The 57671-nt window shown below is 73.0% G+C and carries 44 protein-coding genes and 1 pseudogene (2 of these 45 only partly in view); 26 read left to right on the top strand and 19 right to left on the bottom strand.

Going from position 1 to position 57671, the window contains the following annotated elements; translation table 11 throughout:
• The 4 genes from ABKA17_RS11925 to ABKA17_RS11910 all read left to right on the top strand — a co-directional run.
• Positions 1-2357 carry the 3' portion of a sensor histidine kinase gene (locus ABKA17_RS11925; protein ID WP_353691939.1) on the top strand. The gene continues 130 nt to the left of window position 1, outside the view, so the window shows 2357 of its 2487 coding nt (coding positions 131-2487); its start codon lies beyond the left edge, outside the window; it ends in the stop codon at positions 2355-2357.
• Between the two features lie 62 nt (positions 2358-2419).
• On the top strand, positions 2420-2851 hold the full coding sequence (locus ABKA17_RS11920; protein ID WP_353691938.1) for a roadblock/LC7 domain-containing protein: 432 nt from the start codon (positions 2420-2422) through the stop codon (positions 2849-2851).
• 1 nt (position 2852) lies between these two features.
• On the top strand, positions 2853-3209 hold the full coding sequence (locus tag ABKA17_RS11915) for a DUF742 domain-containing protein (protein ID WP_353691937.1): 357 nt from the start codon (positions 2853-2855) through the stop codon (positions 3207-3209).
• Entirely contained in the window at positions 3196-3771 is a 576-nt protein-coding gene (locus tag ABKA17_RS11910) for a GTP-binding protein (RefSeq protein WP_353691936.1), read from the top strand. The genes ABKA17_RS11915 and ABKA17_RS11910 overlap by 14 nt, the downstream gene beginning before the upstream one ends.
• Positions 3772-3802: 31 nt before the next feature.
• Here ABKA17_RS11910 and ABKA17_RS11905 read toward each other — a convergent pair whose 3' ends face one another.
• Entirely contained in the window at positions 3803-5293 is a 1491-nt protein-coding gene (locus ABKA17_RS11905; RefSeq protein WP_353691935.1) for an aromatic amino acid ammonia-lyase, read from the bottom strand.
• Between the two features lie 9 nt (positions 5294-5302).
• Positions 5303-6262, bottom strand: coding sequence for an ABC transporter substrate-binding protein (locus tag ABKA17_RS11900; protein WP_353691934.1), 960 nt, complete (start codon positions 6260-6262; stop codon positions 5303-5305).
• A 346-nt stretch (positions 6263-6608) separates the two neighbouring features.
• Between ABKA17_RS11900 and ABKA17_RS11895 the strand changes: the two genes are divergently transcribed.
• From ABKA17_RS11895 to ABKA17_RS11875, 5 genes are read left to right on the top strand one after another with little or no spacing between them, the layout of a single operon-like run.
• Positions 6609-9026 carry a sensor histidine kinase gene (locus ABKA17_RS11895; RefSeq protein WP_353691933.1) on the top strand — a complete coding sequence of 806 codons (2418 nt, stop codon included), beginning with the start codon at positions 6609-6611 and terminating at the stop codon, positions 9024-9026.
• Positions 9023-9496, top strand: coding sequence for a roadblock/LC7 domain-containing protein (locus ABKA17_RS11890; RefSeq protein ID WP_046263351.1), 474 nt, complete (start codon positions 9023-9025; stop codon positions 9494-9496). Before ABKA17_RS11895 ends, ABKA17_RS11890 begins: the two co-directional genes overlap by 4 nt.
• Before the next feature lie 22 nt (positions 9497-9518).
• On the top strand, positions 9519-9935 hold the full coding sequence (locus ABKA17_RS11885) for a DUF742 domain-containing protein (protein WP_353691932.1): 417 nt from the start codon (positions 9519-9521) through the stop codon (positions 9933-9935).
• Complete coding sequence (locus tag ABKA17_RS11880; RefSeq protein ID WP_353691931.1) at positions 9922-10524, top strand: GTP-binding protein; 603 nt, start codon at positions 9922-9924, stop codon at positions 10522-10524. The genes ABKA17_RS11885 and ABKA17_RS11880 overlap by 14 nt, the downstream gene beginning before the upstream one ends.
• Positions 10525-10568: 44 nt before the next feature.
• Entirely contained in the window at positions 10569-10979 is a 411-nt protein-coding gene (locus ABKA17_RS11875; protein WP_353691930.1) for a RidA family protein, read from the top strand.
• 219 nt (positions 10980-11198) lie between these two features.
• Here ABKA17_RS11875 and ABKA17_RS11870 read toward each other — a convergent pair whose 3' ends face one another.
• The 3 genes from ABKA17_RS11870 to ABKA17_RS11860 are packed head-to-tail and all read right to left on the bottom strand — an operon-like array spanning position 11199 to position 13701.
• Positions 11199-11867 (bottom strand): ABC transporter permease, encoded by a 669-nt coding sequence (locus ABKA17_RS11870; RefSeq protein ID WP_353691929.1) that lies wholly within the window; start codon positions 11865-11867, stop codon positions 11199-11201.
• Positions 11864-12562: an ABC transporter permease gene (locus tag ABKA17_RS11865; RefSeq protein ID WP_353691928.1), complete on the bottom strand. Its 699-nt coding sequence runs from the start codon at positions 12560-12562 to the stop codon at positions 11864-11866. The genes ABKA17_RS11870 and ABKA17_RS11865 overlap by 4 nt, the downstream gene beginning before the upstream one ends.
• On the bottom strand, positions 12559-13701 hold the full coding sequence (locus tag ABKA17_RS11860; protein WP_353691927.1) for an ABC transporter ATP-binding protein: 1143 nt from the start codon (positions 13699-13701) through the stop codon (positions 12559-12561). The genes ABKA17_RS11865 and ABKA17_RS11860 overlap by 4 nt, the downstream gene beginning before the upstream one ends.
• 543 nt (positions 13702-14244) lie before the next feature.
• Between ABKA17_RS11860 and ABKA17_RS11855 the strand changes: the two genes are divergently transcribed.
• The 12 genes from ABKA17_RS11855 to ABKA17_RS11800 all read left to right on the top strand — a co-directional run bounded on the left by ABKA17_RS11855 (position 14245) and on the right by ABKA17_RS11800 (position 30688).
• Positions 14245-15246, top strand: a complete 1002-nt coding sequence (locus tag ABKA17_RS11855; protein WP_353691926.1) for a hypothetical protein — start codon at positions 14245-14247, stop codon at positions 15244-15246.
• Positions 15247-15261: 15 nt separating this feature from the next.
• Positions 15262-15459, top strand: coding sequence for a YxD-tail cyclophane-containing RiPP peptide (locus ABKA17_RS11850; protein WP_353691925.1), 198 nt, complete (start codon positions 15262-15264; stop codon positions 15457-15459).
• Between the two features lie 35 nt (positions 15460-15494).
• Positions 15495-16751 carry an FxsB family cyclophane-forming radical SAM/SPASM peptide maturase gene (locus tag ABKA17_RS11845; protein WP_353691924.1) on the top strand — a complete coding sequence of 419 codons (1257 nt, stop codon included), beginning with the start codon at positions 15495-15497 and terminating at the stop codon, positions 16749-16751.
• 92 nt (positions 16752-16843) lie between these two features.
• The gene (fxsT, locus tag ABKA17_RS11840) at positions 16844-19831 is read left to right on the top strand and encodes an FxSxx-COOH system tetratricopeptide repeat protein (protein WP_353691923.1); all 2988 of its coding nucleotides are present in this window, start codon (positions 16844-16846) and stop codon (positions 19829-19831) included.
• A 170-nt stretch (positions 19832-20001) separates the two neighbouring features.
• A complete protein-coding gene (locus tag ABKA17_RS11835) occupies positions 20002-20181 on the top strand; it encodes a YxD-tail cyclophane-containing RiPP peptide (RefSeq protein ID WP_353691922.1) in 180 nt (59 codons plus the stop codon).
• Positions 20182-20243: 62 nt separating this feature from the next.
• Positions 20244-21380, top strand: a complete 1137-nt coding sequence (locus tag ABKA17_RS11830; RefSeq protein WP_353691921.1) for an FxsB family cyclophane-forming radical SAM/SPASM peptide maturase — start codon at positions 20244-20246, stop codon at positions 21378-21380.
• 81 nt (positions 21381-21461) lie between these two features.
• Entirely contained in the window at positions 21462-21827 is a 366-nt protein-coding gene (locus ABKA17_RS11825; RefSeq protein ID WP_353691920.1) for a CU044_2847 family protein, read from the top strand.
• Positions 21824-22765, top strand: coding sequence for an AAA family ATPase (locus tag ABKA17_RS11820; RefSeq protein ID WP_353691919.1), 942 nt, complete (start codon positions 21824-21826; stop codon positions 22763-22765). The genes ABKA17_RS11825 and ABKA17_RS11820 overlap by 4 nt, the downstream gene beginning before the upstream one ends.
• Before the next feature lie 26 nt (positions 22766-22791).
• Positions 22792-24678, top strand: coding sequence for a magnesium chelatase (locus tag ABKA17_RS11815; protein WP_353691918.1), 1887 nt, complete (start codon positions 22792-22794; stop codon positions 24676-24678).
• Positions 24668-25975, top strand: coding sequence for a CHAT domain-containing protein (locus tag ABKA17_RS11810; protein ID WP_353691917.1), 1308 nt, complete (start codon positions 24668-24670; stop codon positions 25973-25975). The genes ABKA17_RS11815 and ABKA17_RS11810 overlap by 11 nt, the downstream gene beginning before the upstream one ends.
• Positions 25972-29295 carry an FxSxx-COOH system tetratricopeptide repeat protein gene (gene fxsT / locus ABKA17_RS11805; RefSeq protein WP_353691916.1) on the top strand — a complete coding sequence of 1108 codons (3324 nt, stop codon included), beginning with the start codon at positions 25972-25974 and terminating at the stop codon, positions 29293-29295. Before ABKA17_RS11810 ends, fxsT (ABKA17_RS11805) begins: the two co-directional genes overlap by 4 nt.
• A 175-nt stretch (positions 29296-29470) precedes the next feature.
• The gene (locus tag ABKA17_RS11800; protein WP_353691915.1) at positions 29471-30688 is read left to right on the top strand and encodes a cytochrome P450; all 1218 of its coding nucleotides are present in this window, start codon (positions 29471-29473) and stop codon (positions 30686-30688) included.
• On the opposite strand, the gene ABKA17_RS11795 is transcribed toward ABKA17_RS11800, so the two are convergent.
• The 4 genes from ABKA17_RS11795 to ABKA17_RS11780 all read right to left on the bottom strand — a co-directional run bounded on the left by ABKA17_RS11795 (position 30678) and on the right by ABKA17_RS11780 (position 36366).
• A complete protein-coding gene (locus ABKA17_RS11795) occupies positions 30678-33779 on the bottom strand; it encodes an ATP-binding protein (RefSeq protein WP_353691914.1) in 3102 nt (1033 codons plus the stop codon). The genes ABKA17_RS11800 and ABKA17_RS11795 overlap by 11 nt on opposite strands.
• 85 nt (positions 33780-33864) lie before the next feature.
• The gene (locus ABKA17_RS11790; RefSeq protein ID WP_353691913.1) at positions 33865-34605 is read right to left on the bottom strand and encodes an FAD:protein FMN transferase; all 741 of its coding nucleotides are present in this window, start codon (positions 34603-34605) and stop codon (positions 33865-33867) included.
• Between the two features lie 2 nt (positions 34606-34607).
• Complete coding sequence (locus tag ABKA17_RS11785) at positions 34608-35015, bottom strand: FMN-binding protein (RefSeq protein ID WP_353691912.1); 408 nt, start codon at positions 35013-35015, stop codon at positions 34608-34610.
• A gap of 10 nt (positions 35016-35025) precedes the next feature.
• Entirely contained in the window at positions 35026-36366 is a 1341-nt protein-coding gene (locus tag ABKA17_RS11780; protein ID WP_353691911.1) for a ferredoxin reductase family protein, read from the bottom strand.
• Positions 36367-36517: 151 nt separating this feature from the next.
• Between ABKA17_RS11780 and ABKA17_RS11775 the strand changes: the two genes are divergently transcribed.
• The 4 genes and pseudogenes from ABKA17_RS11775 (at position 36518) to ABKA17_RS11760 (ending at position 41495) form a co-directional block, all read left to right on the top strand.
• On the top strand, positions 36518-37207 hold the full coding sequence (locus tag ABKA17_RS11775; RefSeq protein ID WP_353691910.1) for a response regulator transcription factor: 690 nt from the start codon (positions 36518-36520) through the stop codon (positions 37205-37207).
• A complete protein-coding gene (locus tag ABKA17_RS11770; RefSeq protein ID WP_353691909.1) occupies positions 37204-38661 on the top strand; it encodes a sensor histidine kinase in 1458 nt (485 codons plus the stop codon). The genes ABKA17_RS11775 and ABKA17_RS11770 overlap by 4 nt, the downstream gene beginning before the upstream one ends.
• 209 nt (positions 38662-38870) lie before the next feature.
• Positions 38871-39323 (top strand): annotated as a pseudogene (locus tag ABKA17_RS11765) (hypothetical protein); the annotation flags it as partial.
• 45 nt (positions 39324-39368) lie between these two features.
• On the top strand, positions 39369-41495 hold the full coding sequence (locus ABKA17_RS11760) for an ATP-binding SpoIIE family protein phosphatase (protein ID WP_502994224.1): 2127 nt from the start codon (positions 39369-39371) through the stop codon (positions 41493-41495).
• A gap of 9 nt (positions 41496-41504) precedes the next feature.
• Here ABKA17_RS11760 and ABKA17_RS11755 read toward each other — a convergent pair whose 3' ends face one another.
• The 10 genes from ABKA17_RS11755 to ABKA17_RS11710 all read right to left on the bottom strand — a co-directional run bounded on the left by ABKA17_RS11755 (position 41505) and on the right by ABKA17_RS11710 (position 57366).
• A complete protein-coding gene (locus tag ABKA17_RS11755) occupies positions 41505-44372 on the bottom strand; it encodes a SpoIIE family protein phosphatase (protein WP_353691908.1) in 2868 nt (955 codons plus the stop codon).
• A 173-nt stretch (positions 44373-44545) separates the two neighbouring features.
• A complete protein-coding gene (locus tag ABKA17_RS11750; protein ID WP_353691907.1) occupies positions 44546-46105 on the bottom strand; it encodes an ABC transporter ATP-binding protein in 1560 nt (519 codons plus the stop codon).
• The gene (locus ABKA17_RS11745) at positions 46102-46893 is read right to left on the bottom strand and encodes an ABC transporter permease subunit (RefSeq protein ID WP_353691906.1); all 792 of its coding nucleotides are present in this window, start codon (positions 46891-46893) and stop codon (positions 46102-46104) included. The genes ABKA17_RS11750 and ABKA17_RS11745 overlap by 4 nt, the downstream gene beginning before the upstream one ends.
• Positions 46890-47843 (bottom strand): ABC transporter permease, encoded by a 954-nt coding sequence (locus ABKA17_RS11740; protein ID WP_353691905.1) that lies wholly within the window; start codon positions 47841-47843, stop codon positions 46890-46892. Before ABKA17_RS11740 ends, ABKA17_RS11745 begins: the two co-directional genes overlap by 4 nt.
• Positions 47840-49408 carry an ABC transporter substrate-binding protein gene (locus tag ABKA17_RS11735; protein ID WP_353691904.1) on the bottom strand — a complete coding sequence of 523 codons (1569 nt, stop codon included), beginning with the start codon at positions 49406-49408 and terminating at the stop codon, positions 47840-47842. Before ABKA17_RS11735 ends, ABKA17_RS11740 begins: the two co-directional genes overlap by 4 nt.
• Before the next feature lie 58 nt (positions 49409-49466).
• On the bottom strand, positions 49467-50690 hold the full coding sequence (locus tag ABKA17_RS11730; protein WP_353691903.1) for an MFS transporter: 1224 nt from the start codon (positions 50688-50690) through the stop codon (positions 49467-49469).
• 118 nt (positions 50691-50808) lie between these two features.
• Positions 50809-51801, bottom strand: a complete 993-nt coding sequence (locus tag ABKA17_RS11725) for a LacI family DNA-binding transcriptional regulator (protein ID WP_502994202.1) — start codon at positions 51799-51801, stop codon at positions 50809-50811.
• Positions 51802-52008: 207 nt separating this feature from the next.
• A complete protein-coding gene (locus tag ABKA17_RS11720) occupies positions 52009-54321 on the bottom strand; it encodes a beta-galactosidase (protein ID WP_353691901.1) in 2313 nt (770 codons plus the stop codon).
• Positions 54321-56084: a glycoside hydrolase family 35 protein gene (locus tag ABKA17_RS11715; protein ID WP_353691900.1), complete on the bottom strand. Its 1764-nt coding sequence runs from the start codon at positions 56082-56084 to the stop codon at positions 54321-54323. The genes ABKA17_RS11720 and ABKA17_RS11715 overlap by 1 nt, the downstream gene beginning before the upstream one ends.
• 100 nt (positions 56085-56184) lie before the next feature.
• A complete protein-coding gene (locus ABKA17_RS11710; protein WP_353691899.1) occupies positions 56185-57366 on the bottom strand; it encodes an MFS transporter in 1182 nt (393 codons plus the stop codon).
• A gap of 166 nt (positions 57367-57532) precedes the next feature.
• Here ABKA17_RS11710 and ABKA17_RS11705 point away from each other — a divergent pair, with 166 nt between their 5' ends.
• Positions 57533-57671, top strand: the 5' end (the start) of a protein-coding gene (locus ABKA17_RS11705) for a beta-N-acetylglucosaminidase domain-containing protein (protein ID WP_353692325.1). It continues 2879 nt past the right edge of the window; the window shows 139 of its 3018 coding nt (coding positions 1-139); the start codon lies at positions 57533-57535; its stop codon lies off the right edge, out of view.

Raw genomic sequence — 57671 nt, 5'->3', positions numbered from 1 at the left:
GCCTACGGCTGCGCGGACAGACCGACCTGAGCCGGTCGACCGGTGCCATGGGCACCGACGCCACGCTCGCCCTCCAGCGCGAGCGCAGCCTGTCGGCGGCCCTGCTGGCCTCGCCACGCGGCTCCCGGGCCGCGCTGGACGCGCAGCGCGAGGAGACGGACAAGGCGGTCGCCAAGCTGGTCGGGCGGTCCGACGCGATCGCGAAGGCGCCCTCGCGCATATCGGACCGGCTGTACTCGGTGCTCGGTTCGGTGGCCAGCCTGGAGTACTACCGGGACCAGGTGGACGACCCGACCGACATCACGCCCGGTCAGGTCCTCGACCAGTACAGCGCGATCATCGACGAGCAGGTCCACGCCTTCCAGGAGCTCTCCCAGGTCGACGACGGCGACCTCACCTCGCAGGCCGGCCCGCTGGTGGCGCTGGAGCACGCCGCGGAACTGGTCTCCCAGGAGGACGCGCGGCTCACCCTGGCCTGGCCGTCCGGGCACCTCACCGAGAAGGAGTGGATCGCGTTCGCGCAGCTGGTCGACGCCCAGCGGTGGCTCGTCGAGGACCAGATCGTCCCGCAGTTGAGCGGCACCGCGAAGACCCAGACCGAGCGGATCCTGCAGAGCCCCGAGTGGCGGACCCTGACGGAGATCGAGGACCAGGTGCTCGCCGCCCGGGCCGCCGCCACCGGGGGCGAGGTGGCGCTGCCCGACGCGCAGAAGAAGTGGACGGCCGCGCTGGACAAGGTCGCCGCCGCGTACACCCGGCTGATCCAGGACCAGACGACCGGGCTGCTCGACCGCAGCGCGGACAAGGCGGACAGCCTGCTGCTGACCGCCGCCTCGCTGAGCGCGGGCGGGCTGCTGGGCCTGCTGGTGTGCATCGGCATGTCCTGGCGGATCACCCGGTCCCTGTCCCGGCGGCTGAACGGGCTGCGGGAGGCCACCCTCAGTCTCGCCGAGGAGCGGCTGCCCGACGTGGTGTCGCGGCTGGAGCGGGGCGAGACGGTCGACGCGGATCTCGCGGCCCCGCCGCTGGACTACGGCGGTGACGAACTCGGCGCGGTGGCGCGGGCGTTCAACAAGGCGCAGCGCACCGCGGTGCACACCGCGATCGAGCTCGCCGACACCCGGCGCGGCTTCCAGAAGGTGATCCTCGGGATCGCCCGGCAGAGCCAGAACCTGGTCAACCTCCAGCTCACCAAGCTCGACGCGCTGGAACGGCGGCACACCGACCCCGAGGTGCTCAAGGGCCTGTTCGAACTGGACTCCACGGCCAGCCAGTTGCGCCGGTACGAGGAGAACCTCGTCGTCATCAGCGGCGAGCGGCCGGGCCGCAGTTGGCAGGAGCCGGTCGCGCTGATCGACATCCTGCGCAGCGCGGTGGGCGAGGTCGCCGAGTACCAGCGGGTGGAGGTGCACACCGAGGAGGAGCTGTGTCTGGCGCCGCCCGCGGTGGCCGACGTGATCCATCTGCTGGCCGAGCTCATCGACAACGCGACCGTGTACTCGCCCGCGCCCGCGCCGGTCACCGTGCAGGCCGCCTCGGTCGCCAAGGGTGTGGCCGTCGAGGTCGAGGACCGCGGCCTCGGCATGTCGGAGGAGGACTACGCCTCCCTCAACGCCCAGTTGGCGGTGCCCCCGAAGTTCGACGTGGTGGCGCTCGCGGACGACCTGCGCCTCGGCATGTTCGTGATCGGCCGCCTCGCCACCCGCCACGGCATCACGGTCACGCTGCGCCCGTCGCCGTACGGCGGTACGACGGCGATCGTGCTGCTCCCGCACGACATCGTCGTACGCGACTTCGTGGACCCCGCTCCGGGAGAACTCGACGCCCCGGCCGCCACGCCCCTCGTGGAGCAGCCTCGGGACGTCACGGTGCCGGCCGCACTACGGCGCGGCGCTCAGGAGGGCCCGGAGCACTCCCAGGCGGGCGGGAGCGAGCGGCCGGGAGAGCCGGGGCGCCCGGGTGACACCCCGCGTGCGGCAGGCGGCGGACGGGTGCGTGCGGACGGGCATCCCGAGCGGCGTCCGGACCTTGCCGCGCTGCCCCGCCGCGTACCCCAGACCAGCCTCGCCGTCGAGCTCCGCGAGGAGCCCGGGCCCGCCGAACAGGACGGCCACGACGAGGACTTCACCGCGGAACGCGCCGCCTCCTCACTCGCCGGCTTCCAGCGCGGCACGTTCCGCGCGCGGGACGAGGACGCCGAGGAGTCGGCCGGGACCCACTCCGCCGCCCCCGCCGACGCGCCGTACGGTCGAAGGGAAGCGACCGACCCCGAAGTGCCCGCCGCCAGGCGCCCCGACCAGGACACCCCCGACACCGACCGCCCCCCGCTCCCCGCACCCCCGCCCAGCGGCCGCTGACCACCGACCGCTGACGGCCGACCGCCGCTCCCGCCGCACCGCCCGCCGACGAAGGACACCCCATGACACGCCCCACCCCCGCCACCCACACCCAGCTCGACCAGCTGCTGACCGGACTCGTGGAGCGGGTCGCCGACGTCAACCACGCCGTCGTGCTGTCCGAGGACGGGCTGGTCGTCAGCAAGTCGACCGGGTTCCTGCGGGACGACGCCGAGCGGCTGGCCGCGACCGCGTCCGGCCTCATGAGCCTGAGCAAGGGCGTCAGCATGGACTTCCGCGGTGGCCCGGTGCGCCAGGCGCTGATCGAGATGGCGCACAGCTATCTGATCCTCACCTCCGCCGGCCCGGGCGCCCATCTCGTCGTCCTCACCAACCAGGGCGCGGACGTCGGTGTGGTGGCGTACCAGATGAACATGCTGGTGAAGAAGATCGGCGAGCACCTGAGCGCGGCCCCGCGGGCGGGCGTCGGCCCCACCGCCGATTCCGGCAATTGAGGTGAGCGCAGGCGACACGGCGGGCCGTCTCGTCCGGCCGTTCGCCCTGACCGGTGGACGCACCCGGCCCAGCCGCGCCGACTTCACGCTGATCTCGACGGTGACCGCGGTGGACCCGCCACCGGCCCGGGGCCCCCGCCCGCAGCCGGAGCAGCAGCGCATCCTGCGCCGTTGCGCCGAGCCGATCGCCGTCGCGGAGCTCGCCGCTCTGCTCGACCTTCCGATGAGCGTGATCGTCATCATGCTCTGCGACCTGCTGGAGGCGGGCCGGATCACGGTCCGTCCGCCGCATCCGGTCGCCGCCACCGTCGACCTGGACCTGCTCCAGAAAGTGAGGGACGGCCTTGGCCGACTCTGACACCATCGCCCGGACGGCACCCGACACGGTCAAGATCCTGATCGCCGGGGGTTTCGGCGTCGGCAAGACCACCATGGTCGGCGCGGTCAGCGAGATCGCCCCGTTGCGCACCGAGGAACGGCTGACCGCGGCGGGGCTGGGCGTCGACGACCTCGACGGCATCGAGGAGAAGAAGGCCACCACGGTGGCCCTGGACTTCGGCCGGATCACCATCAGCCGGGACCTGGTCCTCTATCTGTTCGGCACGCCCGGCCAGCAGCGGTTCTGGTTCATGTGGAACGACCTCGCCCTGGGCGCCCTGGGCGCGGTGGTCCTGGTCGACGTGCGCCGCCCGGAGTCCAGCTTCGCCGCGATCGACTTCTTCGAGCGCCGGCGCATCCCGTTCGTCGTCGGCGTCAACGGCTTCCACGGCGAGCATCCCTACCCGCCCGAGGAGATCCGTGAGTCGCTCGCCCTGCCGGACCATGTGCAGGTCCTGTTGTGCGACGCCCGCGAACGGGACTCGGCGCGGGATGTACTGATCGCTCTCCTGGACCAGTTGATCGCCTCCGCGGTGGAGTAGGACCCGGGCCCGGTGAGGTCGTGCGCGGGGTCTACAGCCGTGCCAGCACCGGCAGCAGCTCCACCGCCGTGGCCACGTCCGGCGTCAGCTCGCGGTCCACGGTGCTCGGTTGGAGCGCCTCGGCGGCGACGGTGAAGGCGGGTACCGGTGGTGGGGTGTCGTGCATGCGCAACGCCCGTACGGCGGTGACGAGTTCGCAGGCCAGGACGGTGGCGTAGGCGGCCGTCGCGCGCAGGGTCTGGCGGGCCGCCTGGCCCGCGAAGCTCGCGGCCTCCTCCAGGCCCAGCGACACGACCGTGTGGCCGGCCGAGGCGGGCGCGGCGCACGAACGGAGCTCCGCGAGCGCCGAGTTGGCCGGGTACTCCAGGATCATCACACCCGAGCTGCCCGCGGGCCCGGTGGCCAGGAACGCGGGCAGGCCGGTGAGGTCCGCGCGCAGCAGCGCGGACAGCCGGGCGGCGGAGAGCTGCGCGGTCTTCAGGACGGCGAGGTTCAGGGCGTCCAGGGCCAGGCCCAGCGGTGCCGCGAAGAAGCCGCCGTGGTGGTAGGCCGCGGTGCCGTCGGGGGCGATGAGCGGGTTCTCCGAGGGGCAGTTGATCTCGACCTCGACGACCCGGCGCAGTGCGTCGGCGGCGTCCAGGGCGCACCCGTGGACCTGTGGGAAGGCGCGGAAGCCGTACGGGTCCTGGATGCGGCGCGTGGTGGGGTAGGGGGTGCCGGGCTCGCCGAGCAGCCGGCGCACCTCGGCGGCCGCGTGGGCCGCTCCGGGGTAGGGGCGCAGGGCGTGCACGGGGGCGGCGTAGGCCTCCAGGGAGCCGGAGGCGGCGGCCAGGGACAGGGCGCCGACGGCGTGCGTCGCGCGCAGCAGGACGTCCATGTCGTGGCCGGCCGTCGCGGCCTGGCCGAGGGCGAGGGCGTTGCTGCTCAGGAGGGCGAGGGCGTCGCCGGGGCGCGGGGTGACGGGGGCGGGGAGGCCACGGGTGGTGTCGCCGAGCCAGGGGCGTTCGCCGATGAGGGTGAGGCCCGTCTGGGCGAGGGCCGTCAGGTCGCCGGTGCCGACACCGCCGTACTCGTGGACGGCCGGGTGGACGCCGAGGCGCAGTGCCTCGGTGAGGGCCTCGACGAAGGCGGGGTGGATGCCGGAGCCGCCGGCGAGCAGCTGGTTGGCGCGGACGGCGAGCATGGCCCGGACCTGTCGGGCGGGGAGCGGCTCGCCGGCGCCGCCCGCGTGGCTGCGCAGCAGCCGCAGGCCGTGGTCGGCCTCGTCGTGCGCGGCCACGCTCACCGAGCGCTGGGCGCCGACGCCGGTGCCCCGGCCGTAGAGCCGTCCGCTCACCGCGAGGCGTTGTGCCGCGCGCCAGGAGCGGTGGGCCCGCTCGAGCGCCTCGGGGGCCACGACGGGGCGGGCGGTGCCGTCGGCGAGGCGGGCCAGGGTGCGGACGTCGAGTGTCGCGCCGTCCAGGACGACGCGGGTGCCCTCCGTGCCGGAGGGCACCCGCGTCGGGTCGTCCGTGGTGTCCAAGGGTGGGCGTCAGAGAAGTCCGGCCGACTTCAGCCAGGTCTTGGCGACGTCCAGCGGGTCCTTGTTGTCGAGCTGCACCTGGGAGTCGAGGTCCAGGAGCGTCTTCGTGTCCAGCTTGGCGGAGACGGCGTTCAGCGCGTCGACGCCCTCCTGGGAGAGGCCCGACTTGTATACGAGCGGGGTCACGTTGGCGAAGCCGAAGAGGTTCTCCGGGTCCTTCAGGACGACGAACTTCTCCTTGGTGATGGTCGGGTCCGTGGTGAAGATGTCCGCGGCCTGCACGGTGTTCTTCGTGAGCGCCGCCTGGGTCAGCGGGCCGCCCGCGTCGAGCGCCTTGAAGGACTTGAACTCCAGGCCGTACACGGACTTCAGGCCGAGCAGGCCCTGCTGCCGGGTCTGGAACTCCGGCGAGCCGCCGATGACGAGCTCGGGTGCGGCGTCCTTGAGGTCGGCGAGGGTGGACTCGGCGGTGAGGTTGTACTTCTTCGCGGTCGCCGCGTTGACGCTGACGGAGTCCTTGTCCTCGGCGGGCGACGACTCCAGCAGGGTCAGCTTGCTGTCGAGCTTCGTCTTCACCGCGGCGTTCACCGCCTCGGCCGTCTTCTGCTCGGCCTTGGGGTCGAGGTAGGACAGCAGCGAGCCGTTGTACTCGGGCAGGACGGTGATGGAGCCGTTCTTCAGCAGGCCGTAAGTGGTCTCGCGGCTGCCGATGTTGGGCTTGTAGCTGACCTTGACGCCCTTGGCCTTGAGGGCCTCGCCGTAGATGTCGGCGAGGAGGATGCTCTCGGCGAAGTTGTTGGAGCCGACGACGACGGTGTCGCCGCTGCTCCCCTTGTCCTCCTTGAGCGGGTCTGAGCCGTCGTCGGAGGATCCGCATCCCGCCAGCAGGGCCGCGGTGGCGGCGAGCGCGACCGCGGCTATGCCGGGATGCTTCCGGATGGACCTGCTGCGTGGGGCTTTGGAAGTCACGGTTCCCGTTCCGGGCTGTGTGGGCTGATGAGAAACAAGCTCTGGACTGATCCAATCCAGCCAGTTCTCGCATCGTCAAGTGCAGCCTGGTCACCAATTGGCGTCAATGCGCGACCGGTTGTGAAAAGGCGGCGAAGACCGACATCCAGGCGCCTTCCCGTTGTAACGGATTCTTGACTCAGGGTGGCATGATCGATCTTCCGAAGAGACGGTAGTCTCCGGGTCGTTGGCGTTCGGACACACTGGCGTGCCGGCGCCCCATTGGTGTCGTTCCGCACCGTCCCCATCGATCAGAATCGGTCACGCGCAGTCTTCGCGCGCCGTCGTCCCCCCTGAAGGAGGCCTGGTGTCCACGAGCGAGACGGCTCCGCCGTCGGCCCCGGGTGGCATACGGGGCTTCGCCGACCGACGGCCCTTCCGGCACAAGCTCAACGTGCTGGTCGGCGTCCCGCTGACCGTGGTCGCGGTGCTGCTCGCCTACCTCATCAACGACCAGGTCGGACGCTCCCAGGAGGCGGCCGACGCCGCTCGCCTGGTGCGCACCAGCACCGAGGTCGCCACACTGGTGGACCGGCTGGAGGCCGAACACCAGCAGGCCATCCTGCTCTCGGTGCGGCACGAGGCCACCAACGACGGCGGCACCCCCTCCCAGACCCCCTACCGCAAGGCCCAGGTCGCGGTGGACACCCAGGTCGAGAAGGTGCGCGCCGCCTTCGGGGACCGGCTTCCCGAGGAGGAGGCCCGGGCCCTGCGGGAGGTCGAGGGCCTGGAGAGCCTGCGCAACACCATCGAGCAGGCGTATCTGCCCGCCGACAACATCGACCCCGCCTACACCAGCGCCGCCAAGGGCCTGATCGACGGTCTCGGCCTGGACCGCAACACGGCTCTCGCGGCCACCTTCACCGGCAACCTGCTGGACTCGCTGCTGCGCGCGGACGCCGCCCACGGCTCCTTCGAGACCGGCGTGTTCTCCGCGACGACCGGCGACTCGAACGCGCTCATCGAGTTCATCGGCGCGATCGGCTCCTACGACGAGTACACCCACCAGGCCGACCGGTTCGCCCGGTTCGCCACCGACGACCAGGCCGAGCTGCTCGCCGGGATCGAGCACAACAGCCCGCAGGCCGTCATCAACCGGCAGTACGCCGAGCTCCAGATCGACCCCAGCGCCCTGCAGGCCGACTCGCCCGCCGAGATCCGCCGGATGTTCGGGACGGCTCTCGACTCCTACCCCGCCTACCGCAAGCAGGCCGCGATCCGGCTGGGCATCACCACCTCGCTGATCGACCAGATCGCCGACCGCGCCGAGCAGGCCTCCGACACCGCCCTGCGCAACGCCGTCCTGCTGCTCGGCCTCGCCGTGCTGGGCTTCGTGCTCTGGCTCGCCTTCTCGGTGGTCGTACGCCGCTCCGTGGTCCGCCCGGTGCAGGCGCTGACCGACGCCGCGCAGCAGGTCGCCGAGGTCGCCGAGCGCGAGCTCGCCCGGGTCGCCGCCGACGACGCGGAGGACGAGGGTCCGGCCCGGCTGCGGGAGATGCCGGTCACGGCCCGCGACGAGATCGGCGACCTCGCCGAGGCCTTCAACCATGTGCAGACCACCGCGGTGGCCCTGCTGGAGCGTCAGGTCCTCAGCCGCCGCAACGTCGCCGAGATGTTCGGCAACGTCGGCCGCCGGGTCAGCAACCTGACCACCCGGCAGCTGGCGCTGATCGACGCGGTGGAGCGCGGCGAGACCGACCCCGAGCTGCTCGAACGCCTCTACTCCATCGACCACATCGCGGTCCGGCTGCGCCGCAACGCCGACAGCCTGATGCTGCTCTCCGGCATCCGCGAGACGGTCCTGGACTCCGGGCCGCTCGCCCTGACCAACGTCGTACGGGCCGCGCTCGGCCAGATCGAGGGCTTCCGGCGGGTCCAGCTGCTCGCCCGCACCGAGGTCATGGTGGCGCCGGACATCATCGGCGACCTGACGCTGATGGTGGCCGAACTCGTGGAGAACGCCGTGGCGTTCTCGCCGGCGGACAGCCCCGTCGAGGTGTTCGTGCAGAACTCGGCCGAGGGCGCGACGATCGTGGTCGCCGACCACGGCCTGGGCATGGACCCCGAGCGGCTCGACGAGGAGAACGCCCGGATCGTGCGCCGCGAGCGCCTGGACCTGGTGCCCTCGAAGGTGCTCGGCCTGTTCGTGGTCGGCGCGCTGGCCCGCCGCTGGGACATCGACGTGGCCCTGTCCCGCACCCCGGGCGGCGGTGTCACGGCCGAGGTGACCCTGCCGCAGCCGCTGCTGCTGACCGCGGCCGCGGTGGAGCGGACGGCACCGACCACACCGGCGGCGGACACCGACGACGCCGGCCCCCGCCCGGCGCTGACCGACGCCCCGGCCGCCGACGACGACCAGGGCCCGCTCCCCCGTCGGGTCCGCCGGGACGAGGAGAGCCCCCCGGCCGCCTCGGAGGAGGGCCTCCCCTTCATCCCCAAGGCCCGCGCCGAGGAACCGGCGCCCGGCGCCGACGATTCCCCCGGCGCCGCCCGGCCGCTGCGCCGCCGTGTCCGCGGTGCCACGCTCCGCACCACGGCCGAGGCCGCCCGTCCGAGCACCCGGCAGGCGCCCCGTCCCGCCGACGCGGAGGCCGTCCGCTCCGCCCTCGACGAGTTCGAGGCGGCGGTGGAACGCGCCCACCGCGACAGCGGCGCGGCCCCCGAGACCCCCCAGACCCCCCGCAAGCACGACCAGAACCACCTCCCGGAAGGAGCGGAGCAGTGAGTACGTCGACAGGTGACACTCCGACGGGAAACACACCGGCCGAACTGAAGGCCGCCGCAGCCGACTTCACCTGGCTGTTGAATCGTTTCGCCACCGAGACCGCGGGCGTCGTGGACGCCATCGCCGTGTCCTCGGACGGCCTGCTCATCGCGGTCTCCGAACTGCGTGAGCACGCCGACTCCGAGCGCCTCGCGGCGATCGTCTCCGGCATCACCAGCCTGGCCGCCGGAGCCTCCGGCAACTACGGTCTGGGCGGCCTCAACAAGGTCATCATCGACCTGGAGGGCGGCCACGTCCTGGTCTCCGCGATCGGCAGCGGCGCCGTCCTCGGCGTGGTCACCGACAAGGAGGCCAAGCTGGGCAACATCGCCTACGAGATGACGCTGTTCGCCAACCGGGCCGGCAGCGCGCTCAGTCCCCAACTGGTGCTGGCGCTGAAGAACAGCGTCGGCTCCCCGTCGGCGCTCTGACCGGGACCGGGACGGACACGCCATGGCGGACGGCTCCCCGACCCCGGGACCCGACCCGGTGGGGCCCGCCTCCGCCGTGCGGCCGTTCCTGGTCACCGCCGGCCGGGTGGCGCCCAGCGCGACCGGCCGCACGATGCCCGTCGAGACCCAGGTGGTGGCCACCGTCGAGGGTCTCGACGCGCTCGGCGCTCTCTCCTTCGAGCAGCACGACATCGTCGCCGAATGCCGTCGGCCGCAGTCCATCGCGGAACTCGCGGCCCGGCTGCGGCTGCACCTCAACGTGGTCCGGATCCTCGCCGAGGATCTGCGCGCGGAGGGGCTGCTGACGGTGCATGTGCCGGACTCCGACGACACGCACGACGCTTCCGTCCTGCGACGAGTGATCGATGGCCTGCGCGCCATCCCCGACTCCCGGGGGGTACTCCGTGACACCGACTGAACCGGCCACCCGCGACGGGTCCGCGCCGGCGGCCGCCGTGCGGCCACCCCTGCCGGTCAAGATGGTGATCGCGGGCGGCTTCGGCGTGGGCAAGACCACCGCCGTCGGCGCCATCTCCGAGATCGCGCCGCTGACCACCGAGGCGGCCATCACCGAGGTCGCGGCGGGCGTGGACGACCTCACGCACACCCCGCGCAAGACCACGACCACGGTCGCGATGGACTTCGGCTGCATCACCATCGACCCGACCCTGAAGCTGTATCTGTTCGGTACGCCCGGACAGGAGCGGTTCGGCTTCATGTGGGACGACATCGTCGAGGGCGCGCTCGGCGGTCTGGTCATCGTGGACACCCGCCGCCTCGACGACTGCTACGCGGCCGTGGACTACTTCGAGCACCGGCAGATCCCGTTCGCGGTGGCCGCCAACGCCTTCGACGGCAAGGTCGAGCACACCCTGGACGAGATCCGCTGGGCCCTCGACGTCGCCGACCACGTCCCGGTCGTGGTCTTCGACGCCCGCGAACGCGGCTCGGTCCGCGACGCCCTGCTCGTCGTACTGGAACTGGCGCTGGCGCGTTCCACGGGCTGACGCGCGGGCGGAATGGGCGGGCGCACGGCGAAGTTGTCGCGGGTATGAGCCACGACGACCGCACCATCACCAACCCGCCCGCCCTGCACGACCCGACGTCCTTCGGCTACAGCCACGCCGTCTCGGCGCCCGGCGAACTCGTCTTCGTCGCCGGGCAGTACGCCTCCGACGCCACCGGCGCCCCGGTGCCCGGTGACTTCGCCGCGCAGGTGGAACTCGCCTTCGACCGGCTGGGAGCGGCGCTGGCGGGGGCCGGCCTCGGCTTCGAACACGTGGTCCGGCTGGGCACGTTCGTCGTCGACCACGACCTCGCCAAGCTGGAGACCCTCGGCAAGGCCCTGCACACCCGCTTCGGCGACCGCCTCCCGGCCCAGACCCTCAGCGGCGTCGCCGCCCTCGCCCTGCCGGGCATGCTCTTCGAGGTGGACGCGGTCGCCGTACGACCGGCCGCCTAGGGCGTTCGCGACGGCTCTTGGCCGGCCGCCCGGCGACCGGCCCCGGCCAAGAGCCGTCAACAGCGCCCTCAGCGGGCTGGGCGAAGTCGACTACGGTTCGGCAACGCCCTCAAGGGGCGCGGGGCTGTGTCGATGTGCGGCTGCCGCCGCGTGGGCGCGACCGGCAACGACGGCGCCGCAGCCGAACGGCGGCATCACGCGGCATTTCCAGCGGAACGCTCAGGCGCTCCGGCGCACCCCCCGCGACACCGCGAGCCGTCCGATCGCCCAGAACAGGGCCAGGGTCACCAGGGCGAGGCCGGCGACCAGGGTGGCGCCGCCGACGACCTTCTCGTAGTCGCGTTGGTAGAGGCCGTCGATGATGTAGCGGCCGACGCCGCCGAGGCTGACGTACGCGGCGATGGTGGCGGTCGAGACGATCTGGATGGCGCCCGAGCGCAGGCCGCTGAGGATCAGCGGGAGCGCGGCCGGGATCTCGACCTGGAAGAGGACCCCGGCCTCGCTCATGCCCATGCCGCGCGCGGCGTCCACCGGCGAGGGGTCGACCGAGCGCATCGCCTCGTAGCTGGTGACGAGGATCGGCGGGACGGCGAGGACGACGAGCGGGGTCATCACGTTCACCATGCCGAACCCGACCAGCAGGGTCAGCACCACCAGCAGGCCGAACGTGGGCAGGGCCCGCCCCGCCGTGGCGATCAGGGACAGGACGGTCCCGCCGCGCCCGTAGTGCCCCGAGACCAGGCCGATCGGCAGCCCGATGGCGGCGGCGATGGCGAGCGCCTCCAGGGTGTACCGGACGTGCTCCGCCAGGCGGGTGGGGATGCCGTCGTAGCCGTGCCAGTGGGCGCTGTCGCCGAAGAAGGCGTTGATGAAGTGGAGCAGGTTCACCGGGCCGCCTCTTTCAGGGCCGGGGCGGACTTCCGCCCTCTGGTACGCGCCGGGCTCGGCATCCACGGCGTCAGCAGCCGGCGCAGGAGGACCAGCGCGGCGTCCGCGAGCATCGCGAGGCCGGCCATGGAGAGCACGGCGTTCACGGCGAGTTCGGGCCGGTTGTAGATGGTGGCGTCGTTCAGCAGGTTGCCGAGGGCGCCCTGGTTGCCGATGAGGGTGCCGACGCTGACGAGGCTGACGCTGGACACCGTCGCCACCCGCAGCCCGGCGATGATCGCGGGCACGGCGATGGGCAACTGCACCTGGACGTACCGGCGTACCGGCCCGAAGCCCATGGCCGTCGCGGCGGCGAGGGTCTCCTGCGGGACCGAGCGCACGGCGTCGACGACGGCCGGGACCAGCACGACGAGGCTGTAGACGGTGAGCGGGATCATCACCGTCAGCTCGGTCATGCCGGTGTAGTCGATGAGCAGCACGAAGAAGGCCAGCGAGGGGATGGCGTAGAGCACGGTCGTCACCCACAGCACCGGCGGGTACAGCCAGCGGAAGCGCACACAGAGCTGGGCGAGCGGGAGCGAGATCAGCAGGCCGGCGAGGACCGGCAGCAGGGCCTCGCGCAGATGCAGCCCGACCAGGCCGAGCCAGCTGTGCTGGAGGTCGCTGGGGATGTCGAACATACGGTCCCAGTTCATCCGGCGACCTTCGCGTCCGTACGGCCGTCCGTGCGTCCCTCGGCGTGGGCGCCGCGGATGGCCTCCGCTATGGCCTGCTGGGAGACCACTCCGGCGACCCGTCCGTCTTCGTCCACCGCGACGGCCCAGCCGGTGGGCGAGAGCACGGCACAGTCCAGCGCGGCTCGCAGCGAGTCGGTGCCGGCGACGAACGGCCGCCCGTGGGACACCAGTCGATCGACGTCGATCTCGCCCGCCGTCAGATCCTGCGGCTCGCTCCAGCCAAGGGGCCTGCCGTCGGCGTCCGTCACGAGGAGGTAGGGGGCGTCCGCGGTGTCGTGCGCGGCGATCCGCTCCGCGGTGGCGTCGATCGGGACGACCGGCGCGGTCGACAACTCCAGGCCCGCGGACGGGAAGAACGACAGCCGGCGGATGCCCCGGTCGGCGCCGAGGAAGTCCTCGACGAACGCGTCGACCGGGTGCGTCAGCAGCTCGGCGGGCGGCGCGTACTGGGCGAGCCGGCCGCCGGTGCGCATCACGGCGACCATGGTGCCGATCTTGACGGCCTCGTCGATGTCGTGGGTGACGAAGACGATGGTCTTGCCCAGTTCCTCCTGGATGCGCAGGAGTTCGTCCTGGAGCCCCTTGCGGACCACGGGGTCGACGGCGGAGAACGGCTCGTCCATGAGCAGGACCGGCGGGTCGGCGGCGAGCGCCCGGGCCACGCCGACGCGCTGCTGCTGGCCGCCGGAGAGCTGGTAGGGGTAGCGCTTGGCGAGCGAGGAGTCGAGGCCGACGCGCTCCATCAGTTCGCGGGCGCGTGCGCGGGCCTTGTCCTTGCTCCAGCCGAGCAGCCGGGGCACCGTGGCGATGTTGTCGACGATCGTGCGGTGCTGGAAGAGCCCGGCGTTCTGGATGACGTAACCCATGGACCGGCGCAGGGTGTTGACGGGCTGCCGCTGGATGTCCGCGCCGTCGAGGAGGATGGTGCCCTCGGTGGGCTCGATCATCCGGTTGATCATCCGCAAGGTGGTGGTCTTGCCACAGCCCGAGGGGCCGACGAGGACGGTGATCGAGCGGTCGGGTATCTCCAACGACAGCCGGTCGACCGCCACCGTGCCGTCCGGGTACCGCTTGGTGACTGAATCTATCCGTATCAAAACGCCGAATACCCTTCGGGTCTGGCCGAGGTTGACCGCTTTCGGCCGGTGGGGCGGGCCGTTCCGGGTGAGTCTAGACCGCTTGTGTTGCCGCACTTCGGCGGCGGTATTTCCGCTGGGCGGCCGGAAAGCACTGTTGACCGGGCAGAGTGCGCGTACTGTCATGGAGTTCGCACGCATCCGGACGTCCATGACGAGGAGCGCGACGTGAGTGAGTGGTGCGGCCGCCCGGCGCGGTGCCCCGTCGCGCGTGTACCTGGGGCCCCTCCCACCGGAGCGCGGCCGGGCATGACGGGGACCGACGACGACACGGCCGGGAGCGCGTCCTCCCGAAACAGGCGAACCGGACCCCCGCGCGCCGGGACGAACCGCCGGACGAACCCCGGGCCTTCGTACGCCGGTGTCCGAAACGTTACGCCCGGCGCGACCCCGACCGCCGCGCACCGGGGCCGGTGACCGGCCGTGGTCTCCGGCGGATCGGCCGCGGGCGGCGGTCCCCGAATACCCTCCTCGCTCCCCGGCCGTCCCGGTTTCGATCCGGCGGTGCTGGCCCGGGGCCGGCTGCTGCTGGCGCTCGCCGACGACGCCCGGGGCCGTGACGCGGCCGACGAGGCGCGGACCCTGGCGCTGCGCGCGGCGGCCGACTTCGAGAACGGCGTACGGCTCTCCGGCCGGCACAGCGCCCCGTCCGCCGTACGCTGCCGGGCCCTGCTGGACCTGGCGGAGGCCCGTGCCGTGGCCGCCGGGGACACCGGGCATCCCGGGGTCCTGGAGGCGCTGGAGCGCGCGGTGGAGGCGGCCCACGACCAGGAGCCGGACCTGCTGGTACCGGCCCTGCACCGACTCGCCGAGGCACACACCGCCCGCTACCGGCACACCGCCGAGCCGGCCGAACTCCTCGCCGCCGACCGGTGCTTCGCACGCGCCGAGGCTTTGTTGGACCGTGACGACCCGGAGCGGGCGGAGCTGCTCGCGGGCCGCGGCGAGGTGCTGGTGGCCCGGGCCGAGCACGACGACGGGCTGCCGGTGGCCACCGACGCCGTACGGGTGCTGCGCGCGGCGCTGGCGCTGACGGCCGACAGTGATCCCCATCTGGCCGACCGGAGGCTTCTGTTCGGGCGGGCGCTGCGTCATCATCACGGCGCGGGCGGAACGCCGACCGATCTGCACGAGGCCGAGTGGGTGCTGGCCCGGGCGGCACGGGGCGCGCGCGACGACCGCACCGCGGCACTGGCGTGGCTGGAGCGCGGCGATGTGCTGCTGGCGCTGGCCGGTGGCTCCGGGGCGCCGGAGTGGCTGGACCTGGCGGCCGACGCGTACCACCACGGTGTACGGAGTGCGGACCGGGCCGGTGAGCCGCTGCTGGCCGCCCGGGCGCACCACCAGCGCGGGGTGGTGCTGGAGCGGACGGCGGGTCCGGAGCACGCGCTGGAGTCGTACCGGGCGGCCTGGGCGCTGTGGCAGCGGGCCGGCGCGGCGCGGGGGCCGCAGGCGCAGTCGACGTTCGAGCGCATGGCCGCGCTCGCCGGAGCAGGGGGACGGTGAAAGGGAGTGTGCAGTGTGACGGAGCCGACCGGACGAGACGGACAGGCGTGGACCCCGCTCCCCGACTACCGGGGCACCGATCTGGCCGCACTGCGCGCCCGGGTCGACCACCCCGTGCTGGGCGCCGTGCTGGCCACGCTGCTGGCCCGCTCCTGCGACGCCGACGGCGGGCTCGTGGCGTATCACGAGGACTCCCCGGGGGTAGAACGGTAGCGGCGGCACGGGGCCGCCCACGGGGAGGCGATGCTGTGCAGACCGCTTCGGACGACAGCTTACGGATCGCCCGGGACCGGGAGTCGGCACCGTGGCCGCACGCCCAACTGGACGTGGCGGCCCTCCGGCGTGCGGGCCAACAACCTTTCCCCTTCCGGCAGTTCGTCCTCAAGGTGCACAGCCGCTGCAATCTCGACTGCACCTACTGCGTCATCTACCAGGGTGAGGACGCCAGTTGGCGGGGCCGGCCGGCCCGGGTGGCGCCGGGGGTGATGCGGCAGACGGCCGTGCGGATCGCCGAACACGCCGTCGCCCACGGACTGTCCGAGGTGCGGATCGATCTGCACGGGGGTGAGCCGCTGCTGTCCGGCGCCGACACGGCCCTCCAGTACACGGCCGAGGTGCGCCGGGCGCTGCCGGCCGAGGTCGCGCTGCGTGCCACCGTGCAGAGCAACGGCACCCTGATCACCGAGCGCACCCTGGACCGGCTCGCCGACGCGGGCGTCCGGGTCGGGCTGAGCCTGGACGGTGGCAGCGCGCGGCTGAACCGGCGCCGGGTGGACCACGCGGGGCGCTCCTCGTGGCCGGCGGCCCGGCGGGCGGCGCGGCTGCTGTCGGACCGGCCGGAGCTGTACGCCGGGATCCTGTGCGCCATCGACATCACAAGCGATCCCGGGGAGGTGTACTCCTCGCTCGCCGAGCTCCGCCCGCCCCGTCTGGACCTGCTGCTGCCGCACGCGAACTGGTCGAGCCCGCCGCCTGGTCTGCCGGCCCGCGCCCCCGGCGGGCGGCCCGCCGTGCCCACCCCCTACGGCGACTGGCTGGCCACCGCCTTCGACCTGTGGTGGGACGGCACGCCCGACGGCTCGCAGCCCCGGGTCCGGCTGTTCACGGAGGTGGTGGCGCTGCTGCTCGGGGTGCCCAGCACGACCGAGTCGATCGGGCTGTCGCCGACCTGCGCGGTGGTGGTGCACACCGACGGTTCGGTGGAGCAGATCGACTCCCTCAACCTCGCCTACGACCACGCGACGGCGACCGGTCTGGACGTCTTCGGGCACGCCTTCGACGAGGCCCTCGACCATCCCGGGATCGTCGCCCGCCAGCTCGGTGTCGCGGGGCTCGCCGACGAGTGCCGGGCCTGCCCGGTGGGCCGGGTGTGCGGGGGCGGCAACTACGGCCACCGCTACTCGCGCGGTACGGGCTTTCGGCATCCGTCGGTGTTCTGCGCCGACCTGGAGCGGCTCGTGCGGCACGCGGCCGCGCGGCTGAGCGCGGTGATGCCCCCGGATTGAGCGACGTATCGCTTAAAGTGCACGCGACTAAACGTGCACAAAACTTGCAAAAAACGACATTCCATTGATTTCGGTCTAGGGGAGACGGTCGGATGACCGACAGGTCCAAGGGCGCCGAGTCCCACGAGCACTTCACCATCAGCTACGCGGGATTCAACCGGCCGTGGGCGACATGGATCGCCCATCAGCTGGAGCAGCTCGGCCACGAGACGACGCTGCTGCGCTGGGACCCTCCGCTGCGCATGCCGCTCGCCGACGCGCTGCGCAATCTGCTCCAGGCGCCCGGCCGGGTGCTGCTGGTCCTGGACGACTGGTACTTCTCGCTCGGCCCGCGCTCGGACGCCGAGTGGACCGAGGCGCTGCACGAGGTGGTGCCGGCTCATGTGGACCGCTTCTCCGCGGTCAGCGTGGCGACGAGGGCGCTGCCCGCCACGGCCGCTCCGTTGCGCCCGGTCGACCTGCGCGACCTGGACTCGCGCGAGGCCCGCCGCCGGATCCTGCGCCGCCTGGACCTCGACCGGTCCGCCGAGCCCGTCGCCCCCTCCGGCGCCGCCGCGCCGCGCTTCCCCAACGACCCGCCGTCGGTGTGGAACGTGCCGCGCCGCAATGTCCGCTTCACCGGCCGCGACGCCATCCTGGAGGAGCTGCACGCGCGTTTCGAGCGCGGCGGCCGCAGCGGGGCGCGGGTGGCGCTGCGGGGCATCTCGGGTGTGGGCAAGAGCCAGATCGCCAACGAGTACTCGCACCGCTTCGGCAACGACTACGACATCGTGTGGTGGGTCGGGGCCCGCTTCCGTGCCCCGGCGCGCGAGCAGTTCGCGCAGCTCGCGCCGCGTCTGGAGCTGCCCGTCGGGCAGGAGCTGGGCGAGCGGATCCGGGCGGTCCACGAGGCGCTGCGGACCGGGACGCCGTACAAGAGGTGGTTGCTGATCCTGGACTCCGCCGACGACATGGAGCAGATCGAGGACCTGCTCCCGGAGGGCAACGGCCACGTCCTGATCACCACCCTCACCCAGGACTGGGCGGCCTCCGGCAACGTCACCGAGATCGAGGTGCAGCCCTTCCGCCGGCCCGAGTCCGTCGCCTACGTCCTGCGGCGCGCCCAGCGGCTCAACGACGCCGAGGCCGACCAGCTCGCCGACGCCGTGCAGGACCTGCCGCTGCTGCTGGCGCAGACCGCGGCCTGGCTGGACGCCAACGCGATGCCGGCCAAGGACTACATCTCGATGATCCGGCGCGGCGAGGCCAGCCAGATCGGCATCCGGATCTCCTCCGACTACCCGATGGGCTTCCAGACCAGCTGGTCGATAACTCTCAACACGCTCCAGGAGAACAACCCCGAGGCGGTCGAGCTCCTCCATCTGTTCGCCCTGTTCTCCCCGGACGCCATCCCGGTCCGCCTGATGCAGGCCGCCCACCCCTCCGACCTGCCGGACCATCTGGCGGCGCTGGCCGGCGACCCGATCCGCTGGCACACCGCGCTGCGCCGGCTGTCGGAGTCCACCGCGGTCCGGCTGGACTACGTCGAGTCCTCCGACGCCGAACCGGCCGTGGACCGTGTCTCCATGCACCGCCTCTACCACAGCTTCCTGGTCAGCACCCTGACCGAGGACCGCCGCGAGGCCCTGTCGACGATCGCCTGCACCCTGCTGGCCGGCGCCGACCCGCGGCGCCCCATCGACACCCGCGAGTGGACGCGGTACGCCGAACTCATCCCGCACCTGGAGACGGCGGGCGCCCTGGACAGCCCCGACCCGGTGGTGCGCGGGCTCGTCCTGAACTGCATCGAGTACATGCGGGTGAGGGGCGAGAACCGGGCCGCCCTCAGACTGTGCGAGCAGGCCGTCACCCGCTGGCGCAACCGGCTGGGTCCGGACGACCGGGACATGCTGATCCTGATCCACGACCACGCCAACATGCTGCGCCGCAGCGGCCGTTACCTGGAGGCGGAGGCCGTCGGACGGGCCGTCCTGGACCAGCTCTCGGAGCATCGGACCGACGAGGACCCCGACCTGCTGCGCGCCAAGAACGGCCTCGGCGGCACCCTGGTCTCGCTGGGCCGCTACGACGAGGCGCACGGCATGTTCGAGGAGTGCGTCCGGGCGTACACCGGCACCCTGGGCGCCGACGCCCCGCGCGCCCTGCAGGACCGCGGCAACCTCGCCGTGGTCACCAGTCTGCTGGGCCGCTACGAGGAGTCGCTGCGGCTGCACCGCGACATCCTGCTGATCCGTGAGCGGATCCTGAGCCCGCGGCACCATCTCACCCTGCGCTCGGGCATGTTCTACGCCTGGATGCTGCGTCTGCTGGGCCGTTACGCGGAGGCGACCTCCCGGCAGGAGCTCAACGTCCGTGCCCACCGCAACACGATGGACCGCTACACCCCCCAGACGCTGTTCGCCGAGCACAATCTCGCGCTCTGCATGAGACGCAACGGCGATCTGCTGGGCGCCGAGTCGCTGATGCGCAGCGTGGTGGAGCGGTTCGTGCAGCGGCAGGGCCCGAGCCACCCCGACTCCCTGCTGGTGCAGGCCGACTTCGCCACGTTCAACCGCGAACACGGCAACCTGGAGCAGGCCCGCGAGTCGGCGGCGGGCGTCGCCGAGCAGTACGCCCGGCTCGTCGGCCCGCAGCACCCCTACGCGGTGGGCACGGCGGGCAACGTGGCCCTCGCCCTGTGGGAGTACGGGGAGCGCGACGAGGCGCTGCGGATCGCGGAAGGGGCGCTCGTCGACATGCGCGCCGCGGTGGGGCCGTCGCACCCCTGGACGCTGGGCGCCGGACTCAACGCGGGCGGGGCGCGCAGCCTGGCCGGGGACGAGGAGGGCGCGGCCGAACTCACCCGCGGGGTGCTGGAGTCGGCGCGGGCGGCGCTGGGCGACACTCATCCGCTGACCCTGTCCTGCAAGGCGGCGCTCGCCTCCGACCTGCGGGTTCTGCGGCGCGGCCAGGAGGCGTCCAAGCTGGAGCACGAGGCGCTCCAGCAGCTCTCCGACACCCTCGGAGCCCAACATCCGCACACCCAGTCGATTCGCCGTCGGGAGCGTCCCTACTGGGACTTCGAGCCCCTTCCGACCTGACACATAGCCAGACCCCAGCGACCGCTGCCAACTTGATACCTGACAGGAGCCCGGCGCGAACATTTCAGCAGCGCCACTGCCAGTAGGGTGGGCCGGGCCGTGTGTCAAGAGGCTGGTTCAGCCGTCCTGGAGAGGTGAACGTGCGGGGTACAGAAGGGGACAGGCCACCCTTGCGTGGAGTACGGGGGCCGGGCGGCGCACTGCCCGACCTCACCGATCTCGACCTGGTGGCGCTGTCCCGCGAGGCATCGCATCCGGGGCTCGCGGCGGTCGCCACGGGCCTGCTCCCCCGGAAGCTGCGCGGCGGTCCCGCGATGGCCTTCTACGAGGACGGCCCGTATCAACTGTGACCGCCCGGTGGCCTCTTGAGACCCTGGACGTCGCCGGCTTACGGCGGTCCGGGGTACGGGCGGTGCCCTTCCGGCAGTTCGTCCTGAAAGTGCACGGCCGCTGCAACCTGGCCTGTACTTACTGCTACGTCTACGAGGGCGCCGACAGCAGTTGGCGGGACCGTCCGCGCCGGGTGCCGCCCGGCGTGATGCGGCGTACCGCGGAACGGATCGCCGAGCACGTCGAGACCCACTCCCTGTCCTCGTTACAGGTCAACCTGCATGGCGGCGAACCCCTGTTGGCCGGTGTGGACACGCTCGTCGGCTACGTCACCGCCGTACGGGAGGCCGTCGGCGCGGGCTGCCGGGTGGACGCCAGTGTGCAGAGCAACGGCACCCTGCTCACCGAGGACCGGGTGCGGCGGCTGGCGGACGCGGGGATCGGCATCGGGGTGAGCCTCGACGGCGGCACCCCGTGGCTCAACCGGCGCCGCGTCGACCACGCCGGGCGCTCCACCTGGGCGGCGGCCGCCGCCGGCCTCGAGGTGCTGCGGCGCCGCCCGGAGGCGTACGCCGGGATCCTGAGCGTGATCGACCCGGACTCCGACCCGGTCGAGGTGTACACCTCGCTCACCGCGCTGGAACCGCCGTCCATGGATCTGCTGCTGCCGCACGCCGACTGGGCGCATCCGCCGGCCGCCGCGGGCCCCCACCCGTACGCCGACTGGCTGATCGAGGTGTTCGACCTGTGGTTCGACTCCGGTGAACAGGCCGTCCCGATCCGGCTGTTCTGCGAGATCATCGGACTGCTGCTCGGGCTGGACGGCCAGGCCGAGGCCGTGGGGAACTCGCCGGTGGTCGCGGTGGTCGTCGACACCGACGGCGCCATCGAGCAGGTGGACTCGCTGAAGACCGCCTACGCGGGCGCCCCCGCCACGGGCTACGACGTCTTCCACCACTCCTTCGACGACGCCCTGGACCATCCCGGCGTCGTCGCCCGGCAGTTGGGCCGCGAGGCGCTGGCTCCCGAGTGCCTGGTGTGCCCGCTGGCGGACGTCTGCGGCGGCGGCAACTACGCCCACCGCTACCGCGCCGACGAGGGCTTTCTGAACCCCTCGGTGTACTGCGCCGACCTCGACCGGCTGATCCTGCACATCGCCGACCGGGTGCGCCGCGCCGCCGACCTCGACGCCGTGAGCGAACCGATCAACACGCGTTGACCACAAGGCTGTTGACCACGGGTCAGAATGGGGAAGGTAGGGGCACAGGGGATCCGGTTCGCTGGACGGGGGAAGTGCTGCATGGCGATCGTGAGTGGGGTGGCGTCGGACGGCCTGGACGGGCCGATCTACGTCGAGGTGGACGGCGTACCGGCCGCGGGCGGCGTCGACGACGTGTACCGGGGCATCGACACCCGGGGCAATCCGGCCGAACGCGTGATGACCGCGGCCCGCGAGGTCTACACCGACGGTCTCGATCTGGCCCGGCGGTGCGCGCGGCAGGCGGCCGACCGGTTCCAGGACCTCGGGGAGGGGCTGGTGCCGGACGAGGTGGAACTCCAGCTGTCGATCAAGCTGGACGCCGAACTCGGTGCGCTCCTGGTCAAGTCGACGGCGGAGGCCCAGCTGGTGGTCACCTTCCGCTGGACGCCGGGCGGCACGTCGTGACCGGTGGGGCCGGTGACGCGGAGATCCACATCCTGCCGTACAGCTATGTGGTGGGGCAGACCGAGCTGAAGCTCGCGCTCGAACTGAACTACATCGCGCCGCGGATCGGGGGCGTCCTGGTCAGCGGACAGCGCGGGACGGCCAAGTCCACGGTGGTGCGGGCGTTCTCGCTGCTGACCCGCGGGGAGCTGCCGGTGACGCTGCCGATCAACGCCACGGACGACCGGGTGCTGGGCGGCTGGGAACTCGACGCGCTGATGCGGGGGGTGGCCCAGTCGCAGCCGGGACTGCTCCAGGAGGCCGGCGAGAAGGGGATGCTGTACATCGACGAGGTCAACCTCCTGGACGACCACATCGTCAACATCATCCTCGATGTCGTCTCCACCGGGGTGCTGTCGGTGCAGCGGGAGGCCATCGACGCCGTGCGCAGTGTCAGCTTCGGGCTGGTCGGCACGATGAATCCCGAGGAGGGCGGTCTGCGGCCGCAGTTGCTGGACCGCTTCGGGCTGATGGTCGCCGTGTCCGAGCTCGACCAGGAGGCCCGGCGGGCGATGGTGCTGGCCGTGCTGCGCTTCGACGACGAGGCCGGCACGGAGTCCTCCTGGCTGGCCGACGGGCTCGCCGCGGACAGGGCGCTGCGCGAGCGGCTGGACACGGCTCGGGTCGCGGTGCAGGACGTGCGGTTGAGCGAGGACATCGCCAAGCTCTGCGCCGACGTCGCCACCCAGCTGCGGGCCGTGGGCCACCGCGGCGAGGTCGTCACCGCCTGGGCCGCCCGGGCCCTGGCGGCCTTCGAGGGCGCGGACGAGGTCACCCCCCACCACGTACGCCGGGTCGTCCCCCTCTCCCTGCGCCACCGCCGTCCGGAAGCGGCCCACGGCGGACCCGTCGAATGGACCCCGGAGGAGTCGGACCTGCTCGACGGGCTGCTGGGATGACGACGGCCCCGGAAGGGCGGACGGGGGTGGCACGGCAGCGTCTGGCGCAGGTGCTGGCGTGCTCCGCGCTGGGGCCCGGGCTCGACGGGGTGCTGCTGTTCGATCTGGAGCCGGAGATGGTGGCGCCGGTGACGGACGCGTTCGCCGGGCTGCTCGGGATGCGCGGCGGGCGGCCGGTGCGGCGCGCGATGCTCGGCTCGGTCACTGGGGACGACGAGCTGTGGCTGCGGCCCACACTGCGCCACGAGGGCGCCGGCATGAACTTCTCGCTCGCCCCGGGCCCGTTGGTCGACACCGACCCGCAGGCCACGACCCTGGTCGTGGTCCCGGACCTGGTCCGGCTGAGCCTTCCCGGCATGCGGGCCGCGGTGCAGCTTCTGGGCGCCGATGTCGCCGCGGTCGAACGCTCCGGCTTCCGCGCCCGCTGGCGTCCCCGGGCCCGCTGGCTGGCCGCGTGCCGCGAGTCGGACGTGGGCCGGCTCTCCTCCCATCTGCTGGACCGCTTCCCGATCCGCCTCAACGCGGCGGGCCTGGAACCGGACCGCCTCCTGGACGCGTTGGACCGGTCACGTGGGAACGGCACGGCCACGCCCGGCTCCGAACCGTTCCTCGGTGAGCTTCCCGAAGGCTGGGAGGACGTCCTGGGCTCCCGGCTTCGGGTGGGGTGCGCGATGTCCGAGGAGGGGGCCGCCCGGGCCGTGGCCCTGTTCGACGGGGACCGGGGGAGTCGGCGGGCCCTCGGACTCGCGCGGCTGGCCCGGGCGCTGGCCGTGTTCGCCGGGGACGGCAGTTGTGGGCCCGAGCGGGTCGACGAGGCCGCTCGGCTCATCGGCGTGGCCGCCCGGCCCCCCGTACCGCCCGGCTCCGGTCTGCCCGCCGACCGCGGCCCCGTCACCCACGACGGCGACGGCGAGCAGCGGCCCGTGCCCGAGCCCGCGAAGCCCGACCCGGTGCCCGACGACGGACCCGCGGCCCAGATCACCGGCACCGCCGTCGCCGTACCCGCCGGCCCCGCCGAGGCCCTGGACACCTTCGCCGCCGACGCGGGGGAAGGTGTCGGCTCCCCCTTCCCGGAGGACGACGCCCGGTTCCTGAGGGAGTTCGCCCCGCTGCGCATCCCGTGGCAGCGGCGTCCGGAACCCAGTTCGGCCCGGGGCCCGGTGATCGGCGTACGGTCCGCGACGACCCTGCGCGACCTCGCCTTCGTCGCCACCGCCATCGAGGCCGCCAAGCACCAGAACCTGCCCGGCCGGCGCGCTCTGCGTGTGGACGGCGACGGCCGGCTCGTGGTGCTGCCCGGCGACTTCCGCAGCTACGCCCGGCTGCCGGTCGCGGAGCGCATGCTGGTGCTGCTGCTCGACCACACCTGCCGGCGCGGCTGGGACTGGCAGCCGGCCCTCGCCCCGTACCTCCAGTGGGCCTACACCGGCCGCGCCTCGATCTGTGTGGTCGAGGTCGGCAGCCGGGACGCGGCGCACGAGCTCAGGGCCGACCACTTCGTCGCCCGCAGCGTCCTCGACCCCCGGGTCGGCCGCGCACTGCACCGGCCGGCCGGGCGCAGCAGCCCGCTCGCCCACGGTCTGGCGATGACCGACCAGTTGCTGCGCCGGGCCTTCCAGCAGCGCTCCAACCTGGTGGAGGCCTGGCTGGTGGTGGTCTCCGACGGTCGTGGCAACGTTCCGCTCGACACCGGCATGGGCGACCGACTGCCCGGCCCGGTGCGCCGTACCGGCATCGAGGACGCGCTGTCGGCGGCCGGCCGGATCGGCGCCATGGGGCGGATGCGGCTGCACTCCGTGGTCGTGGACGCCGCCCGTCAGCCGTATCCGGACCTGACGTTCCAGCTCGCCGACGCGCTCGGTGGCGTGACCGTCGCCGGGCGCACCGCACGGGGGGTGACCGGTGTCCGCTGAACCGTCCGGCCCCCGCGCTCTCGGCGGGGCGATCCCGCTGGGCCCGGGCCTGCCCGCCCGGCCGCCGGCCCCCGAGCCGCTCGCCGCACCGCGCCCCGCCGCCGTCCCCGAGCACGTGGCCGAACCGCAGGAGGCGGTACGGCTGCCCGCCGCGCCCGTCGACCCGGACGCCCGGCTGCCCGCCGGGTTCGCGAAGCTCTCCGTGCAGCGGGCGTACGGCGAGCCGGGGCAGGACGCGTTCTGGCTGACCGGGCACAGCGGTGAGCTGGAGACGGGGCTCGACTCCGAGTACACCCGGCTGCGTCCGGACGACCTGGTCCTGCACAACCTCAGGCCCGGCAGCCCGATGCCACCGAGCGAGATCCTCCTCGGGCTCGCCGAATGGTCACAGGGCCAGGACCCGCTGGTCCGCTGGATCAACGTGCTGCGGGCCCGGCACGGCGCCGAGCTCCAGCTGGTGGTCTGGGACGACACCGACTACGACATCCCCTGGGAGCTGCTGCATCTGACGGGCCACCAGGAACACGGACTGGTCGCCGGGATCCTGGGCGCCCTGGTGACGGTGGTGCGCTGGACCACCGTCCGCGAGGCCGGGACCACCCCCTTCGGCACCCCGGCGGCCTGCTCGGGACACGTGCTGGGCTACTACGCCGAGCAGATGAGCCGGGACGTCGAGGTGTTCGAGGACTATGTGCACCGCGCGCACATCGGCACCCCCCGCACCTTCCTGACCGAACTCACCCGCCCCGACCTCGGCGCCGGACTGGTGTACATGGGGTGTCACGCCGAGTACGGCGCCCATGCCCACGAGGTCAAGATCGCCTCGGTGAGCTGGAGCGACCTCAACCGGCAGGCCATGCACGGCCTTCGGGGCGGCAGCACCCTCGTCTGTCTCAACGCCTGCGAGTCCGGGCGCATGTTCGACAACCGCGGGCGGGGCGAGAACGCCCTGCGGGGCTTCGCCGAACTGTTCCTGCGCAAGGGCGCCGGCGGCTGCATCGCCACGTCCGGAAAGGTGGGCGACGACCTCGCCCATCTGCTGATCAGGGAGCTGGTGGGCCGGGTGTGCGCCGACCCGGACCTGCCCGTCGCGCGCGCCCTGCGCGAGTTCCGGGCCAGTGCCGTGGCCCGATTACCCGACCCCGACGCGCTGCCCTGGCTCGACGTCGACAGCCGCACCTACACCGAGCGGCAGCGGGAGATCCTGCTGGTTCTCTACAGTTTCATGTTCCTCTACTTCGGACACCCGCTCACCACGCTCCGGCTCAGGGTGCGCGCCCAGGAGGTGAGGGCATGACCGGCGACGCCTCCGCCCTGCTGGTCGAGCCGCTGGTCGGCTGGCCCCGCAAGGCGCAGGCCGGGCAGAGCTATCTCGTGACCGTCGACCTCAACGGGCCGGCGGGCGACGAGCACTGGCCCTATGAGGAGGAGGAGTTCGACTTCGGCGTCGCCCTGGACGGTGCCCCGCACTTCGTGTGCGAGGCGCTGAGCGAGCCCAGCGTCGTCCTGCACCGCTTCGGCGGCACCTACGGCCCGGCCCGTTTCGTGGTCACCGCCGACCGCACCCCCGGGCCCGGCACGCTCTGGCTGACCATCACCAACCGCTGGGGGGTGCCGGTCCGCACGGTCGAGCTGCCCAGCGAGATCGTCGCGGAGCCGCTGCCCGCCGGTGCCGGGCAGGTCGTGGTGCCCTCGGCGAACGGCCGCCCCGCCACCCTTCCCGGCACCGCCCGCCCCGGCACGGTCCCCGCCCCGCGCACCTCGGGCACCTGGTCCCCCGACCACGTCACGATCAGCTACGCGGGCAGCCACCGCGCCTGGGCCACCTGGGCCGCGCACCAGCTCCAGCGGCACGGCTGCCGCACCGACCTGCTGCGCTGGGACCCACCGCCGGGCGTACCGCTGAACCGGCTGCTCACCGACCTGCTCGGCGCCCCGGGCCGGATCCTGCTGCTCCTGGACGAGGGGTATCTGCGGCTCGGCCACCGCACCGAGGCCGAGTGGGCCGAGGCGCTGGCCGACGTCGTCGCGCCGCGGCTCGACCGGTTCGCCGCCCTCGACCTGTCCACCCGGGCGCTGCCCGCCGCGGCCGCCGTCCTCGGCCCGCCCGCGCTGCGGGAGCTGGAGCCTGCCGAGGCGCTGCGCCGCATGCTGGCCGCGCTCGGTCTGGAACGCACCGAGCCGGACGCCGAGGAGGACGCGCCCGTCGCGCCGCGCTTCCCGGACGCGCCGCCCGCCGTCTGGAACGTGCCGCGCCGCAATCTCCGCTTCACGGGCCGCGATCCGGTCCTCGAGGAGCTGCACGCCCTGTTCGAGAGCGGCGGCCAGGCCGGGGCACGGGTGGCGCTGCGGGGGATCTCGGGGGTGGGCAAGAGCCAGATCGTCATCGAGTACGCGCACCGCTTCGCCAACGAGTACGACGTGGTCTGGTGGATCAGCGCGAGCTTCCGGGCCACCGCACGGCAGCAGTTCGCCGACCTCGCCGACCGGCTCCAGCTCACCGACGCCCGGGCGCTGGGCGAGCGGGTGCGCGCGGTACGGGAGGCGCTGCGCACCGGCCGGCGGCGCTGGCTTCTCATCGTGGACAGCGCCGACGACATGGAACAGGTCGACGACCTGCTGCCGGAGAGCGGCGGCCATGTCGCCATCACCACCCTCACCCGCGGCTGGGCGGCCTCCGGCGGCGTCGCGGAGATCCAGGTGGACCGGTTCACCCGCGCCGAGAGCGTCAGCTACGCCCGCCGCCATGTGGAGCGGCTCACCGACGACGAGGCCGACCAACTCGCCGACGCCGTCGAGGACTTCCCGCTGCTGCTCGCGCAGACCACGGCCTGGCTGGACGCCAACCGGATGCCGGCCGCCGACTACATCGCCCGGCTGCGCCGCGCCGACGCCGACGACATCGGCATCCAGACCCTGCCCGACTACCCGATCGGGTTCCAGGCCAGCTGGGCGATCACCCTCAGCTCCCTGGAGCAGGACAACCCCAAGACGACCGAACTGCTGCGCCTGTTCGCCATGTTCTCGCCCGGCTCGATCCCCGTACGGCAGCTCCAGCAGGCCCGCGGCGACCTGCCGGCGCATCTGACGGAGCTCGCGGCCGACCCGGCGCGCTGGCAGAACGCGCTCGCCCGGCTCTCGGAGTCGACGGCCGTGCGCATGGACTACGTGCAGGGCTCGGACAGCGACACCTATGTCGACAGCGTGGAGATGCACCGCCTCTACCACCGCTTCCTGCGCCGCACCCTCTCCCCCGCCGACCGGGACGAACTGTCCGCGGTCGCCTGCCGGGTGCTGGTCTCGGCCGACCCGCAGCGCCCCTCCGACGTACGGGCCTGGCCGACGTACGCCGGACTGCTGCCGCATCTGTATCCGTCCGGCGCGCTGGAGAGCGCCGAGGACTCGGTGCGCGAACTCGTCCTGAACTGCATCGAGTACCTGCGGCTGCGGGACGAGGAGAGCACCGGGCTCACGCTGTGCGAGCAGGTGCTGGCGCGCTGGCGGGTGCGGCTGCCGGCGACCCATCCGTCGATGCTGGTGCTGGTCCATCAGCACGCCAACATGCTGCGGCGCTGCGGGCGTTACCGGGAGGCGGAGGCCGTCGGGCGGGCCGTCGTGGAGCAGCTGGAGTACGAGCGGGCGGCCGACGACGCGGAACTGCTGCGGGCCCAGGTCGGGCTCGGCGGGACCCTGATGGCGCTGGGCCTGTTCGAGGAGGCGCACCAGCTCTGCGACCGGGTCTGGCGGGCGTACGACGCCCTGGAGGGGCCGGAGGCGCCGCACACACAGGGCTCGCTGCACAATCTCGGCGTGGCCCTCGGGCTGCTCGGCCGCTATCTGGAGGCGGCCGCCGTGCACCGCGAACTGCTGGCCCTGCGGCAGCGGTTGCTCCCCCCGAACCATCGGCTGACCCTGCTCACCGGTCTCACCTACGCCCGTTCGCTGCGGCTCCTGGGGCGCCATCAGGAGGCCGCCGCGCTCCAGGACGCCAACACCAGGCTGCACCGCGAGACCATGGGCGAGTACCACACCCAGACTCTGCTGGCCCTGCACAACCAGGCCCTGTGTCTGCGGCGTTCGGGCGAGTACGAGGCCGCGGGCGAGCTGCTGCGCGGTCTCGTGGAGCGGTGCGGTCAGCTGCAGGGCGCGCGGCATCCGATGACGTTGATGATGCAGGCCGACCACGCCTCCTTCCTGCGCTCGCACGGCGATCCCATCGAAGCCGCCGACCTGACGCTCCAGGTGGCCGAGGACTACCGGCATCTGCTCGGCGAGGACCATCCGAACACCGTGGGCGTGCAGGGCAACCTGGGGCTGGTGTACTGGCGCCTGGGGGACCACGCGGGGGCTCGGCGGCTGGTGGAGCAGGCGTTGCGCGGGATGACGGCCGCGCTGGGCGCCGACCATCCGTGGACGCTGGGCTGCGCCCTCAACGCGGCGGCGGTACGGCGGCTTTCGGGGCGCGAGGAGGAGGCCCTCGCCGGGCGCGAGGACACCCTGCGCCGGGCTCGGGGTGCCGTCGACGACGGGCATCCGCTGCTGCTGGCCTGCGTGGCGGCGCTGTCGACGGCCGCGGACGAGCCGCCGTACTGGGACTTCGAGCCACAGCCGATCTGAGCCCGCCGAACCGCCCTCCCCGGCCCGACTTCTGGCGTCCGGCATGGCTCCGCTGTGGGCGACCCCCAGAAGCGGCCCCGCCTGGACGCCTCCGACGTCGGCTGACCACCGCCGAGCGGGACGGCTGAAACCGCTCTGAAACCGCCCTGAAGGCGACCCCCCGCACACTCCACCCATGACCCTCCACCTCACCCCCGACCTGGTCGAGAACCCCGTCGGGGCCTACGCGGGACTCCGCGCCGGCCCCGGCCTCGGTCAGGTCGTCCTGCCCGGCCTGAGCACCCCGGTACGGCTCGTGACGCGCCATCAGGACGTGAAGGCCGCGCTCACCGAACCCCGGCTGGTCCGGGACCGCTCGACCATCAAGGACTCCGAACTACCGGACCCTCAGGCCGAGTTGCTGGCGTCGGGACTGGAGGGCATCCCCGAGGAGTACCGGCCGTACCTCTCCGGGCACCTGGCCCTGTTCGACGGCGACGAGCACACCCGCCGCCGCGCCCCGCTCACCCGCGCCTTCACCGCCCGCCGGGTGGCCGCGCTCCGCCCGTTCGTGGAGAGGACCGCGCGGGAGCTGGCCGACACTCTCGCCGGGCGCGAACAGGCCGATCTGCTGGGCGAGTTCGCCTATCCGCTGAGCACCGCCCTGATCTGCGAGCTGGTCGGCGTGGACGCGGCCGACCAGGGCAGGGTGTGCGGCTGGATCCGGGACTTCGCGTACGGCGACGGCGGTGGCGCCCTCGAGGGGCTCGGCGGGATCGTGGCGTACACGAAGGAGCTGGTTGCCCGGCGTCGCGCCGCGCCCGCCGACGACCTGGTCTCGGCGCTGCTCGCGGACGGCGGTCTGACCGACGACGAGATCGTCACCGTCTTCTTCCTGCTGATCAACACCGGCATCACCCCGCCCGCGCTGTTCCTCGCCCATGCCGTCCTCGCCCTCCTCGACCACCCCGAGCAGTTGCGACGGCTGCGCACCGAGCCCGAGTCGCTCGACCGGGCGGTGCCCGAGCTCCTGCGGTACGTCACGCTCGTCCGTATGGGCGCCACGCTCTACGCCACCGAGGACTTCGTGTTCGCCGGCACCCGGCTGCGCGTGGGCGAGGCGGTGACGGTCGCCCTGTTCGCCGCCGACCACGACCCGGCGGTCTACGAAGTCCCCGAACGCCTCGACGTGACCCGGGAGTTCGGCCGCGGCGAGGGTCATCTCGCCTTCGGTCACGGCCCGCACTACTGCATCGGCGCGGCCCTCGGCCGGCTGCTGACCGGCGTGGTCCTCGAGGAGCTTCTCGTACGGCGGTCCGTGGTACCGGAGTTGGCGGTGGACCGCGCCGACGTGCCGTTCGGGCACTGGCCCGGCGACGGTTTCCATCTGCTGGGCCTGCCGGTCAGGCTCTGACCGGTACCAGAGCGAGGGCGGCTTCCCGGAGCCCGCGGGCGTCCAGGGCGGCGTACGCGGCCACCGCGTCCTCGTAGGCCGCCTTGTCGGCCCGCTCGGCGGCCTCGCGGGCGTGTGCCGAGGACATCGTGGGCTGGAAGTTGCGCAGCACGCGGAAGCGTTCGGCGAGGGCGGTCAGACGGGCACCGCGAGTGCCGTCGCCGTCGGCCAGGGCCAGCGCGCCCAGGGCGAGCAGCAGCGAGCCGCACACCGGGAAGTCGACGGTCACATAGCGCGGGGCGGCCGCCGGACGGGTGAGCAGGGCGGTGAGGCGGTCCGGCAGCGCGGCGGCGAGCGGTGCGACGAGGTGGGCGCGCCCGTGCCGGGCGTGTGCGATGACGGCGACGGACTGGAGCTCCAGGACCCAGCCCTCGATGACGAGTTCCTCGCCGGAGACCGGGCTCGCGGAGTGTTCGAGGCGTTCCACGGCCCGACGCCACAGGCCGAGCCCGGTCTCGATGTCGCCGCGCGCGAGGGCCATCTCGGCGCGGGCGCCGAGGTCGGGGGTGAAGGCGTCGGAGGCGGTGGACTCCGGCTCGTGGCGCAGGGCCTCCTCCAGCCAGTGCTCGGCCGCGTCGAGGTCGCCGGTCTGAAGATTGGCGATCATCAGGCCCCATCGCATGCCGATGGTGTCGTTCCATTCGCCGAGGTGCTCCAGGGCGCCCAGCGCGGCCCGCATGTGCACCAGGGCCTCGCCTCCGCGCTCGGTCTGGAGACACAGTTCGGCCAGCCGGGAGGCCGGCCAGATCCGCAGGACCGGGATGTCGCCGTCGCCCAGCGCCTCGACCGTCCGGCGGGCGGCGGCGAGGGCCAGGTCCGGACGGTGCTCGCTCTCCCAGACGTAGCCGGCCACGTAGTTGGCGACGCCCGCGAGCAACGGCCGGTCGCTGTCGCACAGTTCGCGCAGCGCCTCGTGGTCCGAGAGCACGCGGGGGAAGCCGCACAGCACCGTCGCGAGGGCCCGCACCATCGTGTCCGGCTCGGCGGGCGGCAGCCGGCGCAAGGTGACCAGGGTGCGGACGGCGCCCGGGCCCACGCCCAGGAACAGGTTGGCGGTCAGCAGGGCGGCCGCGGTGCGGGTCGGTTCGACGTACGCGGGCGCGGGCCGGTAGTGGGACAGGGGCGCGGCGGTGTCGTCGGTGAGGGTGATCATGCGGGGGTAGTTGGTCTCCGTGACCCACAGGGCGCCGAGTACGGCGGTGACCGTGGCGACGGTGTCGAGGTCGTCGCGGGCGAGCGCGAGCCGCAGTGCCTGGACGAGGTTGTCCTGCTCGGCACGGATCAGCTGCCAGGAGGCGAACGGGTCGGTGCCGAAGGGGGCGTCGTGGTGGGCGGCGCCGAACTCCCGCGCCCAGCCAAGGAACCGGTCGGTGACCGAGTCGTCCCGCTCGGCGGCGGCGAACTCGCGGACCGTCTCCAGCATGCGGAAGCGGGCACCGTACGGTGTGTCGGCGACCCTCAGCAGGGACTGGTCGACCAGGTCCTCCAGGAACTCCCAGGCGTCGTCGACGAGCTGTCCGGCGGCCTCGGCCGTGAACCCGGCCGGGAAGACGGACAGCGCGCGGAGCGCCTCCTGCGCCGGCTCCTCGAGGAGGTTCCAGCTCCAGTCGACGACGGCGTGCAGGGTGCGATGGCGTTGCGGGGCGTCCCTGGGGCCGCCGCGCAGCAGCGCGAACCGGTCCTCCAGGCGGCGGGCGATCTCCGCGACCGACATCACCCGGACCCGGGCGGCGGCGAGTTCGACGGCGAGCGGCAGTCCGTCGAGGCGGCGGCACAGGGCGGTCACCGCGTCGGCGGGCAGGTCGACGCCGGGGCGGGCGGCGCGGGCACGCTGCTCGAACAGCTCGACGGTGGTGGAGGTGTCGAGTTCGGGCAGCGCGTGCACGGTCTCCGAGGACAGTCCGAGGGGTGCCCGGCTGGTGGTGAGGATCCGCAGGTCGCGGGTGCGCGAGACGAGGGCCTGTACGAGGTCGGCGACGCCCCGCACGACCTGCTCGCAGTTGTCCAGGACGAGCAGCGCGGGCCCGGTGCCGAGGGCGCCGACGATCGCGGTGACGGGGTCGGGGCCCGCGGCGTCCAGGGCGGCGGCCACCTCGGCGGCGACGTCCACGTCCGCCCGGACCCCGGCGAGCGGCACCAGGTGCACGATCCGCTGCTCGGCGTCCCGGGCGACGGCGCTCGCGAGGCGGGTCTTGCCGAGGCCGCCGGGTCCGACGACGGAGGTGACGCGGGAGCCGTGCAGCAGCCGGGTCACCTCGGCGACGTCGGCGTCCCGCCCGAGCAGCGGGTTCGGTTCGTGCGGCACCCCGCGCCGGACCACGGGCGCCTCGCCGCGCAGCAGTTCCTGATGGAGTTCCTGGAGGGCGGGGCCGGGGTCGGTGCCGAGTTCGTCGCGCAGCCGGCGGCGGTGGCGGTCGTAGGTGGCGAGCGCGTCCGGGGCGCCCGCGGTGGCCGTCTGGCAGCGCATCAGCTCCAGGAGGAGCTCCTCGTCGCGCGGGTGGGCGGCGGCCATCGCGGTGAGCGGTGCGACGGCCTCCGCACGGCGGCCGGTGCGGGCCAGGGCGAGGGTGCGGCAGCGGACCAGGGCGTGGTGGGCGGTGGCTCGTTCGGCGCGCAGGGCGCCCAGCGGGTCGCCGGGGAGAGCCTCCGTGGCGGACACCTCGCCGCCGTCCCACAGGGCGAGCCCGGCCTCGGCCTCGGCGAGAGCGCCCGCGTGGTCCTGGGCGCGGGACTTCTCCGTGGCGGCCGCGGTGTGCAGGAGGACGGCCGAGGCGTCGACCTGGTCCTCGCGCAGGGTGAGCCGGTACCCGGTGGGCGTGCTGGCGACGACGTCGGCGCCGAGTTGCCGCCGGGCCCGCGAGACCAGGATCTGGAGCGCCTTCGCCGGGTTCTCCGGCTGCTCCTCCGGCCACAGTCCCGTGACCAGCCGCCCGGCACTGCACCCCGTCCGCAACTCCCCCGCCAGCAGCGCGAGCAGCCCGCGCAGCCGGGGCGCGGTGATCTCCCGGCCCTGATGGGACACGGACGTCAGCAACGTCAACTCGATGGTCACCGCGCCAGGTTAGTCAGCCGATCACACCGATGCCGCCGGTCGGGAGCGCGAACTCGCCCGCCACCGCGTCCGGTTCGCCACGCCGTCAGGCCGCCGCCGGACTCTCCTTGGCCGTGGGGAATCCCGGCGTCCGCAGCACCCGGCGCTCCGCGTCCACCGCGAAGACCTCGCAACCCGGCAGGCCGGCCGCCCAGTCGACGCCCTCGGCGCCCATCGCGAAGGCGGCCGTGGCGACCGCGTCGGCCTCGGTCAGGGTCTCGGCCACCACGGTCAGGCTGAGCAGCCCCGTCGCGGGGCGGCCGGTGCGGCCGTCGATGATGTGGTCGCCGCGTTCGTAGCGGGCGGAGGTCGCGACGGCGCCGTCCGTCAGGTCCAGGACGGTGCACAGCTTGTCGGCGTGTTCGGGGTGGCGTACGCCCACCCGCCAGGGGCCGCCGGCGGTGACCACGTCACCGCCGGCGTTGAGGACGAACCGCGTGGCGCCGGCCGCCGTCAGCAGCTCGGCGGCACGCTGTACGGACCAGCCCTTGACGACCGCGCAGGGGTCGAGGCCCCGCCCGGGCAGCCGTACGTCGAACGCGCCGCCGGTGGCGGTCCGGTAGTGCTCGCACAGGTCGAGCACGGTCCGCAGGTCGGCGCTCACCTCATCCTCGGCGAGCTCGCCCCGGCCCAGCCGCGACACCTCGCTGTCGGGCTTGAAGGGGCTGAACCGCGTGTCGACCTCGCGCAGCCACGCGAACACGGCGTCCGCCTCGCCCTCGCCGATGTGCTCGTCGTCGACCCGAAGCGACACCGGGAACCCCATGACGTGTTCGACCCTGTGCATGGTCAGCCCTTCGCGTCGATCGCGGCCTGGAGGGACTCCTTGTAGGCCTCGCTGGTGATCGTCGCACCGGACACCGTGTCGATGTCCGCGCTCTGCGCCTCCAACGTCTCCGCGACCAGCTTCGGCACCGCCGCCGTCGTCTGCGGATGGTTCGGCTGCTGGAGCATCTTCACCGCGGTGATCTTCTCGCCCTGGAAGGTCACCTGGACCTGGACAGGGCCCTTCTCGGTGTTCAGCGTCGAACCCTTGACGACGGTGCCCGAGGCGGACGAGGACCCGGACGAGTCGGACGCCGACGGTGTGGACGCGGCCTCCGGCGTGGTGGTGCTGCCGGGCAGGGACGGCTCGTAGCGCCAGATGGGGACCAGGCCCGCGATGCTGAGGACGACTACAGGTATGGCTCGCTTCACGATCTCTTCCTCATCCAGCCAGGCTGAAGCGCTCGAAGTGGGTCTGCGCCTTGGGCACGTCCAGCTCCCGCAGGGTGGCCAGCACGGCGTTCATCATCGGGGGCGGCCCGCACAGGAAGACGTCCCGGTCGGCGATGTCGGGCACCAGGCGCCGCAGCTCGGCCGGGGCCAGCTTGTCGGGCACCGGCGGGCCCGTGACCAGGTGCAGCTCGGCGCCCTTGGCGTGGGCGAGCTCGCGCAGCTCCTCGTAGAGGACGGCGTCCCGGTCGGCGGCGACGCGGTAGATGACGACCGCGTGGCCGTGCAGCTCCTCCAGGAGTGCCCGGATCGGGGTGACTCCGACGCCGCCGGCGATGAGGACGGCCTCGGGGCGGGTGCGGTGCAGGGCGGTGAAGGCGCCGTAGGGGCCCTCGGCGAAGACGCGGGTGCCGGGCTTCAGGTGGCGCAGGGCGGCGGTGCCGTCACCGGCGACCTTCGCGGTCAGGCGCAGGGTGCGGCCGTCGGGGGCGGCCGACAGGGAGAAGGGGTTCGCCTGCCACCAGCGGTCCTTGGTCAAAAAGCGCCACAGGAAGAACTGGCCGGCCCGGGCGGGCAGCTTGTCCAGGTCGCGGCCGGTGACGTAGATCGACACGACGTTGTCGGACTCGGGGACGACGGCCTCGATACGGAACTGGTGGCGCAGGTTGCGCCACAGCGGCAGCACCATCCGGCCGAGGACCACCGAGCCGAGGGCGACGGTCCACAGTCCGTACCAGTACGTCGTCGCGGCGGTCGACGAGGTGAACGTCGTACCGACCGCGACCTGGTGGGTGAAGGCCAGCAGCACCGCGACGTAGGTGTACAGGTGGATGAAGTGCCAGGTCTCGTAGGCCAGCCGGCGCCGGGCGTAGCGGGCCGAGACGCCGCCGATGACGAGGATGATCGCGAAGGCGGTGAGCGCGCGGAGGACGCCCTCGGTGGTCTCGGCGAGGTCGACGACCGTGCCGATCGGGCCCACCTCGGTGCCCTCGGCGTAGCCGAAGGCGATGAAGACCAGGTGGGCGAGGAGGGTCCAGAGGATGCCGAAGCCGGTCCAGCGGTGCCAGGAGGTCAGCCGGTCCATGCCGATCCGGCGGTCCAGCCACGGCAGCCGGGCCACCAGGAGCAGCTGGAAGGCCATGAACAGGGCGCCGTAGAGACCGGCGAGCCGGCCGATCACGATCAGGGCGTTGGAGGCGAACCCGGCCTGGGCGAAGAAGACGGCCACCACGGCCACGTTCGCGGCGATCACGGCGTACAGGCCCGTGCGGGCCACCACTTTGGGCCGTATCGCCGTGGGGGGCGCGGTGGGCGGTTTGACGGTCGTCGTCACGGACGGAGCTCCTTGATCGGGGCCGGTGTACCTCGAGCTTGGCTCGGGGAACCTGTCGATCACCTGTCGTACAACTTTCAAGTGGTTATCGATGTGGCCGCGAGGAAGTATCGGCACTGGAGTCCGGGCCCGCGTGACGCACTATGAACGGGTGGAAAAAGTACGCCTCCTCGTCGTGGACGACGACCCGCCCATCGCCGACCTCGTCGCGACCGTCGCCCGGTACGAGGGCTGGGACGCGGTGACGGCGAACTCCGGGGAGGAGGCGCTGAGCCGCGCCGCGGCGTTCCGTCCGGACATCGTGGTGCTCGACCTGATGCTGCCCGACATCGACGGCTTCGGGGTCCTGGAGCGGCTGCGCAGCTCGGGCACGATGGTGCCCGTGGTGTTCCTCACCGCCCGGGACGCGGTCGCCGACCGGGTGGCGGGGCTGACCCGGGGCGGCGACGACTACCTGGTCAAACCGTTCGCGGTGGAGGAGCTGATGGCCCGGCTGCGGACCGTGCTGCGGCGCTCGGCGGGGCCCGGCTTCCAGCGGTCCGTGCTGCGGGTGGGCGACCTGACGATGGACGAGGACACCCGCGAGGTGCGCCGCGCCGACAAGCTGCTCACGCTCACCCCGACCGAGTACGAGGTGCTGCGCTACCTGATGCGCAAGTCGCCGACCGTGCTCACCAAGGCACAGATCCTCGACCATGTCTGGGAGTACGGCTTCGGCGGCCGCTCCAACGTCGTCGAGCTGGTCGTCAGCCGGCTGCGCCGCAAGCTGGACGACACGGGCGAACCGCTGATCCACACCGTCCGCGGCTTCGGCTACGTCATCCGGCAGGCGGCGGAGTGATCGGGCGACTGCGCCGGACGTACCGCAGGCTCCGCCTCGGCACCCGGCTGGCACTGGGCCTGGGCGCCCTGGCGCTGCTGGTGTTCGGCGTCGTGGGCACGGCGCTGACGACGTACATGCGCGACTATCTGTCGGCCCAGCTCAACGAGCAGCTCCAGCTCGCCCAGACCGCCCAGTCCAAGAGCATCGTGGACCACGGCTCGCTGGCCGGGAAGAAGTACTACCGCTGGTACTACGCGGTGTACGACGTGACGGACGGCACCGCCGAGCTCCGTACCCCCGAGGACCCCGGCGACCTGCCCAAGGACGTCGACGACTTCACGTCCCTCGCGCAGGCGCAGACCACCGCCGGCGCCGAGGTGGTGAGCACCAGGCACCTCCGGGGCGCGGGCGACTACCGGCTGCGGGCCTGTGAGGTCGAGCCCGGTGTGGTGCTGGTCAGCGCGGCGCCCATGGACGAGATCGACGAGACCGTGGGGCAGCTGATCACGATCCAGGTGGTCACCTTCGGGCTCGCGCTGCTGGCGCTGGTGCTGTTCGGGCGGAAGGTGCTGCGCAAGGGCCTGAAACCGCTGAGCGACATGGCGTCCACCGCGCACGGCATCTCCTCGCACAACCTGACCGACCCGGAGGCCCGGCTGCCGCTGCGCGCGGACCGCAAGGGCGGCGGCCCCGAGGTCGAGGAGTTGCGCACCGCGTTCAACACGATGCTGGAGCACATCGACGACTCGCTGGCGGTGCGCGCGGAGGCCGAGCAGCGGCTGCGCAGGTTCGTCGCGGACGCCTCCCACGAACTCCGTACGCCTTTGATGTCGGTACGGGGCTACGCGGACCTCTTCCAGTACGCCGCCGCGAACGAGCCCGAGGAACGGGACCGGCACCTGGCCCGGCTGCGCGCGGAGGCGGCCCGGATGGGCGTCCTGCTGGACGACCTGCTGCTGCTCGCCCGGCTGGACGCGGCCGAGGTGGACACCCCGCTGCGGCCCAGGGACACCGACCTGGTCGAGCTCGTCCACGACGCGGCCGCCGCGTTCCGCGCCGCGCACCCCGACCGCCCCCTGACGGTGCCGGACGTCCCGGCCCCGCTCGTGCTGCGCCTGGACCCGCACCGCATCCGCCAGGTCCTGGACAACCTCCTCACCAACGCGGCCGTCCACACCCCCGCCGGCACACCGGTGTCGGTGACCGTCTCGGCCGTCTCCGGCCGCGCGCTGGTACGCGTCACCGACGCCGGCCCGGGCATCCCGCCCGCCGACCGCGAGAAGGTCTTCGACCGCTTCTACCGGGTCGACAAGGCCCGCAGCCGCGACCGCGGCGGCAGCGGCCTGGGCCTGGCGGTCGCCCGCTCCCTCGTCCGGGCGCACGGCGGGACGGTGGAGGTGACCAGCGAACCGGGCCGCACGGTGTTCACCCTGGCGCTGCCGCTGGGCCGGGGAGGCGACGAGCAGGGGTGAGCGGCGCGAGCCGGTCCGGCTCGAAGACGGGCTCCAAGGGCCCGGGTCCGGCCGGGGGCGCGACTCGTGTACGGTCAAGTGAGCTTTGCGGACGCCAAGTTGGCAGGCCCCGCTGTTCATGAACGGCTGGACAGATCTTCCGGGCTCCCCGAGGATGTCTGACGCCGGACTGTGGAGTCCGTGCCCGTGGTCACCTGCACGGAGAGGCAATGCGCTCGGATCCCCAACGTTTGCTCGCCACGGCGGTTCGTCGCATCGCCCGCGCCGAGGACCGCACGGCGGTCGTCCGGGAGCTCTGTGCGGTGGGCGTGGAGCACGTGGCGGACGCCGTGCTCGTCTATCTCGACGCCGCCCCCGAACCCCCGGTCGGGCCGGACACGGTGCCCTGCGCCCTCCGGTTGGCGGCCGGCGACTTCCGGAGCGCACCCGCGCCGCGCGCGCCCTCGCTCACCGGGAGCACCCTGCTGAAACGGCTCCCCGCCGACGCTCCCCCTCGGGTGCGGCAGGTCGTGGAGATCCTCGCCGCCGACCCGGCTCGCGGCGCGTCCCTCACCAAGGCCGGCATCGCCGAACTCGCGAGCACCAGCGAGGCCACCGTCACTCGGGCCGCCCGGGCGCTCGGCCATCGCGGCTTCCGTGAACTGCGCCTGGAACTCGCGAAGATGACCGCGAAGGAGCTGGAGTCGGATCCCGGCCGCGGACCGGACCTGGGCGGCACGCTGAGCGGACCGGTGCCGGCCCACGCCTCGGTGCCGCAGTCCGGCGCCCTGGCCGAAGTCCTGCGTACGGGCGAGACGTTGAGCCGCCCCTCCGCCGCGCTCGACGACGCGCTGCTCGAGCTGCTGGGCCCCGCTCCCGGCGCCGCCGAGGGCAACCGTGTCCTCCTCGCCCCTCTGACGGGCACGCGGGGTGTGCTCGGCGCGGCCGTCTTCCTGCGCCGCTCCGACCGCGACGCCTTCGACGCCGCCGACCTGCGGACGGTCGGTCAGCTCTCGACGCATGTCGCCCTCGGGGTGAGCGAGGCTCCGGCCGACGAGCCCCGCACGACCGTACGGGCGCGGGGAGCGCTTCCACCACCCGCTGCCGCCGAGCTCCCGTCCCCGGCCCCCGCCTCGACCCCGATGCCGATGCGGCAGGACGGCGACCGGCTGCGGTTCGCGGGGGCGGCGACCCGGCGGATCGCCCGCGGTCTCGACCTGGACGAGATCGTGACGGGGCTGTGCCGGGCGACCGTACCGACGTTCTCGGACGGGATCCTGGTCTACCTGCGCGAGCCGCTGCCGGTCGGCGACGAACGGCCGACGGGCCCGCTCGTGCTGCGACTGCACCGGACCGACCGGATCCCGCACGAGGCGCACGACGGTGTCCGCGCCGAGGGCGACCCTCGCGGGGGCCCGCCCGCGCTGGACGAGCTCGTCGCCGAACGGTGCACCGTCCCGCCCGAGGGCGCGCTCGCCGAGGTGCTGCGCGGCGTACGCCCGGTGTTCACGGAGGCACCGGCCGCCCGCGACGCCCTGCCCGAACTCCTCGGCGAGGGTGGCGAGTCGATCAGGCCCGACGGACAGCGCGCCATCCTCGCCCCGCTGCGCGGCCGCCGCCGGGTCATCGGCGCCGTGCTCTTCCTCCGCGCCCCGGAACGCCCCGCCTTCGAACCCAACGACCTCCTGCTCGCCGCCCAACTGGCCACCCACAGCGCGCTCGGCATCGACAAGGCGGCCCTGTACGGCCGTGAGGCCTACATCGCCGACGAACTCCAGCGCGCCATGCTCCCCGAGACCCTGCCCCGCCCGACGGGGGTCCGGCTGGCGTCCCGCTACCTGCCGGCCGCCGAGACCGCCCGCGTGGGCGGCGACTGGTACGACGCGATCCCGCTGACCGGCAGCCGGGTGGCGCTGGTCGTCGGTGACGTCATGGGGCACTCCATGACCTCGGCCGCGATCATGGGCCAGCTGCGGACCACGGCCCAGACCCTAGCGGGGCTCGACATGCCGCCGCAGGAGGTGCTGCACCACCTCGACGAGCAGGCCCAACGGCTCGGCACAGACCGGATGGCGACCTGTGTCTACGCCGTCTACGACCCGGTGTCCCACCGGATCACCATCGCCAACGCCGGTCACCCCCCGCCCCTTCTGCTGCATCCGGGCGGCCGGGCCGAGGTGCTGCGGGTGCCGCCGGGCGCGCCCATCGGGGTCGGCGGTGTCCCCTTCGAGGCCATCGAGCTGGACGCCCCGGCCGGTGCCACCCTGCTGCTCTACACCGACGGGCTCGTCGAGTCCCGCATCCGGGACGTGTGGAGCGGCATGGAGCAGCTCCGGGAGCGGCTCTCCGCGACCGCGAAGCTGACGGGTCCCGATCGGCCGCCGCCGCTGGAGGCGCTCTGCGACGACGTGCTCGACATGCTCGGTCCCGGCGACCGGGACGACGACATCGCGCTGCTCGCCGCCCGCTTCGAGGGCATCGCGCCGAGCGATGTGGCGTACTGGTTCCTGGAACCGTCGGACGCCACGCCCGCCCGGGCCCGCCGGCTGGTGCGGCGCACCCTGTCCCGCTGGGGGCTGGAGGATGCGAGCGACACCGCCGAGCTGCTGGTCAGCGAGGTGGTCACCAACGCGGTGCGCTACGCCTCGCGGCCCCTGACCCTGCGGCTGCTGCGGACCGACGTGCTGCGCTGCGAGGTCACCGACGACGAGCCGCGGCTCCCGGTGCTGGGGCAGGCGCGGGCCACGGACGAGAGCGGGCGGGGTCTGTACCTGGTGAACAGGATGGCCCGGCGCTGGGGTGCCACCCGGCTGAGCAGCGGCAAGGTGGTGTGGTTCGAACTCGACCGGCCCTGACCTCGCCCGTCAAGGCAGCGGCAGTTCCGTCCAGATGATCTTGCCTTCGGGGGTGTAGCGGGTTCCCCAGCGCTCGGTGAGCTGGGCGACGAGGAAGAGACCGCGGCCGCCCTCGTCCTCGTTCTTCGCGCGGCGCAGCCGGGGTGAGGTGCTGCTGCCGTCGAAGACCTCGCAGATCAGCGCGCGGTCGCGGAGCAGCCGGAGCTGGACCGGGCCGGTGGCGTGCCGGATGGCGTTGGTGACCAGTTCGCTGGCGACGAGTTCGACGGTGAAGGACAGCTCCTGAAGGCCCCAGGCGGCCAGCTGTTCGGTGACCGCCGCGCGGGAGCGGGAGACGGCCGCCGGGTCGCTGGGCACGTCCCACTGGGCGACCCGGGCGGAGTCCAGGGCGTGCGTCCGGGCCACCAGAAGGGCGACGTCGTCGCTCGGGCGGGCCGGCAGCAGCGCGTCCAGGACCGCCTCGCAGGTCTCCTCCGGCGGCCGCCCCGCCTGGGCGAGCACGGCGCCCAGCCGCTCCAGGCCCGCGTCGATGTCGCGGTGCCGGTCCTCGATCAACCCGTCGGTGTAGAGCACGAGTTGGCTGCCCTCGGCCAGCTCCAGCTCGACGGTCTCGAAGGGCATCCCGCCGAGGCCGAGCGGTGGCGCCGAGGGCAGGTCGACGAAGGTCACCGTGCCGTCGGGCTCGACGACCGCGGGCAGCGGGTGCCCGGCGCGGGTGAGGGTGCAGCGCCGGGACACCGGGTCGTAGACGGCGTAGAGGCAGGTCGCTCCGACGATGCCGGAGTCCGGGCTGCTCTCCGCCGCCCAGCCCTCGCCGCGGTCGAGCCGGCCGACCAGGTCGTCGAGGTGGGTGAGGAGGTCGTCGGGCGGCAGGTCGAGGGCGCAGAAGTTGTGGACGGCGGTGCGCAGTCGGCCCATGGTCGCGGCCGCGTGCAGTCCGTGGCCGACGACGTCGCCGACGACGAGCGCGACGCGGGCGCCGGAGAGCGGGATGACGTCGAACCAGTCGCCGCCCACGCCGGCCTGGGCGGGCAGATAGCGGTAGGCGACCTCGACGGCGCTCTGTTCGGAGCGGCCGCGCGGCAGCAGGCTGCGCTGGAGGGCGAGCGCGGTGTTGTGCTCGCGGGTGTAGCGGCGGGCGTTGTCGACGCAGATCGCCGCGCGGCCGGCGAGTTCCTGGGCGAGGGAGAGGTCGTCGTCCTCGAAAGGCGCGGCCTTGTCGCAGCGGTAGAAGCTGACCAGGCCGAGGGTCGCGCCGCGGGCCCGCAGCGGCACGGTGATCAGGGAGTGGAGGCCGGCCCTGAGGATCCGTGCGCCCCGGGCCGGGTCCTGGGCGAGCCAGCCCCCGGCGGCGGCGAGGACGGCTTCGAGCACCGGCTGCCGGGTCTCCAGAGCGCGGGCCTGCGGGGTGGCCGGGGCGTACCGCACCGGGTCGCCGACCTCGTGCAGATGCGATTCCTCATGTACGGCGCCCAGGGCGACCCGCCTGAGCGGGGTGTCCGCGCCGAGCGTTCCGGGCTCCTCGCCGTGCAGCACGCCGTCCGGCAGGTCGACGGCGACGAAGTCGGCGAACCGGGGGACGGTCACCTCCGCGAGTTCCTCGGCGGTCCGGGTGACATCGAGGGTGGTGCCGATCCGCACCCCCGCGTCGTGCAGCAACTCCAGCCGCCTGCGGGCGAGCAGCGCCAGCCGCCCGACCCCGGGCTCACCGAGGAGCAGGAGCCGGGCGTCTACGCCGGGGGCGCCGGCGGGCGCGCGGGTCACGACGCCCACACCCGGGTCGGCGCCGACAGGGACCGCTGTCTCCACCTCGGCCGGCTGCGCTACGACCGTTCGCGGCCCGGCGGTGCGGACCGTGACCCGTGTCGGTGCCGGAGAGGGGGCCGGCGCCGGCACGGGCGGCACCATCGACTGCGGGCGGGCCAGGGTCGGGGTCACCGGGGCGGACGGCGCGCTGAGACAGACCTGGCGCAGGTAGGGGCTGCCGAGGATGCGGGCCTCGACGACGACGCCCGTCTCGCCGTCCGCGCCCCGGACCTGACGGCGCAGCAGGGTGGCGGTCCGGCCGCCGGAGAGGGTGACCTCCTCCAGCGTGCGGTGCGGGGAGGCGAGGAGTTCCTCGGCCTTCTCACGCAGTACGGCCCGGTCGACGCTGCCCAGTTCGTCGCCGTCGGGGCGCTGCGGTTGCCGCCACTCCGGGGAGGCCTGGGCGGCCCGTCGGTAGGCGGCGAGCAGGGCCCGCTCCCGTTCGGTGGCCAGCTCCAGCATCCGGGCCTCGATGGCGTGGGCGGCCTCGCGGACCAGCCGCAGCATGGCGGGGTCGCCGTCGTCGCGCAGACAGGTGAGGTCGAGGACGGCCTCGATGCGGCCGCTGAGCGGGTTGCGGACGGGCGCTCCGGCGCAGGCGAAGGGCTGGAGGCAGTCGGCGAAGTGCTCGCGGCCGACGACGTAGACGGGGTTGCGTTCGGCGAGGGCGGTGCCGACGCCGTTGGTGCCCACGACATGTTCGGAGGCGTCGAAGCCGGGGGCGAAGTTCACCTCGTCGAGCCGGTCACCGAGCCGTCGGCCGCCGCCGATCCGCTGGACCATGCGGCCCTGTCCGTCGCACAGCGCGATGGTCATGCCGGCCTCGGACAGGGAGGTGGCGAGGTTCTTCAGGACCGGCTCGGCCGCGTGCAGGAAGGGTTCGTCGAGCGTGAGGTCCGGCGCGTACGGGACGCGGAGGCGGTCGGGTTCGAGCCCTGCGGAGCGGCAGCGCTTCCAGGAGTCCAGCACGGAGCCACGGACGTCGGCGTCGACCCGCGCACCGGCCAGGAAACGTTCGTGGGCATCGACGAGTCCGCCGATGTCGTCCCAGGCGACGGACAACAGGATCACTTCCCTCACCCGGAGGCGGGCCCGGTGGCGCGCCGCCGTTCAGCACGCCCCCCCGGCGGACCTCCCAGTCGTTTTTCACCCTAGACCCTTTGTGATACCGATCACAACAAACTCCCGAAGTGCCCCGGAGACACCTTTCGCCCCCGTGCACGACGCTTCCGATCCGCGTTCGATCAGAGCCGGACGCCGGTCTCCAGACGAGTGGTCGCCGCCATGAGGTCGACGGTGAAGGGGTGGCGCGGCTCGGTCAGAACACGCCGGGCCGGGCCCTGTTCGACGAGGGCGCCCGCGTCCAGGACGGCGACGCGGTCGGCCAGGCGGGCGGTGTCCAGGTCATGGGTGATGAGGACGAGGGAGAGGCCGGCGTCCCCGCCGCGGTCACCGTCCCCGTCGCCATCCCCGTGCAGCAGGCCCGCGAGGAGGTCGAGGAGGCCGCGCCGGGTGACCGTGTCGAGGCCGGAGGTGATCTCGTCGCAGATCAGCACCCGGGGCCGGGCCAGCAGGGCGCGTGCGAGGGCCGCGCGCTGGAGTTCGCCTCCGGAGAGCGCACCGGGACGCCGGCGCGCGAGGCCGTCCGGCAGCCCGAGCCGGTCGAGGACGCGCAGGGCCTCCTCCCGGGCCGCCCGCTCCCCCGCGCCGCGCAGCCGCACGGCCGTACGGGCGACCTGGTCGAGCACGGGCCGGTACTCGTCGAAGGCGGCGCGGGCGTCCTGGAAGACGTACTGGACGGCGGCCCGCCGCTCCCGGTCCCGGCGACGCAGGCTGTGCGGCAGGACCTCGCCGTCGAGCAGGACCTCGCCGCCGAAGTCGCGGTGGAGTCCGGCCAGACAGCGGGCGAGCGTGGTCTTGCCGCTGCCGGAACGGCCGACGACGGCGAGACACTCACCCGCACGCAGGATCAGCCGAGGCGCCCGCAAGACGGTCGTATTGCCGTGTACGGCGATGAGGTCCCGTACCTCCAGGACGGGCCGACCGCCCTCGGTGCCCGCACTCGGGGTGGCTCGCCGCTCGTCGAGCAACCGGCGGGTCCACTCGTGCCGGGGCGCGCTCCACAACCGGGCCACGGGCCCCGACTCCACGACCCGGCCCTCCCTCATGACGAGGACCTCGTCCGCGAGGGCGCGCACGACGTCCAGGTCGTGGCTGAGCAGCACGACCGCGATGCCGCGCGCCGCGACCGCCGCGAACTGCTCGACGATCCCTGCCTTGGTGAGGGCGTCCTGCCCGGTCGTGGGCTCGTCGGCGACCACGACCTGTGCGCCGAGCAGCAGGGCCTGGGCGAGGACCACGCGCTGCTGCTGACCGCCGGAGAGCTGGTGCGGACGGCGGCGCAACAGGGCTTCGGCGTCCGGGAGTCGGGCGTCGGCCAGGGCCCGCTGCACGCGCTCGCGGGCCGCCGTTCGACGTTCGGCGCGCGGCAGGTCACGGACCTGGGCACGGGCGAGGTCGTACAGCAGCGCACCGACCCGCCGGGCGGGGTTGAGGACGGCCGCGGGATGCTGCGGCACATACCCCACCGGCCCGGCCCCGGTCAGCCGTACGTCGCCCGAGACCTCGGCGCCCGCCGGGTACTCCCCCAGCAGCGCGAGCCCGGTCGTGGTCTTGCCGCTGCCCGAGGCGCCGACGACCGCGGTCACCTTTCCGGCCCGGACCGGCAGGTTCACGCCGTCGACGATCGCGCGGCCGTCGATCTCGACGCGCAGGTCACGGATCTCGGCCACGAGGTCGCTCACGCGTGCCGTCCCTTCTTCTGGAGCGCGGCGTCGAAGACGAGGTTGACCCCGGTCGTCAGCGCCACGATCAGCAGCGCGGGCACCACCACGGCCCACGGCTGCACGAACAGTCCGGTGCGGTTGCGGTCGACCATGACGGCCCAGTCGGCGGCGTCCGGGGCGACGCCGACCCCGAGGAAGGCGGCCGTGGACACCAGGTAGAGCACGCCGGTCAGCCGGATCCCGGCGTCGGCGGCGAGGGTGCGCAGCGCGGACCGGCCGACGTATCCGACGGCGATCCGCCACCAGGTCTCGCCCTGCATCCGCAGCGCCTCGACGGCGGGCCGGGCCGCGGCCTCCCCCGCGGCCGCCCGCACGATCCGCGCCGCGTCGGGCACGTTCACCAGCGCCACGAGCAGCGCGAGCCCGACGGCACCGGGCGAGAACACCGAGGCGACGAGCAGCACGAGCAGGAGCGACGGTACGGCGAGCAGCACGTCCAGCGGCCGCATCAGCAGGTCCTCGAGACGCCGTACGTGGGTGAGGGCGCCGACGAGTCCGACGGGGACCGCGACGAGATACGCCAGCGTGGTCGCGGCGAGGGCGGTCAGGACGACCGTACGGCCGCCGTGCAGCACCTGCTGCCACACGTCCCGTCCGACGAAGTCGGTGCCGAGCCGGTGTCCGTCGCCGAGGGTGAAGGAGGCGGCGCGGGGCCCTGGTTCACCGGCGAGGAGGGGGCCCAGGAGGGCGAGCAGGAGGGGGACCGCGACGATCACCAGACCGAGCGCGAAGCGACCGCGTTTCATGCCGCCACCCCCGCCCCGGGCGTCAGCCGGTGCGCCACCAGGTCGGCTCCCAGATTGAGTACGACGGTCAGCACGCCGAACACCACGGCCAGCCCCTGCACCACCGGAACGTCCCGCTCGGCCACGGCGTTGAGCAGCACCGTCCCGAGCCCCGGGATCACGAAGAGCGCCTCGACGACGATCACGCCGCACAGCAACCAGTCGACGGTGCGGGCGAGTTGCTGGGCCGCCGGGGCCAACGCGTTGGGCAGGGCGTGCAGATAGCGGACCCGGGCGCCGGAGATGCCGTAGCGGCGGGCGTGGGCGGTGTAGGGGGCGGCGAGGGCGTCGACCATGCCCGCGCGTACCAGGCGGCTCAGGGAGCACACCGGGCGGGACAGCAGGACCAGCACCGGCAGGACCAGTGCCGCCGGATGGGCGAGCAGGTCGGTGCCGTAGCCCACGGCGGTAGGCGGCAGCCAGGCGAGCTTCAGCGCGAGGACCGTCACCAGCAGGACGCCGAGGGCGAACTCGGGGACGGCGTACACGGCGAGGGTCACCGAGCTGACCAGCCGGTCGACGAACCGTCCCTCGTGGCGGGCGGCGAGGACGCCGAGGCCGAAGCCGACCGGGATCAGGAGTGCCAGGGTGAGTCCGGCCAGCAGCAGGGTGGGGCCGAAGCCGTCGCCGATGTACTGGGTCACCGGTCGGCCGGAGGCCAGGGAGGTGCCGAAGTCGCCGTGCAGGAGGCCCGTCGCCCAGTCCGCCAGCCGCTGGTACGCCGGCTGGTCCAGATGCATGGCCTCGCGGATCGCGGCGATCCGCGCCGGGTCGGGCTGGTCGCCCGCGAGGGCCACCGCCGCGTCGCCCGGCAGCGCCTCGGTGAGCGCGAAGACCAGCAGCACGACGGCCACGGTCTGCACGACGCCGAGGAGGAGCCGCCGGGCGACGAAGGAGCGGAGTCCCGTCACGCGAGCCACACCTTGTCGAAGCGTGCCCAGTCGAGGGTGTTGGCGGGCGCCTTGGTCTCAACTCCCTTCACCGTCTTGCCCGTTCCGATGATCCAGTCGGCGAACCCCCAGATGAGGAAGCCGCCCTCGGCGTACAGCCGGCGCTGCATGCGCTCGTAGACGGCGGCCCGTCGGGTCTTGTCGCGGGTGGACTGCGCCTGCTCGTACAGGGCGTCGAAGTCCTTGTGCCGCCACTTGGTGGCGTTGGTGGTGGAGTCGGTGAGCAGCCGCTGGGAGATGTGGGCCTCGATGGGCATGGCGCCGGAGCGGTAGCAGGACAGGGTGCCGGAATCGAGGATGTCGCTCCAGTAGGAGTCCTTGCTGCCCATCTTCACCTCCACCGTGACGCCCGCCTTGGCAGCCTGGTCGCGGAAGATGCTGGCGGCCTCGGTGAATCCGGCGGCGACGGCGGAGGTGTCCAGGGTGACCTTGAGCTTCTCGGCGCCGGCCTTCTTCAGCAGGGCGCGGGCCTTGTCGAGGTCCTGCGCGCGCTGGGGCAGATCGGCGGCGTAGTACTCGTAGCCCTTGCCGAACAGGTCGTTGCCGACCACGCCCGCCCCGGACAGGGCGCCGTCGACGAGTTCCTGGCGGTCGGCGATGAGGAAGAACGCCTCGCGGACCCGCTTGTCGTCGAACGGAGCGCGGTCGGTCTTCATGCAGAACGCCTGCATGGCGCTGTTGCGCAGCCGCACGATCTCGATCTGGCCGCCGGATTCGTGGGCGCGGGCGGTGGTGGGGTTGAGTTCGTGGGCGTACTCGACCTGGCCGCCGAGGAGGGCGTTGACGCGGGCCGACTCCTCGTTGGCGACGACGAATTCGAGCTCGTCGAGGTGCGGGGCGCCCTCCCAGTAGTCGTCGTGGCGGCGGAAGACGGCGGAGCGGCCGGGCGCGAAGGAGACGAACCGGAAGGGGCCGGAGCCGACCGGCTTCCTGTCGAAGTCCTTGGCGCCCGAGGGGACGATGTACGCGCCGAACGCGGCCAGGATGTTGGGGAATTCGGCGGTCGGCCGCTTCAGCACGAACTCGATGCCGCGCTCCCCCGTGGCGCGGCTCGCGTCGAGGTCGATGGGTTCCAGGGAGGCCTTGGCGCGGAAGGTCTGCTTCGGGTCGGCTATCCGGCGGTAGCTGTAGAGGACGTCCTCGGCGGCGACCGGGCTGCCGTCGTGGAAGGTGGCCTCGCGGAGGGTGACCTGCCAGCGGTCGAGGGTCTTGTTCGCCTCCCACCTGGAGGCGAGGCGGGGCTGGGCGGAGAGGTCGGCGCCGTAGTCGGCGAGCTTGTCGTAGAGGGCCTTGGCGCGGGCGACATCGGCGAACAGGTTGGCCAGGTGCGGGTCGAGGGTCTCGCTCGCGCCCCCGCCGGCGAACGCGGCGCGCAGTCGTCCGCCGCGCTTGGGGGTGCCTCCGCTGCCGCTGTCCGCCTTGTCGTCCGTACCGCCTCCGCAGCCGACGAGGGCGAGGGCGGCGGCTCCGGTGGTGGCGGCGAGGAAACCGCGTCGGCGCAGGCCGGGAAAACGTTCGTCGTACATGAGCGTCCTTCAAGTGTGGCGTCGGGGAGTGGAGTTGGGGAGGTGAGGGAGTGCCAGGTCAGACGGCGGTCTTCGCGCGCTCGGGCGCTACGGCAGCGGGTAGCGCTCCGAGCCGGTGGAGCCATGCCACGCCGACCGCCGAGACCAGTCCGAACAGGGCGCAGCACGTCCACGGCAGCCAGGCGTGGCCGCCGCGCTCCCCGGCGTCCATGGCCCAGCCGACGGCGGTGTTGCCGAGGGCGGCGGCGATGCCGGAGACGGCGTAGAAGATCCCGAAGTACGTGCCGGTCAGTTCGGGGCGGCCGAAGCGGGGGATCAGCTCCATCACGAACGGTGAGGCGATCATGAGGCCGAGGTAGAGCAGGAGGGCCCCGGCCAGGACGGGCCCGATGCCCGGCAGGAGGGCCGGGGGGAGGAACGCCAGGCCGGTGACGGCGAGCCCGGCCGCGATCCAACGCCCCCTGTCGCCCCGGGACTTCAGGGCCCGGGTGATCCGTAGCTGGAGCGCGAGGTTGGCCAGTGTCCCGACGAGGAAGACCAGGCCCGCCGCGCCGTCCCAGCCGGTGGCCGCCCGCGCTGCGGCGGGCAGCAGCAGATAGAGCTGGTTCTCCAGGGTGAACATGCCGACCATGGCGAGGGCGAAGGCGAGGAAGGCCCGGTTGCCGACGACCTCACGCCAGTCGGCGAGCACACTGCCGCCCGTCGGCTCGACCTTCCGCACGGGCAGGACGGCGGCCTGCGCCACGGTGAGCACGGCGAAGATGCCGGCGGCCGTCAGCGCGGACGTACGGAAGTCGACGAGCAGCAGCGCGCTGCCGAGCAGCGGGCCGATGAGCGCGCCGGTGGTGGCGAAGACGTTGAAGAGCGCGAACGCCTCCGCCTTGCGCTCCCCCGCCTCCTGCGCGAGATAGGCCCGCACGGCCGGGTTGAACAGCGCCCCCGCCACTCCGCTGAGCACGGACGCCGCGAGGAGCACCGCCAGTCCGTCGCCGAGCGCGAACAGCGCGAACCCGACGGTCCGCAGCGCGCACCCGGCGATGATGACGCCCCGCGCCCCGAGCCGGTCGGAGGCCGACCCGCCGATGAGGAACAGGCCCTGCTGGCTGAGGTTGCGCACCCCGAGGACGACGCCGACGACGGCGGCCGACATACCGAGGTTCTCGCCGAGATGGACGGCGAGGTAGGGGACGAGGAGGTAGAAGCCGGTGTTGACGCCCAGCTGATTGACCAGCAACAGCCGCACGGCGAACGGAAAACTCCGCACCTCACGCCACGTCTTCAAACGGTCCCGCCCCCTCGGTCACCCCGGTTCGACGCGGCACACGCTATCGATAATCATTTTCATATGCCAGTCACAAAACGACCACGGTCCCAGCCCGGCCAAAAGGGAGTGCGGCCTGTCAGCCGCGCGGAGGCCGTCCGCTGCTGCGACGGACGATCAGCTCGACGGGGATGACCGGCTCGGCCCGCTCCTCGGCGCGTCCGTCGATGCGGTCCAGCAGGAGCCGCAGCGCACGGGTGCCGATCTCGGCGAAGTCGGTGCGCACGGTGGTGAGCGGCGGCAGCAGATGAGCCGCCTCGGGGATGTCGTCGTAGCCCACGACGCTCACGTCGTCGGGCACCCGGCGCCCCGCCTCGTGGAGGGCGTGCAGCAGACCCAGGGCCATCTGGTCGTTGGACGCGAAGATCGCGGTGACGTCCGGACGCCGGGCCAGCAGCCGCCCCGTCTCGTAGCCGGAGTCCGAGCTCCAGTCGCCGACGAGGAGTTCGGGGATCTCGGCGCCGGCCGCCGTCAGGGTCTCCCGCCAGCTCTCGATGCGCTGGTCGGCGGAGGTCCAGCCGGTCGGCCCGGCGATGTGCCACACGGTGTCGTGCCCGAGGCGCAGCAGATGCTCGACGGCCTTGCGGGCGCCGGCCCAGGAGTCGGCGGTGGCCAGCGGAGTGCTGCCCCTGACCTCGTTCTCCAGCACCACCAACGGTGTGTCGAGCCGGGCGTCGGCCAGCGCCCGCCCCACCCGGTGCTGCGGCGCGATGGCGATGACCCCGTCCGCCCCCTCGGCCGACAGCCGGTCCACGGCCTCGGTGACCGTGTGGTGGTCGGCGGTGTCGTCGAGGGCGATGGAACTGAGCAGATACCCCGCCTCCTGGGCGGCGGTGTTGATGGCGGTGAGGATGTTGGCGGGCCCGTATCTCGCCGCGTCGAACGAGATGACCCCGACCATCCGGGTCCGCCCGCTGGCCAACGACCGCGCGCTACGACTCGGCCGGTACCCGAGACTCCGCATGGCCGCCTGCACGGCCTCCCGGGTCTCGGGTCGCACGGCCGGGTTCTCGTTCAGCACCCGCGACACGGTCTGCTTGGACACCCCGGCCAGCCGGGCGACGTCATCCATGACCGGCCGCGACCCCGCGAAGTTACGTCGACTGCGCCCTTTGGGGGCAGGGGCGTCACTGGGGCTCATGGGAGGCGATTCCTCAGTAGGGTGCCGGGACGGCCCCAGCATACGGTTGGAGTACCGACCTAAGGGGCGCGGGACTGTATCCAATATGCGGCTCTGCCGCGCGGGCGCGACCAGCCACAACGCACCCGCAGCCGACACTCATCCCACAGTCCACCGGCGAGTAGTCACCAACTCCACCCGCTCGACGCCCGCCTCCCCCCACCCCTCCCCGACCTCCGGCGGCACGTACACCGCAGCCCCCTCAGCCGCAGAAAGCACCCGCAGCCTCAGCACCCCCTCCGACACCCGATCCAGCCCGATGTCCCACACCCGCCCCGACCAGAACTGGTCCCCAACAAGGACGCCCCCCGCATACGCCCGCCCCACGTCCCCACTCCAGTGCACCCGCAACAACGTCCCCGCCGGCACATCCGACGGCAGATCGACCCGGTACTCCGCGGCCACCGCGTCGAAGTACTTGTCGTCCGGCGCGCTCGCCCGCCCCTGCACCCCGGTGACCGGCTCGGGCGCGGGACCGGCCGACCGTACGAGAGTGAGCGACGCCTCCCCGGCGAAGACACCCTCCGCCGGCAAGGTGTACCGACCGAACCCCGGCTCCCCCTCCGGCGCCGGAAAGACGGCGAACGACGGCTGCTCGGCGGCACTGTGCAGCCGCATCTCGCCGTGGTCGAAGACCACCCCGCCCTCGGCGAGCACCAGCCGCTCGGCGCCCCACACCACGCCCCGGTACGCGGTCCGCGCGGTCGCCGCGTCGAGGACGAGCAGCCCGACCCGGCCGCCGTCCACGGTCTCCACCTCGACCAGTGCCTCGGTCCCGGGACGCAGCCCAGTGACGAGCACCCGGCCATCGGTGTACGTCACTTCACCGGAGGGCACGGACAACGACCTCACCGTGTCCTGTGCGAAGGCCAGTTCAGACGGGATGCCCTCAACGGCCGTCAGCACCAGCACCGTTCGGCCGCCGTCGTCCACCGTGCACACCGGTTGAGCGGTCGCCCACTCCAGCCGTACCCCGGCCACGTCGAGCCGCAGCGGCCAGCAGAAGGTGGCGCCGGACGGGACGGTCACGGGCTCGCTCGGCAGACTCACCGAACCCTGCTCGAACTCCACCGTGAAGGACGTCCCCGGATGGTCCGGCAAGGGCTCGTGCGGCTGGTGGTTGTTGACGAACAGGAACCCCGAGCCGCCGTCCCCGCGCACGGCCCAGCGCAGGGTCTCCCGGTCGTGCTGCCCCTTCGGCTGCTCCTGCGGCAGAACCGACTCCATCGGGGCGATCAGATGCCCGAAGTCCGCCAACAGCAGGTGCTGGAGCCGGAGTTCGTCGTACGTGGCGCGGTACTGCCCGTACTCGCCGAGCGGCGCCTGGAAGTCGTACGTCAGGACAGGGAGGTCGTTGGGGTACCCGGTGGCGTGGGACTCCTGGAGGGTCGTCAGTTCGCCCGGCGGGTTGGTGCCGCCGTGGAACATGTAGTAGCCCTGCCACACCGATCCGCACCCGATCTTGGTGAGCCCGAGGGCGGCGATGTCGGCGGCGTCGACGCGGGGGCGCCGGTGGTAGGAGACCGCCATGCCGCCGCCCAACTCGCAGGTGGCCCAGGGGAATCGGTCCGCGAAGGCGTCGGGGGCGCTGCCGCGCACGCTGCCGATCGGGCGCAGGTCGGAGCCGATGCCCTCGTCGTCGCGCTGGTGGGTGAAGAAGAAGTGCTTGCGGCAGGTGTCGGGCCAGCCGCCGTCGGCCTCGGTCCAGAAGGTCTCGGTGTAGCCGCCGTACAGCGGAAGCAGTTCGTCGGGCGGGAGTCGGACCCCGCCCCAGGCGGTCGACGTCCACAGCGGGGCGGCGAGGCCGGCCTCCTGGGCCATGCGCTTGAGCGTGAGCAGATGGCCGGGCTGGTCGTAGAGCTCGTTCTCGATCTGGACGGCGACGATCGGGCCGCCGTGGGCGCGGTCGAGGCCGCGCAGTTGCTCGGCGATCGCCGCGAACCAGGGCCGTACGGCGTCCAGGTACGCCGGATCGTCGGTGCGCGGTGCGCAGTCGCGGGCCAGAACCCAGTCGGGCAGGCCGCCGCCCCGGACCTCGGCGTGCACCCAGGGGCCGATGCGGGGGATGAAGTCCAGGCCGTGGCGGGCGCAGAGTTCGGCGAAGCGCCGCAGGTCGCGGTCGCCGTCGAAGCGGATCCGGCCCTCGGTCTCCTCGTGGTGGATCCAGATGACGTAGGCGGCGACGACGGTCACCCCGCCCGCCTTCATCTTCAGCAGCTCCTCCTCCCACTCCGCGGCCGGGTAGCGGGAGTAGTGGAACTCCCCGGAGACGGGGAACCAGGGGCGTCCGCCGCGGGTGAGGTAGCGGCTGGTGACCTCGATCGGGTCGGGCACGCCCGGGGCGTCGGCGAAGGGCAGGTGGCCCGTCAGCGGGGGTCCGGCGGGGGCGGGCACGCGCAGGTGGTGCGGCATCAGAAGTTCACCGGCCCGAGGTCGGGGGTGTCGGTCAGCCGGGCGGTGGTGCCGGTGGTGGCGTGCAGTTCGAGGAGGACGAGTTCGTTGCCACCGGGGCGCAGGACCGGTGCGGGCACGTACAGGGTGTGCTGGGGGCCGCGGTTCCAGTAGCGGCCGAGGTGGAAGCCGTTGACCCAGGCCTGGCCCTTGGTCCAGCCGGGCAGGGCGAGGAAGGCGTCGGCCGGGTCGGTCACCTCGAAGGTGCCCCGGTGGAAGGCGGGTACGGCGTCCGTGGTCGCGTCCGACGGGGCGAAGGGCACGGCGGACAGGTCGGTGAGGGACAGCGGGTGGTTGTCCCAGGCGCGCAGGACGGTGCCGTCGAAGGAGACCGGGCCCAGCAGGCCCTTGGGGGCGCCGATGCGGGGGCCGTAGTTGACGCCGCCCATGTTCTCCACGAGCACCTCCAGCGTGGCGCCCGCGCGGGGTACGACCACGGGGAGGGCCTCGTCGTGGTGGCGGCGCTCCAGTACGCCGACGGGTGCGCCGTCCAGGAAGACCTGGGCGCGGTCGCCGACGCCGCCCGCGAAGTGCAGCAGGCCCTGGCCGGCCGTGGGGACGGTGGTCCGGTAGAGGGCGTAGCCGGAACTCAGGCCCAACTCGTCCATCATCGCCGGGTCTTCGGTGCGCAGCGGGGCGGCGAGGGTGCCCGCGTGCGGGAGCAGGGCGGCGCGGTGGGTCAACTCGACGGTGGTGGCCGGGAGTTTGGGGGCCGGGGCCGGGACCGGCTCGTCGGGGACGGTGGCGTGGCGGGCGATGACCTCGCGGAAGGCGTGGTACTTGGGGCCGGGGTCGCCGGACTCGGTGAGGGGGGCGTCGTAGTCGTAGGACGTGACGGTGGGCTCGTAGGCGTGCTTGTGGTTGGCGCCGTTGTTGAAGCCGAAGTTGGTGCCGCCGTGGAACATGTAGATGTTGACGGAGGCGCCCGCGGTGAGCAGTCGGTCCAGGTCGGCGGCGGCGTCGGCGGCGTCCCGGGTGTGGTGCGGGCCGCCCCAGTGGTCGAACCAGCCGATCCAGAACTCGGCGCACATCAGCGGGTCCTCGGGCCGGTGCGCGCGGTACTGGTCCAGCGCGGCGTCGATGCGTCCGCCGAAGGTGCCGGTGGTGAGGACGCCGGGCAGGCTGCCGGCGGCCAGGTGCTCGGGGATGGCCTGGTCGCAGGTGAAGAGGAGTTCCTCGACTCCCCGGTCCCGGAAGGCCTGTTGGAGGTGCTTGAGGTAGGCGATGTCGTCGCCGTAGGCCCCGTACTCGTTCTCGACCTGTACGGCGATGACGGGGCCGCCCGCCTCGGCCATGTGCGGCAGCAGCGGGGGCAGCAGCCGGTCGAGGTAGCGGTCGACGGCGTCGGTGAAGCGGGGGTCGGAGGTGCGCAGCCGGATGTCCGGGTCCGAGGTGAGCCAGCCGGGCAGACCGCCGCCGTCCCACTCGGCGCAGATGAACGGGCCCGGGCGCAGCAGGACGCGCAGGCCCTCCGCCTGGGCGAGGCTCAGATAGCGGGGCAGGTCGAGGAGGCCGTCGAAGACCAACTCGCCGTCCGGGTCCGGCTGGTGGGCGTTCCAGGGCACATAGGTCTCGACGGTGTTGAGGCCCATCAGCCGGGCCTTGCGCAGCCGGTCGGCCCACTGGTCGGGGTGGATACGGAAGTAGTGCATGGCGCCGGAGAGGATGCGGAACGGCTCGCCGTGCAGCAGGAAACCGTCGGACGTCGTCGTCAGTGCGGGCATGCGGAGCTTCCTTCCAAAGAGGTGTTCGTACAGGAGGTGTTCGTACAAGTGGCGTTCGTACAAGTGGCGTTCGTACAGGGGGTGTTCGTACAGGTGGTGTTCAGCGGGAACCGGTACTGCGCGAACGGGTGCTGCGGATCAGCCAGAGCGTCGCCGCCAGGCACAGGGCCGAGACGGCGCCGAGAATCAGCGGTACGGCCTCGACGCCGGACCATTCGATGGCCTTGCCGAGCGCCGGTCCGGCCACCACTCCGCCCACCATCGAGGCGGCGATGACCAGGGCTCCGGCGCGCCGGGACCCGGGGGCCACGCGATGCAGCCAGGGCAGTCCGGTGGGGAAGAGCGGTGCGATGAAGAGGCCGACGCCGGCGTAGGCGTAGGGCGCCAACTCGCTGATGGACGCCAGCAGCAGACAGACCGTCATGCCGGCGCAGGAGACCGTGATGATCGCCTGTGCCGAGAAGCGCAGTGCCAGGGGCGCGGCCAGGAACCGGCCCACGGTCATCATCAGCCAGTAGACGGACGTGGCGGTCGCGGCGGCCCCGGCCCCGTAGCCGACGGTCTCCAGATGGGTGGGCTCCCAGCCGCCGACACCGGCCTCGATGCCGACGTGCAGGACGTACAGCGTGACGAACACCGCGAGCACCGAGCCGAGGCTGCGGCCGAGGACGGCGCCGGAGTCGCCGGCCGCCTCGGACGGTTGCGGCGCCTTGTCCCGGACGCCCTTCAGGCACAGCAGCAGCGGCAGGTTGACCAGTGCGAAGGCGAGGAAGACGGCCGGGTAGTGCTCGGCGCCGACCGCGCCGATCAGCACTGGGCCGAGGATCGCGCCGATGCCGAAGTGGGCGTTGAGGATGTTCAGCATCGCCGTCGAGCGGTGCCCGAAGCCGACGGCGAACAGCTGGTTGAGGCCGTAGTCGATACCGCCGAAGCCGAGGCCGGCCAGCAGCGCGGCGGCGAGGGCGAGGGGCCAGTCCGGGGCGAGCGCGAAGCCCGCCGCGCCCACGGCCATGAGCAGATACGAGGCTCCGAGGATCCGCCGGTTGCCGATCGCCCCGAAGCACCGGTCGAACAGCAGCACCCCGGCCACCCCGCCGACGAAATGTGCGCTGAGCCCCAGTCCGGCGCCCGACGGGGACAGCCCGAACTCCTCGCGGAAGGCGGGGATCGCCGGGCCGTACAGGGATTGCAGCACACCGATCAGAACGAAGCCGACGCATGAGGCGACGACGGCTGCCGGGCTGAACACCGGGGCTTCGACAACGCGGGTTTCTCGCAGCACGACAGGAAATGTTACCGGTAACATCCAGGCCGTCAAGATTGCCGACAACACTTCCCCTGAACACACCATTGAATGATTGAATCGACATCCCTACACTCCCCCGGTGGATGAATTCACCTTTCGTAGACGCTCGACGAGATCAGCGAGGGTGGCCGCCGTGCTGCTGATGGCCGCCGGTCTCATCACTCCGTCCCTGACCACCACTGCCTCGGCCGCTCCACTGCAGCCCGCCGTATGGCCGAAGCCGCAGAGCATGACGTGGGGGCCGGGCCGGTTCACGGTCCCCGACCGGGTCGTGGAGGTCG

This window comes from Streptomyces sp. RG80, assembly GCF_040446465.1.
Taxonomy (GTDB): domain Bacteria; phylum Actinomycetota; class Actinomycetes; order Streptomycetales; family Streptomycetaceae; genus Streptomyces.
The sequence above is the reverse complement of the archived record's forward strand: the minus strand, read 5'-3'. Positions and strand labels throughout refer to the sequence as shown.

What these genes read in the sequence shown, in the direction of transcription:
- ABKA17_RS11920 (WP_353691938.1), top strand. Translation starts at nt 2,420, where the DNA reads ATGACACGCCCCACCCCCGCCACCCACACCCAGCTCGACCAGCTGCTG.
- ABKA17_RS11885 (WP_353691932.1), top strand. Translation starts at nt 9,519, where the DNA reads ATGGCGGACGGCTCCCCGACCCCGGGACCCGACCCGGTGGGGCCCGCC.
- ABKA17_RS11875 (WP_353691930.1), top strand. Translation starts at nt 10,569, where the DNA reads ATGAGCCACGACGACCGCACCATCACCAACCCGCCCGCCCTGCACGAC.
- ABKA17_RS11865 (WP_353691928.1), bottom strand. Translation starts at nt 12,562, where the DNA reads ATGAACTGGGACCGTATGTTCGACATCCCCAGCGACCTCCAGCACAGC.
- fxsT (WP_353691923.1), top strand. Translation starts at nt 16,844, where the DNA reads ATGACCGACAGGTCCAAGGGCGCCGAGTCCCACGAGCACTTCACCATC.
- ABKA17_RS11825 (WP_353691920.1), top strand. Translation starts at nt 21,462, where the DNA reads ATGGCGATCGTGAGTGGGGTGGCGTCGGACGGCCTGGACGGGCCGATC.
- fxsT (WP_353691916.1), top strand. Translation starts at nt 25,972, where the DNA reads ATGACCGGCGACGCCTCCGCCCTGCTGGTCGAGCCGCTGGTCGGCTGG.
- ABKA17_RS11800 (WP_353691915.1), top strand. Translation starts at nt 29,471, where the DNA reads ATGACCCTCCACCTCACCCCCGACCTGGTCGAGAACCCCGTCGGGGCC.
- ABKA17_RS11790 (WP_353691913.1), bottom strand. Translation starts at nt 34,605, where the DNA reads ATGCACAGGGTCGAACACGTCATGGGGTTCCCGGTGTCGCTTCGGGTC.
- ABKA17_RS11745 (WP_353691906.1), bottom strand. Translation starts at nt 46,893, where the DNA reads ATGAAACGCGGTCGCTTCGCGCTCGGTCTGGTGATCGTCGCGGTCCCC.
- ABKA17_RS11735 (WP_353691904.1), bottom strand. Translation starts at nt 49,408, where the DNA reads ATGTACGACGAACGTTTTCCCGGCCTGCGCCGACGCGGTTTCCTCGCC.
- ABKA17_RS11725 (WP_502994202.1), bottom strand. Translation starts at nt 51,801, where the DNA reads ATGGATGACGTCGCCCGGCTGGCCGGGGTGTCCAAGCAGACCGTGTCG.
- ABKA17_RS11720 (WP_353691901.1), bottom strand. Translation starts at nt 54,321, where the DNA reads ATGCCGCACCACCTGCGCGTGCCCGCCCCCGCCGGACCCCCGCTGACG.
- ABKA17_RS11715 (WP_353691900.1), bottom strand. Translation starts at nt 56,084, where the DNA reads ATGCCCGCACTGACGACGACGTCCGACGGTTTCCTGCTGCACGGCGAG.